The 56,538-nt window shown below is 63.1% G+C and carries 51 protein-coding genes and 1 pseudogene (2 of these 52 cut by a window edge); 31 read left to right on the forward strand and 21 right to left on the reverse strand.

Going from position 1 to position 56,538, the window contains the following annotated elements:
• On the reverse strand, window positions 1-1,109 hold the beginning of the coding sequence (hrpB, locus tag AC1DTQ_RS06395; protein ID WP_477848686.1) for an ATP-dependent helicase HrpB. 1,489 nt of this gene lie to the left of the window's left edge; 1,109 of the gene's 2,598 nt are visible here — the first part of the coding sequence; the start codon lies at window positions 1,107-1,109; its stop codon lies off the left edge, out of view.
• Between the two features lie 117 nt (window positions 1,110-1,226).
• Here hrpB and AC1DTQ_RS06400 point away from each other — a divergent pair, with 117 nt between their 5' ends.
• The 3 genes from AC1DTQ_RS06400 to AC1DTQ_RS06410 all read left to right on the forward strand — a co-directional run bounded on the left by AC1DTQ_RS06400 (window position 1,227) and on the right by AC1DTQ_RS06410 (window position 7,267).
• Window positions 1,227-2,984 (forward strand): endonuclease, encoded by a 1,758-nt coding sequence (locus AC1DTQ_RS06400; RefSeq protein WP_477848687.1) that lies wholly within the window; start codon window positions 1,227-1,229, stop codon window positions 2,982-2,984.
• A gap of 152 nt (window positions 2,985-3,136) precedes the next feature.
• On the forward strand, window positions 3,137-3,952 hold the full coding sequence (locus AC1DTQ_RS06405; protein WP_477848688.1) for a TatD family hydrolase: 816 nt from the start codon (window positions 3,137-3,139) through the stop codon (window positions 3,950-3,952).
• Between the two features lie 321 nt (window positions 3,953-4,273).
• Window positions 4,274-7,267 carry a TonB-dependent receptor domain-containing protein gene (locus tag AC1DTQ_RS06410; RefSeq protein ID WP_477848689.1) on the forward strand — a complete coding sequence of 998 codons (2,994 nt, stop codon included), beginning with the start codon at window positions 4,274-4,276 and terminating at the stop codon, window positions 7,265-7,267.
• Window positions 7,268-7,367: 100 nt separating this feature from the next.
• Here AC1DTQ_RS06410 and panE read toward each other — a convergent pair whose 3' ends face one another.
• From panE to AC1DTQ_RS06430, 4 genes are read right to left on the reverse strand one after another with little or no spacing between them, the layout of a single operon-like run.
• Window positions 7,368-8,318 carry a 2-dehydropantoate 2-reductase gene (gene panE, locus AC1DTQ_RS06415; RefSeq protein ID WP_477848690.1) on the reverse strand — a complete coding sequence of 317 codons (951 nt, stop codon included), beginning with the start codon at window positions 8,316-8,318 and terminating at the stop codon, window positions 7,368-7,370.
• Between the two features lie 41 nt (window positions 8,319-8,359).
• Window positions 8,360-9,166 (reverse strand): hypothetical protein, encoded by an 807-nt coding sequence (locus AC1DTQ_RS06420; RefSeq protein ID WP_477848691.1) that lies wholly within the window; start codon window positions 9,164-9,166, stop codon window positions 8,360-8,362.
• A 22-nt stretch (window positions 9,167-9,188) separates the two neighbouring features.
• A complete protein-coding gene (locus AC1DTQ_RS06425; protein ID WP_477848692.1) occupies window positions 9,189-9,974 on the reverse strand; it encodes an ABC transporter permease in 786 nt (261 codons plus the stop codon).
• A complete protein-coding gene (locus AC1DTQ_RS06430; protein WP_477848693.1) occupies window positions 9,971-10,945 on the reverse strand; it encodes an ABC transporter ATP-binding protein in 975 nt (324 codons plus the stop codon). Before AC1DTQ_RS06430 ends, AC1DTQ_RS06425 begins: the two co-directional genes overlap by 4 nt.
• Window positions 10,946-10,980: 35 nt before the next feature.
• Here AC1DTQ_RS06430 and AC1DTQ_RS06435 point away from each other — a divergent pair.
• The 4 genes and pseudogenes from AC1DTQ_RS06435 to AC1DTQ_RS06450 all read left to right on the forward strand — a co-directional run bounded on the left by AC1DTQ_RS06435 (window position 10,981) and on the right by AC1DTQ_RS06450 (window position 15,513).
• Window positions 10,981-11,800: pseudogene (locus AC1DTQ_RS06435) on the forward strand (FAD-binding oxidoreductase).
• A gap of 331 nt (window positions 11,801-12,131) precedes the next feature.
• A complete protein-coding gene (locus AC1DTQ_RS06440; RefSeq protein ID WP_477848694.1) occupies window positions 12,132-13,592 on the forward strand; it encodes an alpha/beta hydrolase in 1,461 nt (486 codons plus the stop codon).
• Complete coding sequence (locus AC1DTQ_RS06445) at window positions 13,589-14,335, forward strand: ABC transporter ATP-binding protein (RefSeq protein ID WP_477848695.1); 747 nt, start codon at window positions 13,589-13,591, stop codon at window positions 14,333-14,335. Before AC1DTQ_RS06440 ends, AC1DTQ_RS06445 begins: the two co-directional genes overlap by 4 nt.
• The gene (locus AC1DTQ_RS06450) at window positions 14,332-15,513 is read left to right on the forward strand and encodes an ABC transporter permease (protein ID WP_477848696.1); all 1,182 of its coding nucleotides are present in this window, start codon (window positions 14,332-14,334) and stop codon (window positions 15,511-15,513) included. Before AC1DTQ_RS06445 ends, AC1DTQ_RS06450 begins: the two co-directional genes overlap by 4 nt.
• A gap of 382 nt (window positions 15,514-15,895) precedes the next feature.
• Here AC1DTQ_RS06450 and AC1DTQ_RS06455 read toward each other — a convergent pair whose 3' ends face one another.
• From AC1DTQ_RS06455 to rpmH, 5 genes are all read right to left on the reverse strand, one after another.
• Entirely contained in the window at window positions 15,896-16,894 is a 999-nt protein-coding gene (locus AC1DTQ_RS06455; RefSeq protein WP_477848697.1) for an energy transducer TonB, read from the reverse strand.
• A 90-nt stretch (window positions 16,895-16,984) separates the two neighbouring features.
• Complete coding sequence (gene mnmE, locus AC1DTQ_RS06460; protein WP_477849147.1) at window positions 16,985-18,325, reverse strand: tRNA uridine-5-carboxymethylaminomethyl(34) synthesis GTPase MnmE; 1,341 nt, start codon at window positions 18,323-18,325, stop codon at window positions 16,985-16,987.
• 115 nt (window positions 18,326-18,440) lie between these two features.
• Window positions 18,441-20,195: a membrane protein insertase YidC gene (gene yidC, locus AC1DTQ_RS06465; RefSeq protein ID WP_477848698.1), complete on the reverse strand. Its 1,755-nt coding sequence runs from the start codon at window positions 20,193-20,195 to the stop codon at window positions 18,441-18,443.
• Window positions 20,196-20,208: 13 nt separating this feature from the next.
• Window positions 20,209-20,643, reverse strand: a complete 435-nt coding sequence (gene rnpA / locus AC1DTQ_RS06470) for a ribonuclease P protein component (RefSeq protein WP_477848699.1) — start codon at window positions 20,641-20,643, stop codon at window positions 20,209-20,211.
• 145 nt (window positions 20,644-20,788) lie between these two features.
• Window positions 20,789-20,929 carry a 50S ribosomal protein L34 gene (gene rpmH / locus AC1DTQ_RS06475; RefSeq protein WP_133323779.1) on the reverse strand — a complete coding sequence of 47 codons (141 nt, stop codon included), beginning with the start codon at window positions 20,927-20,929 and terminating at the stop codon, window positions 20,789-20,791.
• A 263-nt stretch (window positions 20,930-21,192) separates the two neighbouring features.
• Between rpmH and dnaA the strand changes: the two genes are divergently transcribed.
• The 12 genes from dnaA to AC1DTQ_RS06535 all read left to right on the forward strand — a co-directional run bounded on the left by dnaA (window position 21,193) and on the right by AC1DTQ_RS06535 (window position 33,938).
• The gene (dnaA, locus tag AC1DTQ_RS06480) at window positions 21,193-22,518 is read left to right on the forward strand and encodes a chromosomal replication initiator protein DnaA (protein ID WP_477848700.1); all 1,326 of its coding nucleotides are present in this window, start codon (window positions 21,193-21,195) and stop codon (window positions 22,516-22,518) included.
• A 224-nt stretch (window positions 22,519-22,742) separates the two neighbouring features.
• Complete coding sequence (gene dnaN / locus AC1DTQ_RS06485; RefSeq protein ID WP_477848701.1) at window positions 22,743-23,843, forward strand: DNA polymerase III subunit beta; 1,101 nt, start codon at window positions 22,743-22,745, stop codon at window positions 23,841-23,843.
• Between the two features lie 130 nt (window positions 23,844-23,973).
• The gene (recF, locus tag AC1DTQ_RS06490) at window positions 23,974-25,059 is read left to right on the forward strand and encodes a DNA replication/repair protein RecF (protein WP_477848702.1); all 1,086 of its coding nucleotides are present in this window, start codon (window positions 23,974-23,976) and stop codon (window positions 25,057-25,059) included.
• A gap of 254 nt (window positions 25,060-25,313) precedes the next feature.
• Window positions 25,314-27,758: a DNA topoisomerase (ATP-hydrolyzing) subunit B gene (gene gyrB, locus AC1DTQ_RS06495; protein ID WP_477848703.1), complete on the forward strand. Its 2,445-nt coding sequence runs from the start codon at window positions 25,314-25,316 to the stop codon at window positions 27,756-27,758.
• 66 nt (window positions 27,759-27,824) lie between these two features.
• Window positions 27,825-28,601: a lysostaphin resistance A-like protein gene (locus AC1DTQ_RS06500; protein ID WP_477848704.1), complete on the forward strand. Its 777-nt coding sequence runs from the start codon at window positions 27,825-27,827 to the stop codon at window positions 28,599-28,601.
• Window positions 28,602-28,670: 69 nt separating this feature from the next.
• A complete protein-coding gene (locus AC1DTQ_RS06505; RefSeq protein ID WP_477848705.1) occupies window positions 28,671-29,462 on the forward strand; it encodes a M48 family metallopeptidase in 792 nt (263 codons plus the stop codon).
• Between the two features lie 144 nt (window positions 29,463-29,606).
• The gene (locus AC1DTQ_RS06510) at window positions 29,607-30,785 is read left to right on the forward strand and encodes a tetratricopeptide repeat protein (protein ID WP_477848706.1); all 1,179 of its coding nucleotides are present in this window, start codon (window positions 29,607-29,609) and stop codon (window positions 30,783-30,785) included.
• 155 nt (window positions 30,786-30,940) lie between these two features.
• Window positions 30,941-31,609, forward strand: a complete 669-nt coding sequence (locus tag AC1DTQ_RS06515) for an energy transducer TonB (protein ID WP_430540585.1) — start codon at window positions 30,941-30,943, stop codon at window positions 31,607-31,609.
• Between the two features lie 131 nt (window positions 31,610-31,740).
• Entirely contained in the window at window positions 31,741-32,490 is a 750-nt protein-coding gene (locus AC1DTQ_RS06520; protein WP_477848707.1) for a MotA/TolQ/ExbB proton channel family protein, read from the forward strand.
• A 41-nt stretch (window positions 32,491-32,531) separates the two neighbouring features.
• The gene (locus AC1DTQ_RS06525; RefSeq protein ID WP_477848708.1) at window positions 32,532-32,960 is read left to right on the forward strand and encodes an ExbD/TolR family protein; all 429 of its coding nucleotides are present in this window, start codon (window positions 32,532-32,534) and stop codon (window positions 32,958-32,960) included.
• A gap of 3 nt (window positions 32,961-32,963) precedes the next feature.
• The gene (locus tag AC1DTQ_RS06530) at window positions 32,964-33,383 is read left to right on the forward strand and encodes an ExbD/TolR family protein (protein WP_093289455.1); all 420 of its coding nucleotides are present in this window, start codon (window positions 32,964-32,966) and stop codon (window positions 33,381-33,383) included.
• A 156-nt stretch (window positions 33,384-33,539) separates the two neighbouring features.
• Entirely contained in the window at window positions 33,540-33,938 is a 399-nt protein-coding gene (locus AC1DTQ_RS06535; protein WP_477848709.1) for an ExbD/TolR family protein, read from the forward strand.
• A gap of 36 nt (window positions 33,939-33,974) precedes the next feature.
• On the opposite strand, the gene AC1DTQ_RS06540 is transcribed toward AC1DTQ_RS06535, so the two are convergent.
• The 3 genes from AC1DTQ_RS06540 to cls form a co-directional block, all read right to left on the reverse strand.
• A complete protein-coding gene (locus tag AC1DTQ_RS06540) occupies window positions 33,975-34,730 on the reverse strand; it encodes a pyridoxine 5'-phosphate synthase (protein ID WP_477848710.1) in 756 nt (251 codons plus the stop codon).
• 49 nt (window positions 34,731-34,779) lie between these two features.
• Window positions 34,780-35,046, reverse strand: coding sequence for a hypothetical protein (locus tag AC1DTQ_RS06545; RefSeq protein ID WP_477848711.1), 267 nt, complete (start codon window positions 35,044-35,046; stop codon window positions 34,780-34,782).
• A gap of 123 nt (window positions 35,047-35,169) precedes the next feature.
• Window positions 35,170-36,624: a cardiolipin synthase gene (gene cls, locus AC1DTQ_RS06550; protein ID WP_477848712.1), complete on the reverse strand. Its 1,455-nt coding sequence runs from the start codon at window positions 36,622-36,624 to the stop codon at window positions 35,170-35,172.
• A gap of 58 nt (window positions 36,625-36,682) precedes the next feature.
• On the opposite strand from cls, the gene AC1DTQ_RS06555 reads away from it, so the two are divergent.
• The 3 genes from AC1DTQ_RS06555 (at window position 36,683) to AC1DTQ_RS06565 (ending at window position 39,581) form a co-directional block, all read left to right on the forward strand.
• Window positions 36,683-37,759 carry a PA0069 family radical SAM protein gene (locus AC1DTQ_RS06555; RefSeq protein WP_477848713.1) on the forward strand — a complete coding sequence of 359 codons (1,077 nt, stop codon included), beginning with the start codon at window positions 36,683-36,685 and terminating at the stop codon, window positions 37,757-37,759.
• Between the two features lie 220 nt (window positions 37,760-37,979).
• Complete coding sequence (locus tag AC1DTQ_RS06560; protein WP_477848714.1) at window positions 37,980-38,393, forward strand: tetratricopeptide repeat protein; 414 nt, start codon at window positions 37,980-37,982, stop codon at window positions 38,391-38,393.
• A 480-nt stretch (window positions 38,394-38,873) separates the two neighbouring features.
• Entirely contained in the window at window positions 38,874-39,581 is a 708-nt protein-coding gene (locus AC1DTQ_RS06565; RefSeq protein ID WP_477848715.1) for a response regulator transcription factor, read from the forward strand.
• Here AC1DTQ_RS06565 and AC1DTQ_RS06570 read toward each other — a convergent pair.
• The 3 genes from AC1DTQ_RS06570 to AC1DTQ_RS06580 all read right to left on the reverse strand — a co-directional run bounded on the left by AC1DTQ_RS06570 (window position 39,563) and on the right by AC1DTQ_RS06580 (window position 42,297).
• Window positions 39,563-40,258: a 2OG-Fe(II) oxygenase gene (locus tag AC1DTQ_RS06570; RefSeq protein WP_477848716.1), complete on the reverse strand. Its 696-nt coding sequence runs from the start codon at window positions 40,256-40,258 to the stop codon at window positions 39,563-39,565. The two genes, AC1DTQ_RS06565 and AC1DTQ_RS06570, sit on opposite strands and share 19 nt — an antisense overlap.
• Window positions 40,259-40,396: 138 nt before the next feature.
• On the reverse strand, window positions 40,397-41,035 hold the full coding sequence (locus tag AC1DTQ_RS06575) for a response regulator transcription factor (RefSeq protein WP_477849148.1): 639 nt from the start codon (window positions 41,033-41,035) through the stop codon (window positions 40,397-40,399).
• A 26-nt stretch (window positions 41,036-41,061) separates the two neighbouring features.
• Window positions 41,062-42,297, reverse strand: coding sequence for a sensor histidine kinase (locus AC1DTQ_RS06580; RefSeq protein WP_477848717.1), 1,236 nt, complete (start codon window positions 42,295-42,297; stop codon window positions 41,062-41,064).
• A gap of 23 nt (window positions 42,298-42,320) precedes the next feature.
• Here AC1DTQ_RS06580 and AC1DTQ_RS06585 point away from each other — a divergent pair, with 23 nt between their 5' ends.
• From AC1DTQ_RS06585 to AC1DTQ_RS06610, 6 genes are all read left to right on the forward strand, one after another.
• Window positions 42,321-42,764 carry a DUF2141 domain-containing protein gene (locus AC1DTQ_RS06585; protein ID WP_477848718.1) on the forward strand — a complete coding sequence of 148 codons (444 nt, stop codon included), beginning with the start codon at window positions 42,321-42,323 and terminating at the stop codon, window positions 42,762-42,764.
• A gap of 40 nt (window positions 42,765-42,804) precedes the next feature.
• On the forward strand, window positions 42,805-44,334 hold the full coding sequence (locus AC1DTQ_RS06590; RefSeq protein WP_477848719.1) for a carotenoid oxygenase family protein: 1,530 nt from the start codon (window positions 42,805-42,807) through the stop codon (window positions 44,332-44,334).
• A gap of 135 nt (window positions 44,335-44,469) precedes the next feature.
• Complete coding sequence (locus tag AC1DTQ_RS06595) at window positions 44,470-45,087, forward strand: hypothetical protein (protein WP_477848720.1); 618 nt, start codon at window positions 44,470-44,472, stop codon at window positions 45,085-45,087.
• A 29-nt stretch (window positions 45,088-45,116) separates the two neighbouring features.
• Window positions 45,117-45,476 carry an NIPSNAP family protein gene (locus AC1DTQ_RS06600; protein ID WP_477848721.1) on the forward strand — a complete coding sequence of 120 codons (360 nt, stop codon included), beginning with the start codon at window positions 45,117-45,119 and terminating at the stop codon, window positions 45,474-45,476.
• Window positions 45,473-46,195 carry an NIPSNAP family protein gene (locus AC1DTQ_RS06605; RefSeq protein WP_477848722.1) on the forward strand — a complete coding sequence of 241 codons (723 nt, stop codon included), beginning with the start codon at window positions 45,473-45,475 and terminating at the stop codon, window positions 46,193-46,195. The genes AC1DTQ_RS06600 and AC1DTQ_RS06605 overlap by 4 nt, the downstream gene beginning before the upstream one ends.
• Window positions 46,196-46,249: 54 nt before the next feature.
• A complete protein-coding gene (locus tag AC1DTQ_RS06610; protein ID WP_477849149.1) occupies window positions 46,250-46,948 on the forward strand; it encodes a helix-turn-helix transcriptional regulator in 699 nt (232 codons plus the stop codon).
• Between the two features lie 213 nt (window positions 46,949-47,161).
• Here AC1DTQ_RS06610 and AC1DTQ_RS06615 read toward each other — a convergent pair whose 3' ends face one another.
• Together AC1DTQ_RS06615 and phhA are read right to left on the reverse strand one after the other, a co-directional pair.
• A complete protein-coding gene (locus AC1DTQ_RS06615) occupies window positions 47,162-49,291 on the reverse strand; it encodes a TonB-dependent receptor family protein (protein ID WP_477848723.1) in 2,130 nt (709 codons plus the stop codon).
• Window positions 49,292-49,406: 115 nt separating this feature from the next.
• Entirely contained in the window at window positions 49,407-50,309 is a 903-nt protein-coding gene (gene phhA / locus AC1DTQ_RS06620) for a phenylalanine 4-monooxygenase (protein WP_477848724.1), read from the reverse strand.
• A 128-nt stretch (window positions 50,310-50,437) separates the two neighbouring features.
• On the opposite strand from phhA, the gene AC1DTQ_RS06625 reads away from it, so the two are divergent.
• Window positions 50,438-50,920 (forward strand): Lrp/AsnC family transcriptional regulator, encoded by a 483-nt coding sequence (locus AC1DTQ_RS06625; protein ID WP_310092862.1) that lies wholly within the window; start codon window positions 50,438-50,440, stop codon window positions 50,918-50,920.
• Between the two features lie 274 nt (window positions 50,921-51,194).
• Here AC1DTQ_RS06625 and AC1DTQ_RS06630 read toward each other — a convergent pair whose 3' ends face one another.
• A complete protein-coding gene (locus tag AC1DTQ_RS06630; RefSeq protein ID WP_477848725.1) occupies window positions 51,195-51,731 on the reverse strand; it encodes a porin family protein in 537 nt (178 codons plus the stop codon).
• Window positions 51,732-51,923: 192 nt separating this feature from the next.
• Between AC1DTQ_RS06630 and AC1DTQ_RS06635 the strand changes: the two genes are divergently transcribed.
• Window positions 51,924-54,206, forward strand: a complete 2,283-nt coding sequence (locus AC1DTQ_RS06635; protein ID WP_477848726.1) for a TonB-dependent receptor — start codon at window positions 51,924-51,926, stop codon at window positions 54,204-54,206.
• 40 nt (window positions 54,207-54,246) lie between these two features.
• Here AC1DTQ_RS06635 and AC1DTQ_RS06640 read toward each other — a convergent pair whose 3' ends face one another.
• Together AC1DTQ_RS06640 and AC1DTQ_RS06645 are read right to left on the reverse strand one after the other, a co-directional pair.
• Window positions 54,247-55,230, reverse strand: coding sequence for an NAD-dependent epimerase/dehydratase family protein (locus AC1DTQ_RS06640; RefSeq protein WP_477848727.1), 984 nt, complete (start codon window positions 55,228-55,230; stop codon window positions 54,247-54,249).
• Between the two features lie 35 nt (window positions 55,231-55,265).
• Window positions 55,266-56,042 carry a rhomboid family intramembrane serine protease gene (locus AC1DTQ_RS06645; protein ID WP_477848728.1) on the reverse strand — a complete coding sequence of 259 codons (777 nt, stop codon included), beginning with the start codon at window positions 56,040-56,042 and terminating at the stop codon, window positions 55,266-55,268.
• Window positions 56,043-56,289: 247 nt separating this feature from the next.
• Between AC1DTQ_RS06645 and AC1DTQ_RS06650 the strand changes: the two genes are divergently transcribed.
• Window positions 56,290-56,538 carry the 5' portion of a class I SAM-dependent rRNA methyltransferase gene (locus AC1DTQ_RS06650; protein ID WP_477848729.1) on the forward strand. 918 nt of this gene lie beyond the right edge of the window, so the window shows 249 of its 1,167 coding nt (coding positions 1-249); the start codon lies at window positions 56,290-56,292; the stop codon falls past the right edge of the window.

Raw genomic sequence — 56,538 nt, forward strand, 5'->3', positions numbered from 1 at the left:
CAACCTTCGGCGACACGGCCCGCGCGGCCGGTACGCTGATCGGCCGAAGCCTGCGAAATATTGACGATCTCCAACCGTGCGAAACCGCTGCTGGGGTCGTAACGCGGCTCGCGCGCCAGGCCGCTGTCGACTACCACACGCACGTCGGGCAAGGTCACGCTGGATTCGGCGACGTTGGTGGCCAGCACTACGCGGCGACGGCCTTGCGGGTCGGGCTGCAGCGCTTGGGATTGCTGTTCGACGGAGAGTTCGCCGTGGAGGGGAAGGAGGACAACCTCTTTCCCTTCTCCCTCCGGGAGAAGGTGCCCCGAAGGGGCGGATGAGGGTACGGCGGAGTCAGCTATGTCCGGACCATCGCTACTCCGCCGTACCCTCACCCCAACCCCTCTCCCGAGGGGAGAGGGGCTTAACGCCGCCTCCACTTTGGCTATCTCGCGTTGCCCCGGCAAGAAAACCAGCACATCGCCTGGATGTTTTTCCAGCGACTCCTCCACCGCACGACGGGCCCGCGACTCAAGAGACTCATCGCGTCGTCCCAAAAAGTACGCGACCGTCACCGGATAATTGCGACCTTCACTGCTCAACCTGGGTGCCTCGAGAAAACGCGCCAGCTTTTCGCCATCCAGCGTGGCCGACATCACCACGATGCGCAGGTCTTCTCGCAACTCCTTTTGTACGTCGAGCGCCAGCGCCAAGCCCAGATCGCCTGCGAGGTGGCGCTCGTGGAATTCGTCGAACAGCAAGGCGCCTACACCCTCGAGCATGGGGTCGTCCTGCAGCATGCGGGTGAGGATGCCCTCGGTGACTACTTCTATCCGGGTACGCGCGGAGATCTTGTTCTCGAAACGGATCCGGTAACCCACGGTTTCGCCCACCGCTTCGCCGAGCTGTCCGGCCATGAAGCCGGCGGCGGCGCGCGCGGCCACCCGGCGCGGTTCCAGCATCACGATCTTGCGTCCGTCTAGCCATGGCTCATCGAGCAGGGCCAGCGGCACCTGGGTGGTCTTGCCGGCGCCGGGTGGCGCTTCCAGCACCAGGCGCGAATGCGCGGCGAGCGAGGTGCGGATCTGCGGCAGCAGGGCGTGGATAGGAAAAGACGGCGAACTCATCGACAAAGGCTAACGGGAACTCGCGCATATTGCTGGGCCGGAGTGCGACGGAGTGCGGTAGCAGCTGTCATCGGCATGAGCTAGATTGCGGCCAGACCCCTTCGAAAGGATTCGCCGATGTCGTCTACACGCGCTTTTTCCCGCCTGCTCGCCCTCGCCCTGCTTCCGCTGTGCGGCTACGCCCACGCCGAAGTCTTCATCAACGAAGTGCATTACGACGACGCGACCTCCAGCGGCGATGTCGGCGAACGCATCGAGGTGGTCGCCACGGCTGGCGAGAGCCTCGGCACCTACCGCATCTACCTGTACAACGGTTCCTCGCCGAGCGCGGCGACCACTTACGACAACGACCTGGTGCCCGCCGGCAGTCTGGTGAGCTGCGGCGGCAGCGTGCGCATCGCTACGCTCAGCTACCCCAGCAACGGCATCCAGAATGGTTCGAACGACGGCATGGCGCTGGTGAACGGCAGCGGCAACGTGGTCCAGTTCCTGAGCTACGAAGGCGCCATCACCGCCAGCAATGGCCCGGCCGCGGGCCTCACCAGCAGTAACTTGCCGGTATCGGAGACCGGTAGCACCGCCGCCGGTACTTCACTGCAGCTGGGCGGCAGCGGCAGTCTGGCCAACTTCACTTGGCGCAATTCGGCGACGCAGACCTTCGGTGGCTGCAACAACAATCAGACCTTCACCGCCCCCAATCCGCCGCCAGTGGTGACCGCCACCACGCCTGTGCAGGGCGCGACCGATTTTCCCGCCGCGGGCGATCTTTCGGTCGGCTTCAGCGAAACGGTGACCCTGACTAGTGGCGCCTTCACCCTGGTTTGCGGCACCTCGGGCAATGTGGCGCTGACGCATGCCAGCTCGGGCGGCAGTTTCCTCGTTTCCACCAACACCGCGCTGTACGCCGGCGAAAGCTGCACCTTCCGCGTGGTGGCCAGCAAGGTGTCCGACGCCGGCGGCGCGCATCCCGCGCAGGACACGGCGATCGATTTCAGCGTGGCCAGCGGCAGCGGTGGCGGTAGCTACTATTCGCACGTCAACGCCAGCAGCGCGCCGCAATTGCGCTGCTCGCTGCATGCCACGATCAAGGGCCACACCGCGTATCCGTACAGCGGCGGCACCACCAACACCTGGACCATTCTCGAAATCGCCGACGAAGACCCCAACAACGCCGGCCGCATTCTCGATGTCTATCGCAATCGCAGTTATCTGAAGGGCAGCGAGCGAGCGGGCACCGGCACCGGCATCACCTACAACCGCGAGCACACCTGGCCCAATTCGCTCGGCTTCGGCAGCGCCACCGGCGATCTGGGCCTGCCGTATGCGCCGTACACCGATACCCACATGCTTTACCTGAGCGACACCGGCTACAACTCCGACCGCGGCAACAAGCCGTACGCGGCCTGCGCGCAGTCGTCCGGTTGCAGCGAGCGCGCCACCGAGTCGAACAACGGCTTCGGCGGCGGCAGCGGCACCTATCCGGGCAACGGCAACTGGTTCAAGGGCCCGGACGGCAACAGCGGTTCGTTCGAAGCCTGGGGCCATCGCCGCGGCGATATCGCTCGCGCGGTGATGTACATGGCGATCCGCTACGAGGGCGGCACCCATCCGGGCAACGGCCAGTCCGAACCCGATCTGGAGCTCACCGACAATCGCAGCCTGATCGTCATCACCTCCGCATCGCCCGCCTACATGGGCCTGCTTTCCACCTTGCTGGTGTGGCATCAGGCCGATCCGCCGGATACGGCCGAGCGCGAGCGCAATGAAGTGATCTACAGCTTCCAGGGCAACCGCAACCCCTTCATCGACCATCCGGAGTGGGCGACCTCGGCGCTGTTCACTTCGAGCCAGCCGGCGTCCTGCCAGTTGAACTAATCGCCGACCGAAACCTCTCTCCCGCAATGCGGGAGAGGGACGCGCGAAGCGCAGGGTGAGGGCCTCGCTTTTCGCGAAGAGCCGAGTCTTAACCTCTCTCCCATCATCGGAAGGGAGACCCAAAGTTCACCACGCGCTCTAAACTTCTCCGCATGCAACTCATCGATATCGGCGCCAACCTCACCCACGACAGCTTCGACCACGACCGCGACGCCGTGCTGCAACGCGCGCGCGATGCCGGCGTGGTGCGGATGATGGTCACCGGCGCCAGCCGCGAGCATTCGCCCAAGGCGTTGGCGCTGGCCCAGGCCCATCCCGGTTTTCTGTTCGCCACCGCCGGAGTGCATCCGCACCATGCGGTGGAGTACACGGACGAATGCGATGCCGAGCTGCGTGCCCTGCACGCGCACCCGGAAGTGGTGGCGGTGGGCGAATGCGGACTGGACTACTTTCGCGATTTCTCGCCGCGCCCGGCGCAACGGCGCGCGTTCGAGCGCCAACTGCAGCTGGCGTCTGACCTCGCTGTCGAAGGCTTGGGCAAGCCACTGTTCCTACATCAGCGCGACGCGCACGCCGATTTCATGGCGGTGATGAAGAGTTTCGAAGGACGGATCGGGCCGGCGGTGGTGCATTGCTTCACCGGTAGCCGCGAGGAGATGTTCGATTATCTGGACCGCGACTGGCATATCGGTATCACCGGCTGGTTGTGCGACGAGCGCCGTGGCCTGCATCTGCGCGAACTGGTGAAGAGCATTCCCGCGAATCGGTTGATGATCGAAACCGATGCGCCCTACCTGCTGCCGCGCACGGTCAAGCCGAAACCCTCGCACCATCGCAACGAACCGAAGTATCTGGCGCATATCGTGGAAGAGCTGGCCCGCGACCGCGGCGAAGACGTGGCGGCCACGGCAGCGGCCACAACCGCGACCGCGCTGGCATTCATGCGCCTGCCGCTCGCAAGCGCCTAAGGGTCTACAACCCCGCGACGAATGCGTCCGGGCCACCCTGATATACCAACAACGCCCCGTAGGACCTTAGACCGGTCCGCGAGCAATCTGTTCGGCCGCCCTTTCGCCGGTGCAAGCCGGCAGGTTTTTGCCGTCGCTGACCTGCTTTCCCGGGCAACTCCGGCTGGATCCACAGCCATTCCGTAATCAATATTACGCTATCTTCACGATTCTTTAATGTTAGAGGCAATTCGGGCTAGGATCGGGTTTCCTGGCGCTCCTTGCATATGGCGCTCAGGTAGGGGATCCATTTCACAGATAGCACTCATTCGGGGATAAACAATGAATTGCAAAACCACCAAGCTGCGCGACGCTATCGTCGTCGCGCTCGTTCTGGGGACCACGGCAGGGGGAGCATACGGACAGGAAGCGGCGAAGGACGATACCGCCACCACGCTTGACCGAATCGAAGTCACCGGCACCCGCATCCGCCAGGTCGACACCGAAACTTCGCAGCCGGTCTTACTGATCACCCGCAACGATATCGAGAAGCAGGGCTTCCAGTCGGTGGCGGACATCCTGCAGAACATCACCGCAACGGGTACGCCGCCGATTTCGCGCGCATCCCCGCTGTCCGCCGGCGAGAACGCGGGTGGCACCTTCATCAGCCTGCGCAATCTGGGCGCAGCGCGTACCCTGGTTCTGCTGAACGGCAAACGCCTGGGTATCAGCACCAGCGGTCTGTCTGATATCTCCACCATTCCCATCTCCGCCGTCGAGCGCATCGAAGTGCTGAAGGACGGCGCTTCGTCCATCTACGGTTCCGACGCGATCGCCGGCGTCATCAACGTGATCACGCGCACCAACTTCGAAGGAGCGACCGGCAGCGCCTACTTCGGACAGTACGGCCAAGGCGATGGCGCGATCACCAAGGGCGACTTCGTGATGGGCTTCACCGGCGACCGCGGGTCGCTTACCCTTGCGGCAGAATGGCGGGACGAAGAAGAAGTCAAGGCCAGCGCCCGCGACTTCAGCGCCTTTCCGCGCTCGTCCTTGCACCCGACCGACAACTGGACCACGGTTGGTCAATATGGCGGCTTTGTCACTACCGCGACCACGCCGATTCCCGGCGTTCCCACCGGCACCCGCGTCGTCCTCCGCGATGGCGGCAATCCGCGCAATCCGGCCGATTACCGTCGCCAGGACATCAACACGGGTACTTGCGTAGGCGCTACGGTGGAAACCGGTTGCGCTCCGGGTTCGATCGCCGACAAGAGCAACACCAACCAGCAGACCGACCTGCGCACCCCCTTGGAAGACAAGGCGCTGTGGGTGGATGGTGTGTTCGACATTACCGATCATGTCCGTTTCCGCGGCAATTTCCTGTACAGCAACCGCCTCTCGACGCGTACCGTCGCTGGTTATCCTCTACAGGCAAGCTCGGCTTCCCGTGGCGGTAATGCGGTACTCGCCGCAACCAGCTATTTCAATCCGACCGGCGCGGCGATCTCGAACTGGTGGCGTCGCACTTGGGAAGTGCCGCGAGTTTCGGATTCGGAACTCACCACCTATCGGTTCGTCGGCGGTTTCGAAGGAAGCTTCGACTTCATCAATCGCACCTTCGATTGGGACGTGTCCTATCTCAAGAACCAGAACAAGCTGGTGCAATCGACCTTTGGCAACACCAATATCCCGGCTTTGCGGGCTGCTATCGGTCCGTCGTTCCTCAATGCCCAAGGCCGCGTGCAATGCGGCACCGCAGCTGCGCCGATCGACTTCGTGAATTGCGTGCCGTTCAATCCCTTCCTGCCGTACGGACGCGAAGGCCAGGGTGGCCTGACCAACAACACCGATCTGCAGAATTTCCTGTTCCAGCAGGAGCATGCGACTGGGCAAACGGACACGACGGTCATCTCCGCCAACCTCACCGGTTCTCTGTTCACCCTTCCGGCCGGCGAGCTGGGCTTCGCCTTCGGTCTTGAGAACCGCAAGGAGTCGGGCAAGTTCGTACCCGATGCGCTAGCGGTGACCGGACAGTCGACCAACCTGTCTTCCGGACCGACCCACGGTGGTTACACCGTGGACGAGGCTTATCTGGAAATGCAGGTTCCGATCCTGGCCGACATGCCTTTCGCGCAGGAACTGACCGTGAATCTGGCCAGCCGGTACTCCGACTACGATACCTTCGGCGATACCACCAACAACAAGATCGGGCTGAAGTGGAAGCCGTTCGAATCGTTGATGATTCGTGCAACGGCGGCAGACGGATTCCGTGCTCCGACCATCGCCGACCTCTATGGCGGCGGTTCGCAGACCTTCACCAACTTCACCGACCCTTGCGACGTGGTGTTTGGGCAGTCGACCCCGGGCTCGACCACGCGCGCCAATTGCGTGCGTGACCTGGGCGCACTGGGTAATACCTACCGCCAGTTGGGACAAGGATTGGTGCCGGTCGGTGCGCCGAACGCGCAAACGCCAGTGCCCTTCACCTCGGGCTCCAACCCTACCCTGCTGCCTGAGCAGTCTAAGTCGCAGACCATCGGCGCGGTCTGGAGTCCTTCCTTCGCCGAAGGCCTGAATCTGGCCTTGGATTGGTGGAAAGTGCGCATCGCCGACACCATCGTGGCCGATTCGCCCAACAACATCCTCAACGACTGCTACGTGCAGGGGATCGCCAGCCGTTGCTCTTCGGCACTGTTCACGCGCGATCCCGTGTTGGGAATCCCGGTGGTGACTTTCGGCGGACAGAATGCCGGTTTCCGCAAAATCGAAGGCTATGATTTTGATGTCAGCTATCGGTGGAGCACCGACAACTGGGGAAGCTTCTCGGTCGTCTCCAACAGCACCTACACGTCCAAGGATTTCTTCGTCAGCACGAATTCCCCGACGTACGCGACTTCCGCGGTTGGCTTCGGCAGCCAGTTCCGGCTCCGTTCCAACCTCAATCTGGGATGGGAATACGGGGCTTTCGGTATCAGCTGGATGGCACGCTATTACTCCTCGATGAAGGAAACCTGCACCTACTTCGTACCGGGCGCAGCCAATATTGAGGGTCTGGAATGCAACCATGTCTCCTATGAGCCCACCGGTGGGTTCCTGGCAGACGGAAGCCCGGCCAGCGCGGTATTCCGCCGCAACCGTATGGGCTCCAACACGTTCCATGACGTGCAGATCCGCTGGCAGGCGCCTTGGGATGCCACCATCTCGATAGGTGCCAACAACGTATTCGCGCATTATGGGCCGGTCATGTACACCCAACCGAGCGCGAACGTTTCGTACTACGGTGGTTTCGACATCGGACGTTTCGTGTACATGAAGTACACGCAGAAGTTCTGACCCTAACGGGTAATACGCTCCTCTCTACGGCCCTCTTCGGAGGGCCGTAGTTTTTTGTGTGCCGAAACGGCGCTACGGCCGCTAGTTCGAATCAACGCGGTCAATCGGCAGAGACTTGGCTCATGCTCAGTTCGTAGGCTTGCAGATTGCACCAGGCAGCGTTGAGTAGTGGCGTCTCGATACCGGAAGCGCGGGCGCGATGAAGCATGTCGCCGACGATGTGCGCTGCTTCGACTCGTTGTCCTGCTTCCAGATCACGCAGCATCGATGCCTTCACCGGCGAGTCGGCTTGCGTGAGCGTGGCCAATGCCGTCGTCTGCGAGGTTTCGGGAACGGACTGCCCCACCGCTTCGGCCACGGCCAAGCATTCGCTGTACAGCGCATGCATAAACTCGCTGCCGCCCTCGCCTGCGACGATAGCGCCGACGCTCGCGCGCATCAGGCAGGTGCCCGCAGCGAGCGCGGTCAGGAAGCTATATTTGATCCAGAGTTGCTGACTGATGTTTGGCGAGGCCAGATGATCGAGCCCGGCCTGCCCGCACAGCCGCGCGAAGTTGCGTACGCGGGCGCTGTCGGGGTTGCCTTCACGCTCGCCGAAGGTGATCGATGCCGGTTTTCCGAGATGCAGCACCTCGCCGTCGGGACCTTTCATTGCGCTGATGAAACACAACCCGCCGAGCACGCGTTCGCAGCCGAAGCGCGCGTCCAGTGCCGTGTAATGCAGCAGGCCGTTGAGGATGGGCATGACCGCGGTCTGCGGGCCGACCGCCGGAGCGATGGCGTCGAGCGAGCTGTCCAGGTCATAGGCCTTGCAGCTGAGCAACACCAGGTCGAATGACTTTTCGGTCGCCAGCGTCTTCAGTTCTTCGGCGACAGCATGCACAACCGGGAAATCCGCATCGCCGAGCGAACTGCGGATCTGTAGGCCATGCCGTTCGAGCTGCGTCGCGCGTGCCGGGCGTACGAGGAAAGTAACATCGGCGCCGGATTGGGCGAGACGGCCTCCGAAATATCCGCCTGTACCGCCGGCGCCCAGGATAAGAATGCGCATGGAGAATTCTCTCTTTTGAGTGGACTGCCGAATTTCCAGGGCTACCGATCCACCGTTGCCGCTGCCGCGCCCGCCGCCAGGACCTCATCGATCTCTCGCTTGATCTCGAGGCAGTCCTCGTCGTAGCGGACTTTGCGATCCTGATCTTGCACCGAATGCGATTGCGATTCGTATTGGCTGTTACCCATCCGCATCAACTCTGCAGTGCTTCGAAAACCGGCTTCCATGCCCTCCAGGTACATCTTCTGGTCCAGCGCCACGCCGGTGCGGCGCACGACGCGCTCCGCCCGGTTGACGAATGCAACGGCCAGCGCGATTCCGGTCTCCCGGGGCAGATCGCAGTAGCGGGCCTGTGCCAGCTGCGTGCCGTCGACTTTCGCCTGTTGATAAAGGTCCGCGCCAGACTGCTCGGCGGCACTTTCGGTGCTTTGTGTCGGACCATCCTCTGCGGAAGCAGCAATCGGGCTTTCGTCGTAATCGGTCCGGTAGATTTGGTGCAGCGAATCGAAATCAATTCGAGCCAGTCGACAGGCCTCCGCCTGCATTTCCGGCGCGGTCTCTAAAGTATCCACGGCCAGCCTTTCCTGCATCGCCGATACGCCCGCCTGGAATGCGTCCGCGTATTCGGCCGCATCGAAGGACTCGCTGGCGGCGGCCGTCCGCGCGATCTCTTGCGCTTTCATCTCCCGCTCCAGACGTTCGATCTCTACTTCCGGAAACCTGCAACTGCGGGCCGTGGCGATTATTTCGCCATAGGCCTGGATCAACGAGGTTTCGCCTTCCTGAGCATACTGACTGAGCCGCGTCTCCAGCGACTCCTCGGGCACCTGTGCCTGCAGCAACAGCAACAGCCACCAAGCACTCACACCGTCAGCTCCGCAGCCCCACGCCCCGCTTCAACAACCACAATCCCAACGCTCCCAACACCGCCACGAAAATCAGCATCAGCGCATAAGCCACCCATACCGGTACGTCGCTGGTGCCTAGCAACCCGTAGCGGAACGCGTTGACCATGTAGAAGATCGGGTTGGCATGGGTGGCGGCTTCGGCCCACGGCGGCAGTAGCTTGACCGAATAGAACACGCCGCCCAGGTAAGTCAATGGAGTGAGGATGAAGGTCGGCACGATGGCCACATCGTCGAACTTCTTCGCGTACACCGCGTTGATGAAACCGGCCAGCGAGAAGATGGTGGCGCCCAGCAGCACCGTGGTCAGGGTGATGAAGGGGTGCGGCACGCGCACCTTGGTGAAGAACATGGCGATCACCAGCACGATGGCGCCGACCATCAGCCCGCGCAGCACCGCGCCGGCCACGTAGCCGCCCAGGATCACCCAATTGGGCATCGGGCTGACCAGCAGTTCCTCGATATGGCGGCCGAACTTAGCGCCGAAGAAGCTGGAGGAGATGTTGCCGTAACTGTTCTGGATCACGCTCATCATCACCAGGCCGGGGACGATGAATTCCATGTAGGTGTAACCACCCATATCGCCGATGCGCGAGCCGATCAGACCGCCGAAGATCAGGAAGTACAGCGTCATGGTGATCGCCGGCGGCACCAGGGTCTGGCCCCAGATACGCAGGATGCGCATGATCTCGCGGCGCACGATGGTGCCCAGGGCGACGAAGTTTTTCTGCAACGCGGTGGTCTCGTTCATGCCGCCTGCTCCCGCTTGGCCGCCGCTTCATCGCCGGTCAGGCGCACGAACAGCTCCTCCAGCCGGTTGCTCTTGGTGCGCATGGAGCGCACGCGGATGCCGGCCTCGCCCAATGCGGCGAACACGCGGTTGAGATCCATCGCGCGCGGCATGTCCAAATCCAGGGTATGGCCGTCGGTGGCCATCAAGGTGGTGCCTTCGATCGCCGGCAGCTGCGCCGGCAGTTCGCCATCGATATCGAATACGAAACCTTCCACGTCGAGCTTGGCCAGCAACGCGCGCATCGGCCCCTGCTCGACGATGGTGCCGCGGTCGATAATCGCCACGTTGCGGCACAGGCTTTCCGCTTCCTCGAGATAGTGCGTAGTGAGGATGATGGTGGTGCCCGCAGTATTGATGTCCTTCAAGGTCTTCCACATGCCGCGGCGGATCTCGATATCCACGCCGGCGGTGGGCTCGTCCAGGATCAGCAAGCGAGGACGAGTCATCATGGCCCGGGCGATCATCAGCCGGCGCTTCATGCCGCCTGACAAGGTGCGCGACATGCTGGTGGCCTTGTCCCAGAGCTGGGCCCGCTTGAGTTCTTCCTCGGCGCGAACCAGCGCCTCGGCGCGCGGCAGCCCGTAGAACCCTGCGTAGTTGACCAGGATGTCGAGGGGCTTTTCGAACATGTTGAAGTTCAGTTCCTGCGGCACCAGGCCGAGCAGGCGCATGGCGCTGTCGCGGTCCTGGGACAGATTGACGCCGAACACCTCCACTTCCCCGGCCGTCTTGTTGACCAGCGAACTGACGATGCCGATCAAGGTGGACTTGCCGGCGCCGTTGGGGCCGAGCAGAGCGAAGAAATCGCCTGGCGCGACCTGTAGCGACACGCCTTTAAGCGCTTGCACGCCGGTGTCGTAGGTCTTGCGCAGCTCGGTGACGGAGAGAGCGGGGGTGGCCGCGGAGGGCGCGGCTTGAGGAGCAACCATATTGGGCCTTGCGGCGCCAACGGGGCGCCCGGAGTATGCAAGCGCTTATTATAGGCGTCCCGTCGGGCCGTCCCCGGCACCAGACTGTTCCGGTTCCGACCCTTGGCCATCGTCCATTTCCCGCTCAAGTTGGTAGAACGCCGCATGCTGGCGCCCTCCGTCGGTCACTACGTGTTCGCGCGTGGCGACGGCCAGCCGCTGGATTTCATCCCCGGCCAGTTCATCCAGGTGCATTTCAGCTACGCCGACGGCACCTCCACCAAGCGCAGCTATTCGCTGGCCACCATCCACGACCACGCCATCGGTCCTGGCGAAAGCGTGGAAATCGCCGTCAGCTACGTGGCCGGCGGCGCGGCCACCGCTTTGTTCGAAGGTCTGGAGATCGGCGGCAGTATCGACGCCAGCGGCCCGTACGGGCGTTTTTGCCTGATGCCGGGCGACGCCAACAAGCGTTATCTCTTCATCGGCACCGGCACCGGCGTCACCCCTTACCGCGCGATGTTGCCGCAAGTGGAAAAACTGATCGCCGAGCGCGGCATCGAAGTAGTGCTGCTGTTCGGCGCGCGCACCCCGGAAGAGTTGCTGTACGGCGATGATTTCCGCGCCTTTGCCGACGCCCACCCGCGGTTCCGCTTCGTCCCCTGCTTCTCGCGCGAGTTGCCGGAAAACCCCCATGCCGACGTGCGCCGCGGTTACGTGCAACAGTTCCTGGCCGAGTTTTCGCCCAACCCGGAAACCGACATCGCTTACCTGTGCGGCAATCCCAATATGGTGGACGCCTGCTTCGAATCGTTGAAGGCCGACGGCCTGCCGATTCCGCAGATCCGGCGCGAGAAGTACGTTTCGTCGAAATGACCGCTTCCCTTCTCCCATCGGCGCCCGAAGGGTGTGCACGGCTGAGAAGGTGCCCGTAGAGCCTGCCCCGTACTTGATACGGGGGCGGATGAGGGCGGGGAGTGACTTGCCGATACGGGTTTCAGAAAGTGATGACGGCCGGTATTCAAAGCTTTACTACAAGCTGAGAGTTCACGCCCTCATCCGTCGCTTCGCGCCACCTTCTCAGCCTTGCACACCCTTCGGGCGCCGGCGGGAGAAGGAAAAACCACTGCCCTGCCTTTGGTCACATCCGCCGCCCGTCTCCGTCGTGACAACATAAGGGTCTGGAAGACCGCTCACCGGAGACGCCATGCGTCGGATACTGATTGCTGCTGCCCTGCTGACCCTCGCCTGCGCCGCTGACGCGCAGACCCGCAAGCTGGGTTCCCTGGAGTTCAAGACCTGCTCGCTGAGCACGCCGTTTTCCGGCGATGCGCTGGCCGCGCAGTGCGCCACGCTGCAAGTGCCGGAAAATCCGGCCGCCCCGAACGGCCGCAAAATCGGCCTGAAAATCGCCTGGATACCCGCCGACAAAGACGATGCGGCCGAACCCGATCCGGTCTTCATGCTCGCCGGTGGGCCCGGGCAGTCGGCGCTGGAAAGCTATCCGCAAACCGCCGGCGCGTTCGCCGAAACCCGCAAAAAGCACCACATCATCCTGGTCGACCAGCGCGGCACCGGCGCCTCCAATGCGCTGACCTGCCAAGAGCCTTTCGACGAAACCCAACTGCCCACGCCGCAGGCCGCCAGCGATTACACCAAGCGCTGTCTGGCCTCGCTGTTCAAACGCGCCGATCCGCGCTTCTACACCACTAGCGAAGCGATCCAGGATCTGGACGCGGTGCGCAAAGCGATCGGCGCCGCGCAGATCAACCTGGTAGGTATTTCCTACGGCACGCGCGTGGCCCAGCAGTACGCCGCCCGGTATCCGACCAGCACGCGCACGATTGTGCTCGACAGCGTGGCGCCCAACTCGCTGGTGCTGGGCAACGAGTTTTCGCGAAACCTGGAAGACGCGCTGGATCTACAGTTCGCGCTCTGCGCCAAGACCCCGGCCTGCGTGCAGCGCATGGGCAACCCACGCGAGAAACTGCGTGCTTTGATGACGAAATTGGAAACCGATCCGCCGCTGGTGACGTATCGCGATGGCATTACCGGCGAAAGCAAGCAGGAAAAGCTCACCCCTGCGCTGGTAGCCGGTCTGGTGCGCATGTACGCCTACATGCCGCTGGCTTCGTCGTTGCTGCCGCTGCAATTGAACGAAGCTGCGAACGGGCGCTACGACGCGCTGATGGCGCTTTCGAAAATGTTGGGCGACCAGATGGCAGACAGCATCACCATCGGCATGCAGCTGTCGGTGATCTGCAGCGAAGACGGCAGCGAACTCAAGGCCAACCCCGCCGACGAAGGCACCCTGCTCGGCAACGACTTCTCCCTTTACCTAACCGCACAGTGCGCGGTTTGGCCGAAGGGAACGCGTCCGGCGGGTTTCCGCGCGCCACTGAAGACCGCGGTACCGGCGTTGCTGCTATCGGGCGAATTCGACCCGGTCACCCCGCCACGTTACGGCGATGCGGTGGCAAAGTCGCTTCCAAACGGACGCCATCTGATATTGCGCGGACAGGGTCACAACGTGATCGGCATCGGCTGCGTGCCCAAGCTAATGGGGCAGTTCATCGACACCGCTGATGCCAGCAAACTCGACGCCAAATGCCTGGCCAAGCTGGCCTATACGCCGCCGTTCACCGGCTTTTACGGATGGGAACCATGATCGACGTACAAGCTCTGCATAAATCCTTCGCTTCCGCGAAAACGGTGGTCAAGGCCGTCGATGGCGTCAGCTTCGAAGCGCGCGATGGCGAGATCACCGGCCTGCTCGGCCCCAATGGTGCCGGCAAGACCACCACCTTGCGCATGCTTTATACGCTGATGAAGCCCGACAGCGGCCGCGTGTTGGTCGACGGACACGATACGGCGACCGAAGCCGAAGCGGTAAGGCGAGCGCTGGGCGTACTGCCCGATGCGCGCGGCGTGTACAAGCGCCTGACCGCACGCGAGAACATCGCCTATTTCGGCGAACTGCATGGATTGGATGCGGCCACGATCGCGACTCGCACCGAGAGCCTGGTGCAAGCGTTGAACATGCAGGACTTCATCGACCGGCGTACCGAAGGCTTCTCGCAGGGTCAGCGCACCAAGACCGCGATCGCGCGCGCACTGGTCCATAACCCCGGCAACGTGATCCTGGACGAGCCCACCAACGGCCTGGACGTGATGACCACGCGAGGCCTGCGCGAATTCCTCAAGCAGCTGCGTGCGGAGGGGCGCTGTGTGGTCTTCTCCAGCCACATCATGCAAGAGGTCGCCGCGCTGTGCGACCGCATCGTGATCATCGCGCGCGGACAGGTGGTGGCCTCGGGCACCGCCGACGAACTGCGCGCGCTGACCGGCGAGGACAATCTGGAAGACGCATTCGTGAAAGCGATCGGCTCGGAAGAAGGACTACTCGCATGAAATCCCTTCGCGCCCTGATGACCGTGATGCGCAAGGAATTACGCGACATTTTCCGCGACCGCCGCACCCTGCTGCTTGCGCTGGGGCTCAGCCCGTTGCTCACGCCGCTGTTGATCATCGGCCTGGGCACGCTGGGAGAAAGCCGCGCGCGCAGCCAGACCGAAAAGCCCTTGGAACTGCCCGTGGTCGGACGCGAGCACGCGCCCAACCTGATCGCCTGGCTGGAAGGCCAGAACGTCGTCATCAAGACGCCGCCGAAAGACGTCAATGCGGCCATCGCTAACCAAGAGGAGGACGTAATCCTGCGGATCGGTCCGGAATTCCCCGAGCAGTGGCGGAAAAGTCTGCCCGCTCCGCTGGAGATCATCCAGGACAGCACACGCCAGGATGCCGAGATTCCGGTGCGGCGCCTGCGCGGACTGCTTGACGCTTATGGCGGACAGACCGGGGCGCTGCGCTTGCTGGCACGCGGGATCAGTCCCGGCACGGCGACGGCCTTGCAAGTACGGCAGACCGACTTGGCCACGCCCGAAGCGCAACGCGGTCGCATGCTCTCTTTTATCCTGCCTTACTTCCTCATCATCAGCGCTTTCCTCGGCGGCGTCTCGCTCATCCTTGATGCGACTGCGGGCGAGCGCGAACGTCAATCGCTGGAGCCTCTGTTGGCGACACCGGCACCGCGCGGGGCCATCGTCAGCGGCAAGATCGCCGCGGCATGCGTGATCGCATTGATCTCGCTGCTGCTCACCTTGCTAGCGTTCAAGTTGGGGGCCTTGCTGTCGCCGTCGGTAGGCCGACAGATGGAGGTCAGCTTCATGGCCATCGCCAAACTGCTCCTGATTCTGGTGCCGATGGTGTTCATCGGCACTACGCTGCTGACCTATCTCGCCGCTGCGGCCAAGAGCATGAAGGAAGCGCAGAGTCACATGACCTGGCTGATGCTGCTGCCGATGCTTCCGACCATCGTGCTGATGGTGAACCCGGTGAAGACCCAGCTCTGGCAGTTCGCGGTGCCTTTCCTTGCGCAGAACCAGTTGATCCTGAAAGTGGTCCGCGGCGAAATGATCACGATGCAGCAATGGGCGCTCTACCTGGCAGCCGGCTTTGGACTGGCGGCGATCCTGTGGTTCGCGGCGACGCGGCGGTATCAGCAGGAACGATTGGCTATCTCGGGTTAGTTCCAGCTCAATCGGCCGAGCAAGCTCGAGCGGCCGAACAAAAATCGGATCGTCATCCCGGCGCATGCCGGGACCCAACTTTAGGTTGATGCAATGTCGGAACGAGCGCTAAGTCAACCGGCATATGCATGATTGATGCGCACTGGAATGCGTCTTCAGAACACTTCCATTACTGCCGCTGACCAATCCGCCCAAGCGCTGTGAGTTGGGTCCCGGCATGCGCCGGGATGACGGTCTTTATTAGAACAGGCTGCTTTCGTTTCCTGCCCGGAACACGACTTCCGTTACCGCATCTGGTGCGTCCTCGCCCTTCACTTCGTCCCTACTCAAACAAAGAAGGCCGGCTTACGCCGGCCCCCCCGAAAGAACTTGCCTTCGTTACTCAACCCGGATTGAAGGCCAACGTACGGCGCGTGGTGGTCGGCGCGTCGATGGGTTCGAACTTCCAGCGACGCACGGCATTCAACGCTTCGCGATCGAAGACGCGCGGCGGGCTAGCGCGCACCACACGTGCATTGGTCACCGAGCCGTCGGTACCCACGGTGATCTCCACCAGCACTTCACCGGCGGTGCCGGCGCGCAAGGCTTCGGGCGGGTAACGCGGCGACGGCGAACTGACCACCTTCAGCGAGGTGCTGCTGGCAGCTGGTTTGGCCGTGGCCGGCGTAGCAGCAGCGGTGCGGGCAGCGGCTTCACGCTGAGCAGCGGCAGCGGCTTCACGCTGGGCAGCGGCGGTGCGCTCGGCTTCAGCCGCACGTGCAGTGTCCTGCTGCTGCTGAGTCGCCAGAGCCGCGGCAGCGGCGCGCTGCTGTTCGGCCTGTTGAGCCAGACGCTTTTCTTCCAGCACCTTGGCTTCGGCGTCGGTGACTTCCTTGGTTTTTTCAGTTTCCGCGCGTGCCGCCACCGCCAGCTGCGCGTTGGCGATGGTTTGCTTCAGACGCGGCAGCGCTGGCGCCTTGGGATCGGCTTTTTCGAGCAGCGCCGAAAGACGCTGGGCTTCGACGAAGTCCTCACGGCCAATGCTTTGTTCGGTAGCGATCAGCGTATAGGGCATCAGATCGGTCAATGCGCTGGTCACGGCCGGGTCGCTGGGCAGTTTGTCGCGCAGCGCCAGGTAGTACTCCATGGCGTTGTCGCCGCCCGGAGCATAGATGCGGTTCTCGCTCAGCGCCTTGGTGGCCGCGGCACGCAGTTGTTCGGCGCTCATCGCCTGGACCTGCGCCGATACGGCCGGTGCGGGTGCGGCCGCTACGGGTGCAGCGGTGGGCGTTGTCGTGGTCGCTTCCGTGCCGGCCTGCTCGTCCTTGGAACAGGCCGCCAGCGCGACCACCAGCGACAGCGCAATCCAGCGCGACTTCTTTGAAATCGTGACAACAGACATTCGTTTACTCCCCAGACAAGCAGCAATTGGAAAAAACCCCATACCAGCCAAGCATGAAGCATGCCAGCGCATTTGTCGGCTTCCGTAGGCTCATTTGCCGATGCAGAAAGTGGAAAAAATGCGGCCCAGCATGTCATCCGGCGAAATCCTCCCGGTGATTTCGCCCAAGGCTTCGTGAGCCAGCCGTAATTCTTCGGCGGCTAGCTCCAGCCTTTCGTGATCTAGTTCACGGTTTGCCGTATCCGCGTGTTCCTGCGCTCTGCGTAAGGCGTCGACGTGGCGGCCACGCGCGGAGAACTCCCCCGCACCGGCCTCCTGCGCATTACCCATGGCCAGACCGCGCAGGCGGGCGTGCAGTGTTTCCAGGCCTCGCCCATCGAGGGCCGACACATGTACCGCGGCCTCGGTGTCTGCTGGTGGCGAAGCCAGCAGGTCGCTCTTGTTATGGATCAACAGGCGCAGGGGCACCGTCGCCAGCACCTCCGCCACCGCCGACAGCCCCGCGGCGGGGTCGCGCGCGTCCAGCACCACCAGGGCGAGATCCGCGGTTTCCAGTTCGGCGCGTGCGCGGCGCATGCCTTCGCGTTCGATGGCATCGCCGCCCTCGCGCAAGCCGGCGGTGTCCACCAGCGTCAGTTCCAGACCATCCAGGCGCATGGTTTCACGCAAAACATCTCGGGTGGTGCCAGGAATATCGGTGACGATGGCGCGATCGCCGCCGGCCAGGGCGTTCAGCAAGGAGCTCTTGCCGGCGTTAGGCGGACCCACGATCACCGCATGCAGGCCATCGCGGAGTTTGCGGCCGCGTTCAGCGTCGGCCAGCAATCGCGACAGGTCGGCCTGCGCCGCTGCCAGTTTTTCGCGCACGGCTTGCCCGCCGAGCGTGTCGATGGATTCGTCGGCGAAATCGATGGCCGCTTCCACATGCACGCGCAAGGCCGACAAGCTATCGGCGATGGCCTCTACGCGTTGCGAGAACACGCCCTCCAACGCACGCCGGGCCGCGCGCGCCGCGCGCGTGTCGGAGGCGGCGATCAGATCGGCGATCGCCTCGGCCTGGGCCAGGTCCAGCCGGTCGTTGAGGAAGGCGCGTTCGCTGAACTCGCCCGGGCGCGCATGCCGCGCCCCCAGCGCGCAGGCGCGCATCACCAGTTGCTGCAACACGACCGGACTGCCGTGCGCCTGCAACTCGACCACGTCTTCGCCGGTGAAGCTGTTGGGCGCGGGAAAGGACAGCGCCAGGCCATCGTCGATGGGCTCGCCGTCATGTTCGGAGAAGCGCACGTAATGCGCGTAGCGCGGGCGCAGTTTGCGCCCACATATGCTCTCGGCGATGGCGCGCGCGCGCGGACCCGACAAGCGCACGATGCCGACGCCGCCCGCGCCCGGCGCAGTAGCGACAGCGACGATGGTGTCTGCATTCGGATCGATCGTGGGCGCGGGAGCAATCATCGGGTAGAAGTCTTGCATATTCCCGGACGCGGGTTCGTTCAATAAAAAGAACCCGCCTTTCGGCGGGTTCTTTAAGTGTTGCCGATACGAGCGATTACTTCTCGGTCGTCTTCTTTTCTATCGCCTTGCCCTTAGCTTCGGGCGCGGCCGCCGGCTTGCCGTGCTTCTTGCCGACCCACCATTGCTGCAGCAGGCCCAGGCTGCCGTTGGTCACCCAGTAGAGCACCAGGCCAGACGGGAAGAAGGCCATCGTCACACCGAACACCAACGGCATGAACTGCATCATCTTCTGCTGCATCGGATCCATGCCCACGGCAGGCGTCATTTTCTGCGTGGTCCACATCACCAGCATGTTCAGCGCGGGCAGGATGAAATACGGATCGCGCGCGGTCAGGTCGTGGATCCACAGGAACCAAGGTGCCTGCCGCAATTCAACCGATTCGTTGAGCACCCAGTACAGCGCCAGAAAGATCGGCATGGTCACCAGGATCGGCAGGCAGCCGCCCATCGGATTGACCTTCTCCTTCTTGTACAACTCCATCATCGCGGCTTGATGCTTGGCGCGATCGTCGCCGTAACGTTCCTTGAGCTGGGCCACGCGCGGCGCCAGCGCGCGCATCTTGTTGGCGCTCTCGTACTGCTTGTTGGACAGCGGATACAGCGCCAGCTTCACCAGCACCACCAGGCCGATGATCGACCAGCCCCAGTTGCCGATCAGCGTATGCAAGTGGCTGAGGATCCAGAACAAGCCCTGGCCGATGATGGCGAAGATCGAGAACTGGCTGTAATCGACCGCGCGGTCGAGACCGGGCACACCCTGCGCCTTCATCTGCTGGATCAGCTTGGGACCCACGTACAGGCGCGCGTCGGTGGCCACGCGCTGGCCGGGCGCGACATGGAAGCCCGGGCCCAGTTCGCGGATCAGCGCTCGGCCGGAAATCTGATCGGTCTGCAGTTTGACCTCGGCCTTCTGGTCAGGAATCCAGGCGCTGAAGAAGTGGTGCTGCAGCATCGCGATCCAGCTGCCCGTTGCGTCCTGGTTGAGCTTGCCGTCGTCCATGTAATCGGCGAACTTCAGGCGTTCGTACTGTTTCTGCACGCTGTACCAGGTAGCGCCGCTGAAGCTGAAGGATTCCGGATTGGTCATCCCGGTCTTGATCACCGGAGGTTGACGTTCCAACTGGCGATAGATCGTGCCCTCCCAGGGCGCTTTACCGTTGTTGATCACTTCGTCGCGCACATCCACTGCGTAGTTGCTGCGCTTGAGCGTGTAGGTGCGGCGGATCACAACGCCGTCCGGTCCGTTCCATACGAAGGGCACCGTCACTGACGCTGCCCCGGACGCCAGATTCACCGCGCCGGCGCCGTTCTCCGGAACGAAGTCGCCCAAGTGGCTGGGCGCCGGATTCTTGCCTTTGGCCCAACCGCTTTGCGCGGTGTAGTAGTGCGCCGGGTCCTGGGTGAACAACACCACCGGCGGACTGCCAGCGGCCTTGGTCTGCGGATACTTCAACAGCACCGCTTCCAGCACGCTGCCGCCATCGATGGTCAGACGCAGCAGGTCACTGCTGACCACCACGCTCTGTCGCGCAGGCGTCGCGGCGGTGTTGGCATTACTGGCAGGCACGCCGACAACGGGTGCCGAGGGCACGCCCGCATTGGCCCCCGTTGCCGCTGGCTGCGGTACCGGCGAGGCGGAAGGCACCGAGCCGACGCTTGCAGGTTGCGGCTGGCTCGTGGCGGCCGGCAGATCGGCCGACTTGGGCGCATTGAACTTGCCCCACTCCATCCACAACAGGGTCGCCACCATCAGCCAGGCGAAAAACAGGAAGACACGGGTCTGGTTCATCAGGCAGGCATTCTCAACCGGCGGAAACGTCCGGTTTGGGCGTGTTGCGGAAAAGGGAAGGAAGCGGTTTCGTGACCGGCGGCATTGTGCCGGGCGCGGCCGACGCGGGCAATGCACCGGCACGCACCAGCGTGCGCAGAAAAGTCTCGCGCAGCTGCGCATTGTCGGCTTTGCGCGCGGCTACACGGGCGACCACCACATACTCGCCGGCGGGCAACTGCGCGCGCAGCTTTCGGAATTGATCGCGGAATACACGTTTGATGCGGTTGCGGCCCACCGCATTGGGATCGACCTTGCGCGAGACCGCCAGGCCCAGTTTCGCCGGCGTTTCGCCGGCCAGCCAATGCAGACTCAGGATCGGATCGGAAGTGCGGCGGGCCTGTTCGAATACGCGTGCGTATTCGGCGCCCGTGCGTACTCGTGCAGAGGGCGGGAAGGTGGCGTTCATGGGGTCATGCTCATGACCGCGTGCTCATGAAGACGTGCTCATGCCGACATGAACATGCGGACATGAAAAAGTCCGCACAAGGGCTGCGCGGACTTTTTGCAGAAGACAGACATCGATGGACTCGGCCGCAGACGCGGCAGAACCATCAGGCGCTCAGGCGAGTGCGGCCCTTGGCACGACGACGGGCCAGGATCTTGCGGCCATCGGCGGTCTTCATGCGGGCACGAAAGCCATGGTCGCGCTTGCGCTTGAGGTTGCTGGGTTGGTAAGTGCGCTTGGTGGCCATGGGGCCCTCGGGCGGTTTGCGGTGGAAAGAACCGGAAATTCTATAGGCCCAACCCGGTCGCGGTCAACCATGGCGAGGCTTGAGTTGAGAGCGGTCGCTAGCGAAGCTCGTGGCTATTCAGGTCCCCGACGTTTCTCGACGCTGTGGATAACTACCGTGCCGGGTGCCGTCGCATGATAATGTGGCCGACTGTATTTCACCCGCGTCCCACGCTGTTCGATTGCCGCGTGCACGCCCTCTTGAAGAACCGACCGCCACCCTCGATGGATGCCTGGCCCCGCTGCCTCGAACGCCTGGAAGCCGAACTGCCGGCCGAAGATGTCCATACCTGGCTCAAGCCCTTGCAGGCCGAACAGCGCCTCGATGCCATGGTCCTGTACGCGCCCAATGCCTTCATCGTGGAACAGGTGCGGGAGCGCTACCTGTCGCGCATCCAGGATCTGCTGGGGCACTTCGCCGGCCATCGCGACGTATCGGTAGAAATCGGATCGCGGGCGCGCATCGCGGAGCCCGCGCCGGCGGCTTCCGCGGCGGCGGCGGCGAGTTTCGCCGCCAGCGAGCCCTACGCCGGCAATCTGGATTCGCACTACAGCTTCGACAACTTCGTCGAAGGCCGCAGTAACCAGCTGGGCCGCGCCGCCGCCTGGCAGGCCGCGCAGAAGCCAGGCGACCGCTCGCACAATCCGCTGCTGTTGTACGGCGGCACCGGCCTGGGCAAGACCCATCTGATGTTTGCCGCCGGCAACGAACTGCGCCGGCAGAACCCGAATGCGCGCGTGCTGTACCTGCGTTCGGAACAGTTCTTCAGCGCGATGACCAAGGCCCTGATCGAGAAATCGATGGACCAGTTCAAGCGGCGTTTTCAGCAAGTGGACGCGCTGCTGATCGACGACATCCAGTTCTTCGCCGGCAAGGACCGCACCCAGGAAGAGTTTTTCCACACCTTCAACGCGCTGTTCGACGGCCGCCAACAGATCATTCTCACTTGCGACCGCTATCCGCGCGAAGTGGAGGGCTTGGAGCCACGATTGAAGTCGCGGTTGGCCTGGGGCCTGTCGGTGGCGATCGAGCCGCCGGATTTCGAGACCCGTGCGGCCATCGTGTTGGCCAAAGCGCGCGAACGCGGCGCGCAGATTCCCGACGATGTCGCCTTCCTGCTGGCCAAGAAGATGCGCTCCAACGTGCGCGATCTGGAGGGTGCGTTGAACACGCTGACCGCGCGCGCCAACTTCACCGGCCGCGCCATCACCACCGAATTCGCCCAGGAAACGTTGCGCGATCTGCTGCGCGCGCAGCAGCAAGCCATCAGCATCCCCAACATACAGAAGACCGTGGCAGACTATTACGGTCTGCAGATCAAGGATTTGCTGTCCAAGCGACGCACGCGCTCCCTGGCGCGCCCGCGACAGGTGGCGATGGCCTTGGCCAAGGAACTGACCGAACACAGCCTGCCGGAAATCGGCGACGCCTTCGCCGGTCGCGACCACACCACCGTTTTGCATGCCTGCCGGCAGATCCGCAACCTGATGGAAACCGACGGCAAGCTGCACGAGGACTGGGACAAACTGATCCGTAAGCTCAGTGAGTAACCATCCTCAGGCTCTGTGGATAAGTTGGGGATGAAAATCGCCTCCAAAGTTATCCACAAGTTGCACCAGTGCTCCAGCGTTCTTGATACACGGCTTCGAGTCACCGAAAAACAAATATGATTCAAAGGGTTGCGTAGCTTCTCCACCGAAATCTGCGAAACCATCACCACCAGTTTTTGATTTAATACTCTTTCAAGATCCAGTGCATAAGGGGCCAGCACCACATGCGTTTCAGTCTGCAACGCGAAGCATTCCTGAAGCCGTTGGCGCAAGTCGTCAACGTGGTCGAACGCCGGCAGACGCTGCCGGTCCTCGCCAACTTCCTAGTCCAGGTGCAAGGCGGGCAACTCTCGCTCACCGGCACCGACCTGGAAGTCGAGATGATCGCGCGCAGCGCGGTCGACGACGCCCAGGACGGTGAAACCACAATCCCGGCACGCAAGTTGTTCGAGATCATCCGGGCCCTGCCCGATGGCAGCAAAATCACCGTCAGCCAGACCGGGGACAAGGTCACCGTCTCGGCCGGACGCAGCCGCTTCACCCTGGCCACGTTGCCGGCCAACGATTTCCCTTCGGTGGACGAAGTCGAAGCCACCGAACGGGTCAACGTGCCGGAAGCCGCACTGAAGGAGCTGATCGAGCGCACTGCGTTCGCCATGGCCCAGCAGGACGTGCGCTATTACCTCAACGGCTTGCTGTTCGACCTGGGCGACAAGCTGCTGCGCTGCGTGGCGACCGACGGCCATCGCTTGGCGCTGTGCGAAACCCCGCTGGAAGGCGCCGCCGGCGCCAAGCGTCAGATCATCGTGCCCCGCAAGGGCGTGACCGAACTGCAGCGCCTGCTGGAAAACGGCGACCGCGAGTTGGAGCTGGAAATCGGCCGCAACCACATTCGAGTGAAGCGCGACGATGTAACGTTCACTTCCAAGCTGATCGACGGTCGTTTCCCCGATTACGCCGCGGTGATCCCGATCGGTGCCGACCGCGAGGTCAAGCTGGACCGCGAGGTTCTGCGTGCGGCTTTGCAGCGCGCGGCCATCCTGTCCAACGAGAAGTACCGTGGCGTCCGCGTCGAGGTGTCTCCGGGCCAGCTGAAGATCAGCGCACACAACCCGGAGCAGGAAGAAGCCCAGGAAGAGATCGAGGCCGACACCAAGGTCAGCGACCTGGCCATCGGCTTCAACGTCAATTACCTGCTCGATGCCCTCTCTGCCCTGCGCGACGAGCACATCATCATCCAGTTGCGGGACGCCAATTCCTCGGCTCTGGTGCGTGAAGCCAGCAGCGAGAAGTCCCGACATGTGGTGATGCCACTGCGCCTGTGATTCCATTTGCGTTCCACGTGAAACATTCTCGACGCCCGGAACTCTCCGGGCGTTCTGATTTTACGAACAGGGGTTTCTCCATTTTCAGCAGTGGCCTTCCGGCCCGGCGCTCTCCTGGAAAAGTCGAACCATGCAGGTGATCCGCCTTACCGCCGCCGGCTTGCGACGCTTCGAGAGCGTGGCGATCGAGCCTGCCGCAGGCCTCAACCTAATTACCGGCGACAACGGCGCTGGCAAGACTAGCCTGCTAGAAGCGCTGCACCTGATGGCCTACGGACGCAGTTTCCGCGGGCGGGTGCGGGACGGGCTGGTGAGGACGGGCTCAGACGCCGTCGAAGTCTTTGTCGAGTGGCGGGAAGGTCCCGACGCCCGCCATCGTCGCGCCGGTCTGCGCCATACCGGCCAAACCTGGGTCGGGCGTCTGGACGGGGAAAACGTGGCCCAGCTTGGCGAACTCTGCGCCGCTTTGGCCGTGGTCAGCTTCGAACCGGGCAGCCATGCGTTGGTGACTGGTGGCGGTGAGCCGCGTCGTCGGTTCGTGGATTGGGGGTTGTTCCACGTGGAACCCGATTTTCTACCGCTGTGGCGCCGTTACGCCCGCGCCCTGAAACAACGCAACGCCTTGCTAAAGTCCGGTGCCGGCGGGCAGCAGCTGGACGCTTGGGACCACGAGCTGGCCGAAGCCGGTGAACCCCTGACCCGTCACCGCCGGCAATATCTGGAGCAGCTTCAGATCCGCCTGTCCGCAGTCGCTGCAGACCTGGTGCCGGCGCTTGGCGTCAGCAATATCGAGTTCCAGCCCGGATGGCGCAGCGGTGAGCTGTCGTTGGCCGATGCCTTGTTGTTGGCGCGGGATCGCGACCGCAGCCTGGGCTATACCTCGGTCGGCCCGCATCGCGCCGATTGGCGGATCGACTACGCCGGCCACCCCAACCGAGAAGCCCTGTCGCGAGGCCAAGCCAAGCTGTCGGCCCTGTCCGCGCTGTTGGCGCAGGCCGAGGATTACGCCCAGCGCCGTGGTGAGTGGCCAATCGTCGCTCTGGACGATCTTTCCTCGGAGCTGGACCGCAAGCACCAACAGCGCGTCCTGCAACGTTTGCTGGGCAGCGGAGCGCAGATCTTCGTTACCGGCACCGAAGCTTCTGCTGCATTGGAAACTCTGGGAGTGACGCCCGCTTTGTTCCACGTGGAACAGGGGCGGATCCAGCGCTGCTAATCCGTTGTCCCGCAGTAGGTCGGGGCTACGCGCCCGACGCATGGAAACTTAAATTCTGCGCGCGTCGGGGACATAGCCCCGACCTACCACATCTCTCGCCATTTGGTGGTTTTGGAGTTGTGGAAAGGGGCTTCAAACCTGCCGAAATGCTATAATTTCTGCTTCACTCCCTATAGCTAATGTGTGGCACAACAGATTCGCGAAACACCCGCGAATCCGGGCCGCACAGGAGCGCAGCAGGCGATACGAAGCGCATGACCGAAGAAACCACCCCAGTCCCCGCCCCCAACGGCAATTACGATTCCAGCAAGATCACCGTCCTGCGCGGCCTGGAGGCCGTCCGCAAGCGCCCCGGTATGTATATCGGCGATGTGCACGACGGCACTGGCCTGCACCACATGGTGTTCGAGGTGGTGGACAACGCCATCGATGAAGCCCTCGCCGGCCATGCCGACGATGTGGTGGTGAAAATTCTGGAAGACGGCTCGGTCGCCGTTTACGACAACGGCCGCGGCATCCCGGTCGACATCCACAAGGAAGAAGGCGTTTCCGCCGCCGAAGTCATCATGACCGTGCTGCATGCCGGCGGTAAGTTCGACGACAACAGCTACAAGGTTTCCGGCGGCCTGCACGGCGTCGGCGTCTCCGTGGTCAATGCCTTGTCCGAACATTTGTGGCTGGACGTGTGGCGCGATGGCTTCCACTGGCAACAGGAATATTCGCTGGGCGAACCGCTGTATCCGCTCAAGCAGCTGGAAGCTTCGGACAAGCGCGGCACCCTGCTGCGTTTCAAACCAGCGGCCTCGATTTTCACCGACGTTGAGTTCCACTACGACATCCTGGCCAAACGCCTGCGCGAACTATCGTTCCTCAACTCCGGCGTCAAAATCACGCTGAGCGACGAGCGCGGCGAAGGTCGTTCGGATCTGTTCCAGTACGAAGGCGGCATCGCTTCCTTCGTCGAACATCTGGCGCAGTTGAAGACTCCGCTGCACCCCAACGTGATCTCGGTGACCGGCGAGCAGAACGGCATCACCGTCGACGTCGCCTTGCAATGGACCGACGCGTACCAGGAAACGATGTTTTGCTTCACCAACAATATTCCGCAGAAGGACGGCGGCACCCACCTAATCGGTTTCCGCGCCGCGCTCACCCGCACGCTGACCAATTACATCGAACAGAACGGCATCGCCAAGCAGGCCAAAGTCGCCTTGTCCGGCGACGACATGCGCGAAGGCATGATCGCCGTGCTGTCGGTCAAGGTGCCCGATCCCAGCTTTTCCTCGCAAACCAAGGAAAAGCTGGTCAGTTCCGAGGTGAGGCCGGTCGTTGAGAGCACGTTCGGCGCACGTTTGGAGGAGTTCCTGCAGGAACACCCCAACGAGGCTCGCGCCATCGCCGGCAAGATCGTCGATGCCGCCCGCGCCCGCGAGGCCGCGCGCAAGGCCCGCGACCTGACTCGCCGCAAGGGCGCGCTGGATATCGCCGGCCTGCCCGGCAAGCTCGCCGACTGCCAGGAAAAAGATCCGGCGTTATCGGAACTGTTCATCGTCGAGGGCGACTCCGCCGGTGGCTCCGCCAAGCAGGGGCGCAACCGCAAGAATCAGGCGGTGTTGCCGTTGCGCGGAAAAATCCTCAACGTCGAGCGCGCGCGCTTCGACCGCATGCTCGCCTCTGCCGAAGTCGGCACGCTGATCACCGCGCTGGGCACTGGCATCGGCCGCGATGAATACAACCCGGACAAGCTGCGCTATCACCGCATCATCATCATGACCGACGCCGACGTCGATGGTTCGCACATCCGCACCTTGCTGCTGACGTTCTTCTACCGTCAGATGCCGGAGCTGATCGAGCGCGGCCACATCTACATCGGCCTGCCGCCGCTGTACAAGTTGAAGCAGGGCAAGCAGGAGATGTACATGAAGGACGATGCCGCGCTCAACGTCTACCTCGCCAACAGCGCGGTGGAAAACGCCGGTCTGATTCCCGCCGAAGGCGAGCCGCCGATCACCGGCGAAGCGCTGGAGAAACTGCTGCTGTCCTTCGCCGGTGCGCGCGAAGCGATCGCGCGCAACGCGCATCGTTACGATGCGATCCTGCTGGAATCGCTAATCGATTTTTCGCCGCTGGACGCCGCGCATCTGGCGCAGAACGTCGACGAGCGCCAGGAGCTCGACTCGCTGGAGAAAAAGCTCAACCGCGGCGGTATCGGCAGCGCGCGTTACGCATTGACCCTGCAGGAAGCCACCGAACATCGTCCTGCCGCGTTGCTGTCCACTCGCAAGCATATGGGCGAGGAACTGACCCAAGTGCTGCCGCTGTCGGCGTTCGAAGTGGGCGAGCTGCGTCCGTTGCGCGAAGCCGCGGCCGTGCTGCACGGATTGATCCGCGCGGGCGCGCAGATCGTGCGCGGCAACAAGACCCAGCCGATCTCGAGTTTTGCGGAAGCGCAGGCGTGGTTGCTCGATGAGGCCAAGAAAGGTCGCAGCATTCAGCGCTTCAAGGGCCTGGGCGAAATGAATCCGGAGCAGTTGTGGGATACCACGGTGAATCCGGATACGCGTCGCCTGCTGCAGGTCCGCATCGAGGACGCGGTCGCCGCCGACCAGATCTTCAGCACGCTGATGGGCGACGTGGTGGAACCGCGGCGCGAGTTCATCGATGCCAATGCGTTGAAGGTTTCCAATCTCGACGTCTGAGTGAGCGGGGATCCAGCAATGGAATCGCACGACACATCGCCGCCGCGACCGCGAGTTGTGCATCCGATGGTCAGGTTCTTGCGGGATCTGGGAACGTTCCTTCTGGATCTGGTAATCGCCATCGGCGCGTTGCTGATCCTCTCGCTCGCCTGCGGCGCAGTTTGGGCCGCGTACAAGGGCGTGCAGATTGCGATTCGAGGAGGCGCGCTCGATCCGGCCAGCCTCACGCGGCTGCTGGGCGAGCCCGGCGCCATCGCGGTGATCTGGATGACATTGATCAGTACCGGCGGCGCGGCGTTGCTGGTCTATTACTGGCGTCGTCGGGCCACTCGCGAAGAACGCGCTGTCTCCCGCCAGGCCGCCCGACGCATCGGCACCTGGGGCTGGGTGGCGACGACTGCCACGGCCACCTTTGTGGTCAGTTCGGCCATCAGCTTCCTGGGCCAGCATTTCGGCATCAGGCCTCAACCCACCAACCTGGCGGTGATCGAAGCGGCTTACGTCGCTAGCCCGGTATTCATGTTGCTGTTCGGCGTGCTTATCGCCCCGGCTTACGAAGAGTTGCTGTTTCGCCGCGTGCTATTCGGCAGGCTGTGGGCGTCCGGACGTCCCTGGCTGGGTGTGCTGCTGAGCAGCGCCGCCTTCGCATTGATGCATGAAATCCCTGGTACCACGGGCAACAGCTGGCAGGCGACGAGCATGCTCTGGCTGACTTATGGCTTCCTGGGCGCCGCCTTCGCGTTCGTGTATTGGCGTACACACACGCTATGGGCCGCGATCGGCGCCCACGCGCTGAACAATGCCATAGCGCTGGTCCTGTTGAACCTGTCCGCAGGCAGCTGAAAGCCCGAAGTTTGACGAAAAGTTAAGACGCCACTCGCCACACTCTGTCTTCATCAGGAGGGGCGTTGGATGAAGCACTGGATACTATCGGCGGCGATCATTGCCGGGCTGGCGGCCTGCGCCACGACGACGTCCTCCACAGGCCGCAGGCAATACGTGGGCGGCGTTTCGGAACAGCAGCTCAACCAGCTGGGAGCACAGGCCTTTGTCGAGGCCAAAACCAAGGGCCCGCTGAGCAACGACGCCAAACAGAACGCCTACGTGCGTTGCGTGGTCAATGCGCTGGTCCGCCAGTTGCCGCCGCAGGCCCAGGGAACGAGCTGGGAAACGGCGCTGTTCGCCAATAACGAACCCAATGCGTTCGCGTTGCCCGGCGGCAAGGTCGGCGTCAACACCGGAATTTTCAGCGTCGCCAAAAACCAAGATCAGCTAGCGGCGGTGCTGGCGCATGAGATCGGTCATGTGGTCGAGCGCCATCACGACGAACGCATCACCCGGCAGATGGGCGCCTCAGGTGCCGTGCAACTGCTCGGTGCTCTGGCAGGCGATTACGGCAGCTTGGCGACCCAGGGCGGCAGCCTGTTGGCGCAAACGGGTTTCTTGCTTCCGGGCTCGCGCGCGCAGGAAACCGAAGCGGACGTGGTGGGGCAGCGTCTGATGGCCGAAGCTGGATTCGATCCCGCCCAGGCCGTCAATCTATGGCAGAACATGATCGCTTCGGGCGGTGGCCGTCCACCCGAATGGCTGTCCACCCACCCCAACCCCGAATCGCGCATTCAAGAACTGCGCAGCCGCGCCGGAACGCTTGCGCCAACGTATCAGCAGGCGCGCGCTTCCGGGCGCGTTCCAAAGTGCGGGTGAATGCAGAATTTGCTGCTTTGCACCACCCAACCCATTTTCTCAACCCTGTTCCCGAGCCCTAGCCGTTTCTGTTAGCTTTGCCGCCCCTGTGCCTGGGCCGGCGGCATTCGAATCGGTCTTTGCAGTCCCCAAGAGGTGATCTCCATGTTGTTCCGCAATTGCAAACAAGCCTTGCTTTCCTTGGCCATCGTCAGCCTGCTGGGCACTGCCGCCGTCAGCAACGCAGACGCCCAGACGCGCGAGCGCACGGAGCGCAGCAGCAAGGGCAAGCAGGAAAACATGTATCCCAACGCCACCCGCGAGGAGCCGAAGGCCAAGGGCGCGGCTAAGCTGCAGTCGAAACTGCAGAAGCTGGTGGAGGTGTACAACAAGGACGACTTCGCCAATACCCGCAGCCAGGCCGATGAAATCCTGGCCAATCCGGCGGCCACCGATTACGACAAGGCCGTCGCCGCGCAGCTCGCCTCGCAGGCGGCCTACAACCTGGACGACACCGCCGCCACGATCGCCTACCTGAAGCAGGCGCTGCAGCTCAATGCCCTCGACAACAACGGCCACTACCAGCTGATGTACATGCTGGCCAGTCTTCAGTTGCAAGAAGAACAGTACGCCGACGGCATGGCCACGCTCGATCGCTATTTCGCCGAGACCAAATCGCAGAAACCCGAGGATCTGGTGCTGAAAGGCCAGGCTCTTTACCAGCAGGAAAAATACGCGGAAGCCATCCCGGTGCTGAAACAGGCCATCGAAGCTTCACCGGAGCCCAAGGACAGCTGGCAGCAGTTGCTGATGGCTTCCTACGCCGAGGCGGGCCAGCCGGCCGAGGCCACCCAGTTGGCCGAGAAGATCGCGGCCAAGACGCCCGGCGACAAGAAGGCGCAGTTGAACCTGGCCAGCGTGTACCTGCAGGCCGACAAGTTCGACCAGGCCGCGGCCATCCTCGAAAAACTGCGCGCCTCCGGCCAGATGACGGACGAGAAGGAATACCGCCAGCTCTACACCACCTACGCCAATATGGACGGCAAGGAAAAGGAAGTCATCGCCGTGATCAACGACGGCATGCAGAAGGGCGTGCTCAAGCCGGATCAGCAGACCTACTTGGCGCTGGCCCAGTCCTACTACTACTCGGACCAGATCGCGCCGGCGATCGACGCTTGGCAGAAAGCCGCGCCGATGTCAAAGGACGGTGAAACCTATCTGAACCTAGCCAAGGTGCTGTGGCAGGAAAACCGCATTCCCGAAGCCAAGCAGGCGGCCAAATCGGCGCTGGAAAAAGGCGTCAAAAAGCCCGAAGAAGCAAAGAAAATCATCGCTTTGCCCTGATTGTGAGAACCGGGAATTAGAGTTCCGGCGCCCTGAAAAGATGGTACAGGCGTGGAAGATTGGTATAAGCTCGACACCCCCGCGCCGGAAACGGTTGCGGGCCCCAAATTTTGATGGTGCCGCATCGTCGGCCCAAGAACTGAGCTCACTGGCGCATGGCTGAACAACTGGTCATTAACAACAGGTACCGCGAAGAAGAGCAACCAGGCTTGAACTGGTCGCGCATCATCGGTATCGCTTTCGTCATCGCGCTGCACGTAGCCGCATTCTTGTTGCTGCTGATTCCGGCCGTGGCGCCGCCCGCGGAAAAAGAGCAGGAGCAGAAGACGATCGTGACCATCGTCGATGCGCCGCCGCCGCCGCCGCCGCCGCCGCCGCCGCCGCCGCCGGATGAAACCCCGCCGCCGCCGGTCAAGAACTTGGCGCCGCCGACCCAGACTCCATTGCCGCCGCCGCCGGAAGCGCCGCCCATCGATATCGCTGAGCCGCGCCCGAACGACGTCTACACCCCGCCCGCGCCGCCCGCGCCGCCGGCCCCGGTGCAGAACATCGGCGCCAGCGTCGACATCTCGTCCAAAAACATGAATCCGCCCAAGTACCCGCCCGCCGCCGCGCGCGCAGGCATCCAGGGCACCGTGATTCTGATCATCGACGTCGATGCCAGTGGCAATGTCACCAACGTATCGGTCGAGAAGTCCAGCCGCAACCGCGACCTGGACCGTGCCGCCATGGATGCGGCGCGTAAATGGCGCTTCAATCCCGGCAAGCAGGGAACGCAAAGCGTCGCCGGCCGCGTACGCGTGCCGGTTGACTTCAAGATGTAAAGCGCGGACAAGCTTTAAGCCACACTAGAGTTTAGTCACACCCGCTTTTAGTTGCCCCGCTTTTAGTCGCATGCTCCAAACCAATCCATAAACCGCATCATTCTCATCATCACAAATAAAAGGTAAGCGTCATGCTGCAGGAAACCACCGCCGCTGCTGGAGGCACCAACGCCGCCCAGGCCCTGAACAACATGGGCTTTGAGCACCTTATTAGCGAAATGACCGCCACCCCCGGCTCCTATGTTGTTTCCTGGGTTGTGTTGATCACGCTGCTGATCATGTCCGCCCTGGCCTGGTACTGGACGATCATCAACTTCATCAAGAGCATGCGCCTGAAGGGCCAGGCCGAACGCGTGACCGGAACCTTCTGGGACACGGCCAACGCTCAGGACGCCATCCGCCTGATGGAAGAACAGCCGCGCAACGAGCCGTTCTCCAAGATCGCGCTTGACGCCGCCCAGGCCGCCGCTCACCACCAGCGTAGCGAAGGCTCCAAGCTGGCCGAATCGCTGAACCGTTCCGAGTTCGTCGACCGCGCCCTGCGCCAGGCCGTCACCCGCGAGAGCTCCAAGTTGCAGGCCGGTATGACCGTGCTGGCGACCGTTGGCGCGACCGCACCGTTCGTGGGTCTGCTGGGTACGGTGTGGGGCATCTACGGCGCCCTGATCCGCATCGGCGCGACCGGTCAGGCTTCCATCGACGCAGTGGCCGGCCCGGTGGGCGAGGCGCTGATCATGACCGCGCTCGGCCTGTTCGTAGCGATCCCGGCGGTGTTGGCGTACAACTTCTTCAACCGCACCAACAGCGCCACCAACGCCAAGTTCGACACCTTCGCACACGACCTGCACGACTTCTTCGCCACCGGCTCGCGCGTCCGCTAAGCCTGCGTCGAATTCGAACAGATCAATAACGGAGCCCGAGAATGGCCTTCAGTAGTGGTAACGATAGCGGCGGCCCCATGGCCGACATCAACGTCACGCCCCTCGTGGACGTGATGTTGGTGCTGCTGATCATCTTCATCATCACCGCACCGCTGATGTCGCATAAGGTCCAGATCAAGCTTCCCGAAGCCAACCTGGATAAGAAGGAAGACCCGACCAAGCCGCGCGCGCCGCCGATCAATCTGGCGGTCAAGGAAGACGGCACCCTGTACTGGAACGACGAGCGCATCACCAAGGAGATCCTGGAGTCGCGGCTGTCCAGCGCGGCCCAGCTGACTCCGCAGCCGCCGTTGAACCTGCGTGGCGACCGCACCACCAAGATGCGCACCATCAACGAGGTCACCAAGATCGCGCAGGAGCAGGGCATGCTGGATATCGGCTTCGTCGCCACCAAAGACAGGGGTCAATAAGCCATGGCATTCGCAACCGGTTCCGGCAAGGGCCAGCCGATGGCGGACATCAACGTCACCCCACTCGTGGACGTGATGTTGGTGCTGCTGATCATCTTCATCGTGACCGCGCCGGTCATGACCTACCCGATCGACGTCGATCTGCCGCAGCGCGTGATCAACCCGCCGCCGCAGCTGCGCGAACCGCCGCCGCCGATCGAGCTGAAGATCGACGCGTCCGGTCAGGTGACCTGGAACAACAATCCGGTCCAGGTCTCCGCGGTCCAGGCCATGATGGAAAACGAAGTACAGCGCGATCCGACCAACCAGCCGTTGTTGCAGATCGACGCCAATCCCGATGCGCAGTACGACGTCATGGCCAAGGTGCTCGCCGCGGCCAAGAACGCGCAGATGCAGAAGATCGGTTTCGTCCAGCAGGAGTGATTCCAGGCAGACGGCATCAAAAGAACGCTTCCACGCCGCCTACGGGCGGCGTGGTCGTTTGAGGGATAGGGAGGAAGAGCAGGCCGGCCGTCCTGCTTGCGGGGCGCCGAAGGCGGGAGTAGCGTGGCCTTGCCCACCGACGCAAAGGAGTACGCCATGGCTTTCTCCGCTACCGCTCGCGATTCCGTCGTTGCTGAAATGAACATCACGCCGCTGGTGGACGTGATGCTGGTGTTGCTGGTGATCTTCATGGTGTCGGCGCCGTTGCTGACCAAAACGGTCGATGCCAGCTTGCCCCAGGTGGTTCCGCCCGATCGGGAAATAATCAAACCACTGCAATTGCAGCTGGACATTGCCGACGACGGCACCTATCGCCTGGATGGACGCCTGTTGACGCCGTCCGAATTGGGCGCTCGTCTGGGCGATGCGGCGATCTACGATCCCCGCGCCGTGCTGCGCGTGCATGGCTCGTCCGGGGCCGATTACCAACAGGTCGTTACCGTGCTGGCCGAAGCGCGCAAGCAAGGAATCGTCAACCTGAGCGTGCAGCACTGAGCTGAAGTCGGAACGCGCGGCCGCACGTTGCGGTCGTTACTGTGAGGCGGAGAGGATCTGCAGGTAGTTGTGCACCGTGCGCTGCAGGCCCACATACAACGCTTCGCTGATTAGCGCGTGGCCTATGGAAACCTCCAGCAGCTGCGGTACGGCCTCCAGAAATTCAGGCAGATTGGCCTGGCTGAGGTCGTGGCCGGCATTCACGCCCAGACCTAGCGTCTGCGCTTCTCGTGCGGTATCGATGCAGGCGGCGAGGGCGGCACGCGCATCGCCCGCCGCCTGCGCCTGGGCGAAGGGTCCGGTATAGATCTCGATACGGTCCGCACCGATCTCCCTGGCCAGGGCCAGGTCCGCGCCGCCGGCGTCCACGAACAGGCTGACCCGGCAGCCCAGGGATTTCAGTTCTGCGATCAACGGGCGAAGGCGTTCGGCGTCGCGGTCGAAATCGAAGCCGTGGTCCGAAGTGAGCTGACCATCGCTGTCGGGCACCAAGGTGGCCTGGGCCGGACGCACCTGTTCGCACAGCGCCAGGAAACCGGGATAGCCCTCGCGCGGCGGAGCGAAAGGATTGCCCTCCAGATTGAATTCGACCTCGTGCTCCAGGGTCAACGCGGCCAGCGCCAGCACGTCATCGGTACGGATATGGCGCTGATCCGGGCGCGGGTGCACGGTGATGCCATGCGCTCCCGATTGCAGACAGGTGCGGGCGGCGCGAACCACGTCGGGCTCGTTCCCGCCCCGCGAGTTGCGGAGCACCGCGATCTTGTTGACGTTGACGCTTAGCGCCGTCATCGCGCGCCGCCCGCTACCGGGGAGAGTCTGGTTTCAAGAGCTGGCGGCTTCAAGAATTCGCCGGCGGCTCGACGGGCGGCTGCATGCCTGCCCTGCGGGCTTCTGCGATCTCGCGCAGACGACGCAGCTCTACCGGATCGATCATCTGGCTTTCGTCGCGGCTGTTGCTGCCGACGCGCGCTGCGTACCAGCCCATGATCCAGGCAACGAACAGGCCCAACGAAGCCAGCAAACAGACCAGCATCAATGCCATCGATGAGGTCTTCAAAGCAATCCCCATCGCCCCCAGGGCCAGCAGCAGAAATAGCCAATGCATGTTGTGCATCCCCTCCAGACAATGGGCAAAGTTTACTATTTCCGCCACGGCGAAACGCCAACCCGTTCACAGCAACAGCTTCATGACAGCCAGGCTCATAAACGCAGGTTCATAGCAGCAGGTTCATAGCAGCGGCGACATCAGGCGGGCCAACGCCTCGGGCAGCCGGTTGCGCCAGAGCGAGCGATTGCGCTGGCCGTGAACAGGCGCGGATGCGGCGATCTCGCCTTCCAGAAGCTGGGCCAAGGTCGCGGCGATCACGCGGTCGCGAAACAACATCGAAATCTCGAAATTGAGGCGGAAACTGCGATGGTCGAAATTGGCGCTGCCGATGATGGCCAGATCGTCGTCGCAGAGCAGCGCCTTGGTATGGAGCAAACGCGGACCGTATTCGTAGACCTTCACTCCGGCCGCCAGCAGCTCATCGAAATAGGAGCGCGCCGCGTAGGTCACCAGACGCGAATCGCTTAGTTTGGGCACCACCAGGCGAACATCCAAGCCGCCCAACGCTGCCGAGGTCAGGGCCATGCGCGCGGCCTCGCCGGGCACGAAGTACGGAGTCACCAGCCAAACCCGCGTGCGGGCTTCGTGGATGGCGGCCACATGAGCACGGTGGATCGCTTCCCAAGAGGAGTCGGGCCCGGAGATCAAGGTCTGCACGGCGATGCCGCCCTCGATTTCGTGTTCGATCGCCCGCCACAACGCGGTGCCCTCAAAATCCTTGCGTTTCTGCCCGGTCGCGTAAGCCCAGTCCTCCACGAACACCAGCTGCACGCTGCGCACCACTTCGCCCTCCAGACGCAGGTGCAGGTCGCGGTAGGCGGTGTCGCCCAATCGCTCATCCTCTTCATCGGTGATATTGATGCCGCCGGTGAAAGCGATCCTGCCGTCCACCACCACGATCTTGCGGTGGGTGCGCATGTTGACCCAGCTGCGGGTGAACGGACGGAAGCGGGTAGGGTGGAACCAGGCCAGCTCGCCGCCCGCTTCCAGCAACGGTGCCATGAACCGACGCGTGATCTTGGACGAGCCCACTGCATCCAACAGCAGGCGCACCTTGACGCCTGCGCGCGCGCGTTCGGCCAAGGCATCGCGCAAGCGCGTGCCGATACCGTCCGGCATGTAGATGTAGTACTCCAAGTGCACATGGTTGCTCGCCACGGCGATCGCATCGATGATCGCGTCGTAGGTGCTGCCGCCGTCCACCAGCAACTGCGCCGCGGTCGCACTGGACGGAGGCAGGCCGGTGGTGGCCTGGCCCAGCAAAGCCAGCTCCGAAGACTTGTCGTTGCCCTGATCCGAGACCTCGTGCGATTCCATGCCGTTGCGCGAATGATGGCGGCGCAAGCGGTGGCGCTTGATCTTCTGCGGGCCCAGCAGGAAATAGATCAGATAGCCCAGGTAGGGCAGCAGCGCCAGCGAGAGCACCCAGGTCAGAGTCGCAACCGGCTCGCGTTTCTGCAGCACGATCCAGCCGCACAGCAGCACGATGTACAGCAACCAGGCCAGGGTCAGGTACAACTTGAGATGCGGAATCGCCCACAACGCGTGCCACAGGTGCTGGAGGGTTTCGAGCATGCGTGAATACTAGCCGGTGTCGCCCGCCGTGAGACGCCGCGGCGCTAAAATTGGCCGCATGGGCGAGTTGATCAAAGGTCGCGGTTCCACCGGCTATTTGCCGGGCCGCTTCGAAGTGACGGTCAGCCAGACCGTCGATGACGGCTGGCATGGCGGAGAGGAAGAGGAGTTCGCCTCGGTACTGCCACGCACCCAGGTGCGCGAGGAAACCGCGCGCAGCATCATCAGCCGCAACAAATCGCCGGATATCCCCTTCTCGCAATCGCTCAATCCGTATCGTGGCTGCGAACACGGATGTTCGTACTGTTTCGCGCGTCCCTCGCATGCCTACCTCGGCTTGTCGCCGGGGCTGGACTTCGAAACCAAGATCTTCGCCAAGACCAATGCCCCGGAACTGCTGCGTCGTGAACTGGCCAAACCTGGCTATCAAGTAAGCCCGATCTCGCTAGGCATCAACACCGATGCCTACCAACCGATCGAGCGCAAACTGGAATTGACCCGGCGCATTATCGAAGTCCTCGCCGAAACCCGGCACCCGTTTTCCCTGATCACCAAGAATGCGCTGGTCATACGCGATATCGATCTGCTGGCGCCGCTGGCGCGCGAAAACCTGGTCAGCGTGCATTTTTCGGTCACCTCGCTCGATAACCGCCTTTCCGCAGCGCTCGAACCGCGCGCCTCCGCACCGCACTCGCGCCTGCGCGCCATCCGCGCGCTGCGCGACGCCGGCGTGCCGGTCGGCGTGATGGTGGCGCCGGTGATTCCGTGGGTGAACGACAGCGAGCTGGAAGCGGTGCTCGAGGCCGTCCGCGAAGCGGGCGCCGGTTCGGCGGGCTACGTGCTGCTAAGGCTGCCGCATGAAGTGGCGCCGCTGTTCCGCGATTGGTTGCAGACCCATGTGCCGGACCGTGCCGCGCACGTGATGAGCACGATCCAACAGCTACGTGGCGGCAAGGATTACGATTCCGCTTACGGCAAACGCATGCGCGGCGAAGGAGTGTATGCCGATCTATTGGAACGACGCTTCTCGCTAGCGTTAAAGCGCTACGGTTTTCCCGCCAAACGTCCGCGTCCGCTCGATTGCAGCCGCTTCCTCGCGCCGCGCGCGCCATCGCCTCAGGGCGAGTTGTTCTGACTCTTGAGAGGCCGAAGGCAGAGGGCGGCGAGTCGCTCTAAGCTTGATCAGTCTGGTGCTTTGCTGTTGGCGATCGGGCGTGCGGAAGGGCGGGGAACCTTTCCGAGAAGCGCCGCCTGCTGTACGCAAGCGGCGTCGTGTCCGAGGAAATGAGCGATTTGCAAGTGTCAGTCAGTGCCAAGACGTTTCCGTCTGGTCCATCCATCAAGGGGAAAAACAAATGAAGCTTCGTTCCATTGCAACGGCAGCCCTGCTGTTCGTTTCGTGCATTTCGGCCAGCCACGCAGCGCAGAAGGCCCAACCGTCCCAATACCGCAACAAGGAAAACAAGCAGGCCGCTCATGCGCTGCTGGAAGTGGCCAAGATACAAGCCGGCAACGGCAGCTGGGAACAGATCGCCGTCGGCCGGATCTATTATTTGGGCGGCTCCAAGCCGGAAGGGCAGGCGATCTTCGACGACGTCCTGGCGAATGATCCAGAAGGAACCGACCTTTTCCGCATCGCCCGAATCTACCGTGAGGCCGGCGAATGGGAACGAGCCAAACCGCTGTTCGAACGTGCGCTGCAGGAGAATCCGAAGGACAGCAAGGGCATGGCCGAGGTCGGCACCTATTACTTGTTGCTAGGCGATTGAGCCGCGGCAGAAGCTCTGTTCGACCGTTCGTTCAATCGCGAAGACGAATTGTGGTCGACGGTCGCGGCGGCAGGCGGCTATCTCGGCGTAGCGCCGCAGGAATAGAACGATTTGAAAATCGGCGAAGAGCGCTAGGCACTGATTCAGGCCTCTCTATTCAAGCCTATCTATTCAGGCCTACACGAAGTTCGTCATCCCAGCGAAAGCTGGGATCCATCTTGATCTTCGACTAGTGCATAAAGCAAAAGCAAAATGGATCCCAGCTTTCGCTGGGATGACGAGGCTTTTTATCTCTATTTGGACCGAAACCACCCGAATGAGAACTCACATTAAGCGGTCACTTAGGCGGGCAGAACGATCACCAATTCGTGTGGCTTCAAGCTTCCGGAAATGTGACATATCAGTACTGCAATTGTGAGAGGTCAGCGGGAAAGATTGCCTTTATAGTCGGCCGCCTCCGCAGGCAACGCTGTTCCATGCATGGTTTCTCAAAAACGCGAATCGGCAAGATCGCTGCAACTGCTGCTCATCGGCGGAACAAGTTCTTTCGCAGAGGAAGTCGCCGGCCTGCTCGAACTTAGCGGACATCAAGTGGATTACGCCGCCAGCGGCAGGCTTGGCCTGCGGTTGGCGGCAGAACACCGCTTCGATGCAGTGGTCATTTGCACGCACGTCCGTGGAGCGCTGGACGGTTTCCAGCTCTGCGAGACGATGCGCGACAATCCACATTACGATGTTCCTCTGGTCATGTTGGGCGAAAGCACCGAAGCGACGATAGCGGCCTTCCGTGCGGGCGCCGATGCCTATATGGCACGGCCTTTCGCCCGCGAGGAGGTGGAGGCGCGCCTGCATGCATTGCTGCGGCGGACCCGCGCGACGTCCTCCACGACGACCCTGCGGGTCCACACGCTGGAGCTCGATCTCACTACTCTGGAGGCCCACCGCGAAGGCCAACGCCTGGCCGTCACCCGCACCGGCATGCGGATCCTGCGCCTGCTCCTGGAGGCCACTCCCAACCTGGTGACCCGACGCCGTCTGCACGAACGGCTGTGGGGCGGCGATTATGACCACCAGTCCGACGCCAAGGTGCGCGCGCATATCTATGTACTGCGCGGGATCGTGGACAAGCCGTTCGAACGGCCGCTGATTCACACCCATCGTTGTTGCGGCTATCGGATCTCAGCGTAGAGTTTCTCCGCCGACTGGAACAGGATCCAGCTGGTAGCGATGAACTTGTCGCCATTCTGCGGGCGGTTGCCGCGATGGGTGTGGGTGAAGGCGGTGGGCGCGATCAGCAGGCTGCCGGTGCGCGGTGTCACCTTGCGTTGTTGGAACAGGAATTCGGTTTCGCCTTCCTCGAACCCGTCGTTGAGATACAACGTCCATAGCAGATGCCGGTGTAGGGTTTCGGCACTGGCATCGCGCGGATACAGCTCGCAATGCCAGTACGGATAACCGCCTTCGCCCGCCGAATACCATTGCAGGTTGATCGCGCCCGGGCGCAGGCAGACGCGCGCCAATTCGGCGATTGCCTTGTCGTCCATCGCAGCGAAATCCTCGGCTTGCAGGCGGCGCAAGCCCCCGCGGGGATCCGGTTGTTGCAGCATCAGCGGCGAGATCAGCGCTTGCGGGTATTTCCGCAGATACGCCAGCACCCCGGCGAACACGGCCTGCTGCAGACGCGCATCCACTTCGGCCCAGTTTGGATTTCCGCTGATGCGCAGGTCGCGACTATGTTTGAGTTCCGGGTGTACGCCTCCGCCCACCCGGCCCGGTTGCAGTCCTTCGCTGCCGCGCAGGCGCGACACGATCGCCGCGCAGGTGTCGCGGTCGACAGCGTCGTCTATGACTTCGATGAAATCCATGTGCGTGCAGGAGTTCTGGAAAGACCTGCGCGCAACTGTATCGCGGAATCGGTGGCAGCGGCGTTCCGCCGCGAGCTGTTGCCTGTGTTCTAACAAGGGCTCGCGGCGGGACGCCGCTCCCACGCGGTCGCATCTACTTCAGATTATCCGCAGCGTGATCGCCTTCAACACCGCGCGGGTACGGTCGCGGGTGCCCAGCTTGTCCAGAATGGTGGAAACGTAGTTCTTAACCGTGCCCTCGGCCAGGAACAGGCTGCGCGCGATTTCCTTATTGGAATAGCCGCCGGCCAGCAAGCGTAGGATCGCCACCTCACGGGTGCCAAAAGTTTCGGTGGGCGCGGATTCGTCGCGGAAGCGGAAGCGTGCGCGTACCGGGTCGGTGCTCACAGGCTGCAGCAGGGTCTCGCCCGCAGCCACCCGCACGATGGCGTCGCGCAGGTCTTCCGGCGCGGCGTCCTTCAGCAGGAAACCCTGCGCTCCCGCATCGGTCGCCCGCAGCAGCAGGTCGCTGTCGTCGAAGGTGGTTAGCAGCAACACCGGCGTGTGGTCGCCGCGCTCGCGCAGGCGCAGCAGAGCGTCGATGCCGTCCACGCCGGGCATGCGGATATCGCTGAGCACCACGTCGACGGATTCGCGTACCAGTTTGTCCAACAGATCGCCGCCGTCGAGGGCCTCGAAAACCACCACGATGCCCTGGTGTTCGAGTAGGGCGCGCAAGCCGCCGCGCACCAGCGCTTGATCGTCGGCCAGGGCGACGCGCAACGAAGGCGCGCTCATCGGCTGCGTGCTCTTCGACGGCGTGCTCATGCTGGCAACCTCGCTTCGATGCGCAAGCCACCTTGCGGCGTGGTTTCCAGCCGCAACGAACCCCTCACGGCGTCGATACGCTCACGCATGCCGGCGATACCGTTACCTTCGCGCAGCCGCCCTTGCAGACGGCCATCGTCTTCGATACGCAGCAGCACGTCATTGCCCTCGCGGCTCACATTGACCGACAGCATGTCGGCGTCGGCGTGGCGCGCGCTATTGGTCAGCGCTTCCTGGACCAGCCGCAAGATCGTCTCGGCTTGCACCGGGTCGGCGATTTTCACTTGTTCGTCGATATGCAACCTCAAGACCGGTTTGGGCAAAGGTGCGGCCAGCGCGCGCAACGCGGTATGCAGATCCAACCCGCGGGAATCGCGCAAGGCCTGGACCACGTTGCGGATGTCGTCCAGCAGCTCGGACGCCAGCTGTTGCGCAGTGCGCACTTCTTCGCGCCCGGCCAGATCGGGTTCGGCGGCTAGCGCGCGCAGATTGAGTTTCATCGCGGTCAGTTTGTGTCCGGCGACGTCGTGCAGTTCGCGCGCTACACGCAGACGTTCGGAGTCGCGCGCGCTGTCGGCCAGCAGGGCGCGGGTGGCGAGCAGATCGGCGTTGACCAGGGCCAGCTGATCGCGCGTCAGTTCGGCATTGCGAGCGTAGTACACGCACAGTCCGGCCAGGGCCTGGAAGCCAAGATTGATCAGCACCATGGTCAACGGCGAATTCAACTCCGCCTGCAGCAGCAGCAGATAGAACACCACGTCCGCCAGCAGCACGACCGTGGCGGCCAGCTTCGGCAGCCAGACACTGAAGGCCACTGCGGTCCACACGACCAGCAGCACCTGCGCGGTCCCCAGCCGCGGCGTGTACCAGGTCAGCGTCAACGCCACCGCCGGCATCAGCAGCAGCGAAACCACGCGCGTGCGCCGCCAGTGTTCCGATCCGGCGCTGATCACCACAAACAGCGCGCTGAAGGCCGCCAGCAGCGCGGCGGCGACGATGAGCTGCGGCAGCGGCAGGAAGCGCAGCGACAACCCGACCGCGGCCAGGGTGAACAACCCGGCCAGATTCATCGGTTGGCGCAGCTCGCGGAAGAATTCGTGCATGTCGCCATGCTGCGGGTTGCCTCGCGCGCTGGCAATGCGTCCGGTGCAGGAAGTGACTTCCGGCACCCTCGATCGATGACCAACGGCAACTGATCCGTCTGTGGCCCGATCGCACACTGACCACGCCATCCCACCCGCCAGAGGAAATCGACATGACCCGCATCCCCACCCCGCGCATCGCCTCGCTCGTCCACACCGCGATAGGACTCGCTCTGCTGGTGAGTGGCCCCGCCTTCGCCGGCGATCTCACCGTCAAGCTGCATGGCGTACGCGCGCAGACCGGCCTGATCAAGGCGGCGGTGGTCGATTCGCAACAGGCTTGGGACGGCAAGGCCGCGCCGGTACAGGCCGATGGAGCTCCTGCGCAGACTGAAGAGGCGACCTTCCTCTTCAAGGATCTCAAGCCTGGCAGCTACGCAGTGATGATCACCCACGACGAAAACGGCAACGGCAAGCTGGACACCAATGTCGTGGGCATGCCGCTGGAAGGCTACGGCTTCAGCAATAACCCGCAGGTGATGCGCAAGCCGACCTGGGACGAAGCGCGCTTCGACGTCACCGCCACCGGCGCGGCCATCGACATCGACCTGCGCTGAGACGCACCACGCCAGCCGCCATCACGCCAGGAGCATCGCCATGAACACTAGTGCCAACAGCCGCCGCCGTTTCCTGCGCAACCTGTTGTCCGGCGCCACCGCGCTGGCGATCGCCCCTTCGCTGCTACACAGCGAGACAGCGCTGGCCGGCGATCCGGCCGAATTCGCGCGCGGACTCCAGGAACGTCCATGGCTCGCGGGTTGGCGCAGCGTCGGCGCCGAATCCCTGGGGCCCACCGCGATCGAATTGGAAGGCCGCCTGCCGGAGGGCTTCGCCGGTACTTTGTACCGCAATGGTCCGGCCTGGACCGAACGCGCTGGCTTCCGCTACGAGCATTGGTTCGACGGCGACGGCATGGTGCACGGATGGCGTTTCGACGAAGGCCGCGTCATCCATCGCGGGCGCATGGTGGCAACGCCCAAGTTCACCCGCGAGCGGAGAGCCGGTCGCTTCCTGTATCCGACCGCCGGCACCACGGTTCCGGACACGCAAGCGGTACGCAACAACGACGATGCCAATACCGCCAACACTTCGGCGATGACGATCGATGGTCGTCTGTTCGCCCTGTGCGAGGCCGGCTCCGCTTTCGAACTGGATCCCGATCAGTTGGACACCTTGGGTCCGGTGACTTGGCGTCAGGATCTGGCTTCACTGCCGTTTTCGGCGCATCCGCTGGTCGACCGCGACGGTTCGGTGTGGAATTTCGGTTCCGTCGCGCTGATGGGCGGCGCCGGGCTGTTGGTCTGGCACATCGGTGCGGACGGCAAATTGATCTCGGCCGATATCATCGAGACGCCGGTACGCGGCTACCTGCACAGCTTCGCCATGACCGACCAACATCTGGTCTTCACTTTGATTCCCTTCGCTTTCGCGGAGGGGCAGGGCGCGTTTTTCCGCCGCCTGCGCTTCCAGGATCAGCAGGCGCTGCGCGTGGGTGTGATCGCCAAACACACGCCCACCGTCGCACGCTGGTTCGAAGCCGAATTCGCGGCGATCTACCACTTCGGCGACGCTTACGAGCGCAACGGGGAGATCGTGATGCGCGCCGTGCAGCACCCGGATATCGAAGAAGCGCGTTCCCCCATGCGCGACGCGATGAACGGACATGCGGGAGCACACGGCGGGCAGGGACGCTTGCGCGAGCTGCGCGTGGATCTGCGCAGCGGCACCGCTCGCTGGGAAGAAACCGGGTTCGACGGCATCGAGTTCCCGTTGTTCGATCCGCGCACGCGAGGGGACAGAGCGGCGGTGCTTTACGCACCCACTAACGAAGGGGAAGCTAGCGCGCCTTACTTCAACGCGGTCGCATCCCTGGAGGTACGTCGCGGCAAACGCCAGGTGCATCGTTATGGCCGCGACATATTGGCCGAAGAACATGTGTTCGTGCCCCGGTCCGGCAGCTCGCGGGCCGGCGATGGCTGGTTGGTCGGCACCCTGCTGGACAGCGCGCGCGGACGCAGCGGCATCGCGGTGCTGGATGCCGAACGCGTCAGCGAAGGTCCGCTGGCGCAGGCGTGGTTGCCGTACTCGTTCCCGCTGGGTTTCCACGGGCACTTCGCAGCCGGCTGAGGGCAGGGCAAACCCTTCGCTGTGGCAAGCAAATCCTGTGCAAGGCACGAAATAGATCGAGACTGCTGACAACAGGCTGTCAGCAGCGGACGCGCAAGCTAGCGGCGTGCGATCGGCACGCGGCGCGGACAGATCATGCAACAGCACGCAATTCGATCCGATGGCCTGGTTCCCCGGTTGTGGCACGCCTGGCTGGATCGGGTGAACCGCAGCGTCGTTTGTGGTGATCAGCTCATCTACGGCAACGGTATCGCCCGGCCGCAAACCGCAGCTGACATGATTGCCGACGACGGCCGGCACGATTTCGATTTCTATCATGGCCGCTGGCAGGTGCGGAACGAACGCTTGCGCGAACGACTGCGCGGCCGCGACGAATGGGAAACCTTCGAAGCCATACAGGAATGCCGCCCGATCTTGGGTGGCCTCGGCAATCTCGATGACTTCGTGACCAACTGGGGCGATGGTTTCCGCGGCATGACTTTGCGCCTGTTCGATCCGCAAACACGGCAATGGAGCATCTACTGGGCGGGCAACCGCAGCGGTGTGCTGGAACCGCCGGTGGTGGGCCGCTTCGACGACGGCGTAGGCGTCTTCTTCGGCGACGGCCGGCATCAGGGCCAGCCGGTGCGGGTGCGCTTCCTGTGGTCGGACATCACCGCGTACGGCGCGCACTGGCAACAGGCATTCTCGACCGACGACGGGCGCAGCTGGGAAACCAACTGGCATATGTACATGACCCGTTGCGACGATTGATCCACTTCGGCAAACCGGAAGGAACCAGCATGAAACAAACGGTGGAAATCCGCAGCTACAACCTCAAACCGGGATCGCGCGAGCGCTTCGGCCGGACCGCTACCGAGACGGTGATGCCGATGCTGGCGCGCTGGGGCACCGAGGTGGTTCGCCATGGGCCTTCCGAGCACGACCAGGATAGTTACTTCCTGATCCGTGCCTACGCCAGCCTCGAAGACAGGCAACAACGCCAAGACGCGTTCTATGGGAGCGATGAATGGAAATTGGGACCACGCAATTCCGTGCTCGAACTGATCGAGAACTTCACCTCGGTGGTGCTGGAACTGGACCCGGCCACCATCGCGGGGCTGCGTGGCGAAATGAAACAAGGAGAAGAGGAACAAGCATGAATACAAATACAGCGAACGCCATCAGCGAAGACGTCATCGAACTGCGCCAGTACACCCTGAAACCCGGTCGCCGCGACGAGCTGGTCGAATTGTTCGAAAGCGAACTGCTCGCAGGCCAGCAAGCCGCCGGCATGCGCATCATCGGCCAGTTCCACGACCTGGACGATCCGGACCGTTTCGTGTGGCTGCGCGGCTTCGCCGACATGGCCGCGCGAAAACGCGCGCTGGCCGATTTCTACGGTGGGCCGGTATGGCAGGCGCATCGTGCCGCCGCCAACGACACCATGATCGATTCGGACAACGTGCTGCTGCTGCGGCCGGCGTATCCGGGCTCCAACTTCGACTTGTCGTCGTCGGTGAACGCACAGGGCGAGGGACGCATTTTCGCCACCGTGCAGTATTTCGATGCGCCGATCAGCGACGAGGCGCTGTCCTTCTTCGCGCTGGTGATGGTGGCGGTCTGGTCGCGCATGGGCGCACCGGTGCTGGCGAGCTTCGTCACCGAATACGCCGACAACACTTATCCGGCCTTGCCGGTACGTGCCGATGAGCATGTGCTGTTGTGGTTCTCGCGCCACGCCGACGAGGCCGCGCACCGACGGCACGTGGAACAGCTCGCGCAGTGGCCGCAGGTCTCGGCCGCGTGGGCGCGTCTGGCGCCGCGCCCTCCGGAAGTGCTGAAGCTGCAGCCGACAACGCGTTCGTGGCTGCGTAGCTGAAACCATGACCACCGACCTTTGCACGGCATGGCGCGCACGCGCGATGATGCGCGGATGCGCCGCGCCGACCGCCTGTTCTTGATCGTCCACGCCCTACGCGGCCGCCGTTCGGCGATGACCGCGCAGGCCCTGGCGGAGACTCTGCATGTTTCCCTGCGCACCATCTACCGCGACGTCGCCGACCTGCAACAGTCCGGAGTGCCGATCGAAGGCGAGGCCGGAGTCGGTTACGTGCTGCGCAAGGGTTCGGATATCCCGCCGCTGATGTTCAACGCCGAGGAACTGGAAGCATTGGTGGTGGGCACGCGCTTCGTCCGCGCATTCGGCGGCAAGCGCCTGGGTCTGGGCGCCAGTGCCGCCTTACTGAAGATCGAAGCGGTGTTGCCGCCGGATTTGCGCGAACGGTCGCACCGCACCCGTATCTTCGCGCCGGAGCTGGACAACCGCGTCGAGGCCAACGGCATGATCGACCGCTTGCACGAGGCGATCGGAACCTGCCGGGTGCTGCATTTGCGGTACTGCGATCCGTCGGGCAGCGAAACCCTGCGCGAAGTGGAACCTCTGTGCCTGACGTTCTGGGGCGGAAGCTGGACCTTGGGCGCCTGGTGCCGGTTACGCGCGGACTTCCGTAATTTCCGCCCGGACAGGATCGTCGGCGTCGAGGCGACGGGAGAACTATTCGTCGAGATCACCGGCCGCGATCTGGATGCGTATCTGCAAGCCGTCGGTAATCCGATGCGGAACGGGGCGTGATTGTCGGGATACCTCGGCAGCTATAGCAGTGCTGGCGCAGAGCGTTCTTTGCCTCCCCTTTTGCAGCGCTTTTCAACAGCCGAATGGCTGGTCAAAAGGGGGATTGAGGGGGAATTGCTTTGCTCTTGTCTTGTTTCTTCACTTTCACAAAGCAAGATCAAGATCAAGGGCAAATCCCCCGTAGCCCCCTTTGACAAAGGGGGTAAAGCAATCTCAATGCGACCACGTCCACTGCGCGCCGACCAGGAACGTGCGGCCGGGTCCGGGCTCGTAGAAGCGTCCATTGCCTTCGTTGACGATCACCGAACCGATGTAGTTCCGATCCAGCGCATTGTCGATGCGGGCGAAGGCCCGCAACCCGCCCGCGCTGAAACTCCATTCGCGCGCCGCCTCCAGATGCAGCAGGAAATAGCCCGGTGCCGACTCGCTGGCCACGTCGTTGACCACCACTTCGCTCACCCCTTCGGCTTCCGCCGCCGCGCTCCACGCGCTCCAGCGCCACTGCAGGCGACCGAAGAACTGCTGGCGCGCGACGCCGGGAATGCGCGAACCGGCCGCCACTGGCGTCGCCGGCACGGTGCAGCCGGCGCCAGTGCAGACCAGGTAGGCGCTGCGGAAAGTCGCGTCCAGCCAGGTATAGGCCAGCTGCAGGCGCCATCGATCGGATAACGCGGTCTCGAACGACGTCTCGAATCCCTGCCGCCGCGCCCGACCCACATTGCGAAAACTGCTGCGTCCGCCGACGTTGCGCACCACCGCCAGCTCGTCGTCGGTGTCGGCGCGGAACAGCGCGGCTTCCAGGCGCGCGTCGCCCTCGCCACGCCATTTCATTCCCAGCTCGAGGTTGCGGCTGATCGCCGGTTGCAGATCGAAGGCCAAGCCCGCGCCGCCGTCGGCGCGGTATCCCAGTTCGTTGAAGGTCGGCGTCTCGAAACCGCGGCCCGCCGACACATAGACGCGCAGAGCTTCGCCCGGCGCGAACATCAACCCGGCCACCGGCGTGGTGTCGCGATAGCGGACGCTGCCGCTGTCGTCGGGATTGTTCGCGGTGACGTAATGATCGTGGGCGTCGAATTCCACCTCGCTATGGCGCACCCCGGCCAGCAGCGACCAGCGCGGCGCGAACCGCCACCATGCCTGCGCGAACTGGTCCACGTTGCGCACGCGATTGCTCTCATCGCGCCGCAGCGCACCCTTGACGCCCAGCGTGCCGCCGATGAAATTCTCGTAGCCGCGGCGCGCCTGGTCCTGCCGGTCGACATTGGCACCAGCGGTGAACTCGAATGGCTTCGACGCCAATTCGCCACGCCAGCTCCAGCGTAGATCGGCGCCGCCGTAATCGCTGTCCAGGTCGATCACGCCGCCAGCGTTGAGCGGATTGGCTTGCGCGGCGACCGGTAAAGCCAGGAATTGCTCCACCGCGCGTCGTCCCGCATAGACCATCGCGCGCCAGCTCTGCGCGTCGCCCACTTGCTGTTCGTAGGTCAGGCCGCCCTGGCTCTGGCGCACCGATTTGCGCGTATCGAACTGGGTGGCGACCGAGGTGGCCTGGCGCGGATCGGCCCGGTACTGCGCACGCGTCAGTCCCAGCGGATCGTCGGCATCGGGCAGGTCGATATGGTTCAACACCAGGGTCAATTTGCGCGAAGGATCCAGGCGGAAATCGAAGCGCGCGTTGAGCGAATCGCGCTGCGCCGCGCTGTGGTCGCGATAACCCTGAGTATCGAAATGCGAGGCGGCAATGTTGTAGCCCAGATCGCCGTTGGCCCCTCGCAACTGCGCGCCAAGCGTGTAGGCGTCATCGTTGCCGGCGGTGGCGCGGATCCGCCAAGGGTTGCCTTGCTTACCTTCGGCGCTCCACAACTGCACCACGCCGCCCGATGAATTTCCGTATAGCGCCGAAAACGGGCCGCGCATGATTTCGATGCGTTCGCCACCCAGCACGTTGAAATGCGAAAGCTGGCCTTGTCCGTCCGGCATGGAGGCGGGAATGCCATCGGAGAACAGGCGCACGCCGCGTACGCCAAAGGTCGAGCGCGCGCCGAAGCCGCGGATCGAGAGCTGCGTGTCCTGGGCGTAATTCTGGCGGTCGCGAGCCAGCAGTCCGGGAACGCCGCCCAATGCATCGGAAACGTTGACGGCGTTGCCGTTGTCGTCGTCGCGCAGCTCCACGGTATTCACCGACGCCGGCGTGTCGAAATCGTCGACGCCGATCAGGCGTGTGGCCTGCACGCGGATGCGGTCGAGGGTGACCGGGTCGCTGTCGGGCGATTGCGCGTAGGCGCTCGCACTGCAGGCGAGCAAGGCGAGCAGGGTCAGGGGGGCGGATTGTTTCGGAGTCATGCGCCAATGATCGCGCATCTCTTAACAAAGGGTCGTCATCCCGGCATTCGCCGGAGTGACGACCTATTTTTCATGGCGACCGGTTTGGCCGGACGCAGCAAGCCTCTACAAGGACTTAAACGTCGGCGTCCATGGCCCAACCCTCGCCCGTGCCGCGAGTGAATACCTGATCGGTTTCCAGCACTTTGCCTGCCGGGTACGCTTCGCCCTTCGCCAATCGCGCATAGATCGGCGTGAAGTCCGGCTCAGTCGCAGCGATCAGCTGCTCGAAGCTGTCGATGACGAAGTAGGTCTTCTGAAACGTATCGATGCGGTAGCGCGTGCGCATCACCCGCTCCAGGTCGAAGCCGATGCGGTTGGGCGCGTCCGATTCCAGCGAGTAAAGCGATTCGCCCTTCGACGAGACGATGCCGCTCCCATAGATGCGCAGACCCCGCGGCGTGTTGATCAGGCCGAACTCCACCGTATACCAGTACAGACGGGTGAGATTGACCAACGCCTCGGCGCCGATACCGTGCGCCTTCACCCCACCGCGGCCGTAGGCCTGCATGTAGTCGGCGAACAGCGGGTTCATCAGTAGCGGCACGTGGCCGAACAGATCGTGGAAGAGATCGGGTTCGGCGATGTAATCGATCTGCTCCGGGCGGCGTATCCACCAGGTCACCGGGAAGCGGCGGTTAGCCAGATGGTCGAAGAAATCCAACTCCGGCAGCAGGCCTTCTACCCCGATCAGGGTCCAGCCGGTGGCCGCGCCCAGCACTTCATTCAACTGGTCGAAGCGCGGGATCGCATGCGGAGTCATGCCCATCTCGTCCTGGGCCTGCAGGAATTCATCGCTGGCCCGGCCCACCAGCAGTTCGCGCTGGCGCTGGTACAGCGCACCCCAGGTGGCATGGTCCTCGGCCTTGTAGTCCTCCCACGGCTGTTCCACCACGGCGGTGGTGTAGACCGGCACATAGCCCTTGTCGGTCTGGCGGCCCTCGACAGGCTTGGACTCGACGCGGCGTGGCTCGTTCATGGGTTCTCCGAGGAGGTTGAAGCGGCGTTCGATGTTAGCGCCGCAACCGCGCAACAGGGTTGCGAAGTTGCAAAGATCCACTGGAACAGCGCAATATTCTTGCTTGAAACCAAGAAATTGAGCATGAAATGGCCGAATCCGTCTCTCTGGACCGCATCGACCTGCGCCTGCTCGCGCTCCTGCAGCAGGACGGGCGCGCCACCAATGCCGATATCGCCGCGCAGGTGAACCTGTCTCCCTCGGCCTGCCTGCGCAGGATCCAGCGGCTGGAATCCTCGGGTGTGATCCGCGGTTACGCGGCCATGGTCGATCCCAAGCGGGTCGGCCTGGGTCTGCAGGCCTTCGTGCGGGTGCAGCTGGAGAAGCATGGCCAGCTGGGACTGGATCGGTTTATCGAGGGCGTAAACGATTGGGATGAAGTGGTCGCCTGCCATGCACTCACCGGCGACATGGATTACCTGTTGCAGGTGGTCGTGCAGGACCTGGAGCATTTCTCCCGCTTCCTGCTGGACAAACTGATCAACGCCACCGGTGTGGCCGATGTGAATTCCAGTTTCGTCCTGCGCACGGTGAAGCAGACGCGCGCGTTGCCGCTTGGGCATTTGGGGTAGCGAACCGAAGGAGCGCCCTTGTCTGCGCTCCGTTTTTGCTCTTGCTATTGCTTGCCCCCTTTAACAAAGGGGGCTACGGGGGATTTGCTCTTGATCTTGCTGTTTTGCTTTTTTGAAGATGAAGAAACCAAGATCAAAATCAAAAGCAAATCCCCCTCGATCCCCCTTTTGACCAGCCATTCGGCTGTTGAAAAGCGCTGCAAAGGGGGAGGCCCGTGCGCCAAAAAAACGGCCATCCGAAGATGGCCGTTTGGTATCGCGGGAACTGCGAAGATCAGAAGCGGTACTCGAAGCCGAGCGTCGCGGTCTTGAGCTTGGCGTCGACATCGAAGATGTCCGCCTGTGCGTAGTCGTAGTTCAGGCTCAGGCCGAAATTGTTGGTGAAGTCGTAACCCGCGCCCACGCCGACGTAGCCTTCGGTGGAGGTGTCCTTGGCGTTGCCCACGCCATCGACGCCCAGCTTGGTTTCGATATGCACCGCGCCGACGCGGCCACTGATGAAGAAACCGGTGTGCGCATCGGGACCGAAATTCTTCTTGCCGACCAGGCCCACGCCGTAGCCGGAAGCCTTAATCGAAACGCCGTCGCCGGAGTCGTCGCCGTAGTTGGTGTAGAAACCTTCCACCGCCACGTTCGGGGTGAAGAAGTAGCCGCCGCGTGCGCTGAAGGTGTCGTCGTCGCCTTCAGAACCGTCGATTTCGAGGGTGGTGGTGCCGGCTTCGCCGCGCACGTACCAGCCTTCGGCGGCCGCGGCGGAAGAAGACAGACCGGCCAGGACCATAGCGGAGGCTAGCAATACAGACTTGTTCATCAAGATATTCCCTATTTTGAAGTTCCACCCGTCATTGGGCGGCCGGCAGGATTATCCGCACGCCCCTTTTTGTCAAATATTCGTTAAAGAGTTAGGCTAAATGGGGCCTGAGTCCATTGCCTCGTCTGTTGCTGTCCTGCAACATGCAGGTGCTAAACGCCCGCCTCCTTCCACCACCCTCCGGAAGCCAACATGCCCTCTAGCCGCTCCTCGTCCGTGCGTCCGCATCGACTCGCCCTCGCCATTGCCGCCCTGTTGCCGTTCGGCACCGTTTACGCCCAGGACACCGCCACGCCGGCAGTCCCGGCCAGCAGCGAAGCCACCACGCTGGACGCGGTCGAAGTCACCGCACAGCGTCGCGTCGAGAACATCCAGGATGTGCCCGTGTCCATCAGCACCGTCAGCGGCGAACAGCTGAACGTGCTGGCCTCGGGCGGCACCGACATCCGCTTCCTGTCCGGACGTGTGCCCAGCCTCAATATCGAATCCTCCTTCGGTCGCGCCTTCCCGCGTTTCTATATCCGCGGTTATGGCAACACCGACTTCCGCCTCAACACCTCGCAACCGGTGTCGCTGGTGTACGACGACGTGGTTCAGGAAAACCCGATTTTGAAGGGCTTCCCGTTGTTCGATCTGGAACAAGTCGAAGTGCTGCGCGGACCGCAGGGTTCGCTGTTCGGCCGCAACACACCGGCGGGCGTGGTCAAGTTCGAGTCCGCCAAGCCGTCGCAGGAAACCACGGGTTACGCCAAGGTCGGCTACGGCAGCGACAACATGTGGAATGTGGAAGGCGCCATGGGCGGGGCATTGAGCGAACGCTGGTCGGCGCGCGCCGCACTGCTGTACCAGCGCCGCGACGATTGGGTGGAAAACACTTATCCGGGTCCGAACGATGGCTACGAAGGCTATGACGAGTCCGCAGGCCGCGTACAGTTCCTCTACGAAGGCGACACCTTCGAAGCGCTGTTCAACGCGCATGCCCGAAAATTGAACGGCACCGCGCGCCTGTTCCGCGCCAACATCATCGAACCGGGCACCAACAACCTGGTCGATGGCTTCGATGTGGACAAGGTGTCGCAGGACGGCCTGAACTACTCCGAGCTCGAATCGCAAGGCGCCAGCGCGCGACTGCGCTGGGACCTGGGCGACTACAACCTGTACTCGATCACCGGCTACGAAAGCGTCGAGACGATCAATCGTGGCGACATCGATGGCGGTTCCGGACCTTACTTCACCCCGGAACTTCCGTTCGCGTCCGAAACGGCCGACGGCATCCCCGACCATTCGCAGTGGACGCAGGAATTCCGCATCGAGTCCGATTACGCCGGCAAGGTGAACTGGCAGGCCGGCTTGTTCTACTTCAAGGAAGACTACAAGGTCGAAAGCTTCAGCTACGACACGCTGGCCGGCAGCGCGCAGGACGGTTACGAACGCATCCGCCAGACCAACGATGCCTGGGCGGTGTTCGGCGCGGTGACCTGGCAGGCGACCGACAAGCTCGAACTGCGCGGCGGCCTGCGCTACACCGTGGATGAGAAGGATCTGACCGTCGAGGATTACTGGAACACCGGTTTCGTGCCGTGCGTACTGCAGGGCAAATGCACGCTGACCCAACTGGCGGCATTGGAACCGGACGGCGATCTGTCGGCTTCGCCCGAGGACAAGAAGGTCAGCTGGGACCTGTCGGCCACCTATGCGGTCAACGAAGACGTGAACGTCTATGCGCGCGCGGCCACTGGTTTTCGCGGCAGCAGCATCCAGGCCGCAGGCGCCTTCAACGCCAAGTCGGTGGCCGACCCGGAGACGGTGACGTCGTTCGAAACCGGAGTGAAGGCCGACCTGTTCGACAAGCGCGCGCGCCTCAGTGCCGGTGTCTTCTTCTACAAGATCAAGGACCAGCAGCTCACCGCCGTGGGCGGCGCTGCCAACGCCAACATCCTGCTGAACGCGGAAGAGTCGGTAGGCAAGGGTTTCGAGCTGGACCTGCAGGCCTACGTCACCGACAACCTGCTGGTCACGTTGGGCAGCAGCTACAACGACACGGAGATCAAGGATGCCGATCTGGCGGTCGCCGTCTGTGCGGCCTGCACCGTAACCGATCCGTTGAATGGCGGCGGTCTTGCGCTGATCGACGGCAACTCGCTGCCGCAGGCGCCCAAGTGGGTGCACAACGTGACCGCGCGCTGGGCCATGCCGGTGGGCGAGGGCGGCGAGTTCTACGTGTTTACCGATTGGGCCTACCGTAGTGAGGTGAACTTCTTCCTCTACGATTCTATCGAGTTCACCGGCAAGTCCTCGCTCGAAGGCGGCCTGCGCGTCGGCTACAACTGGAACCAGGGCGATTACGGCGTGGCGTTGTTCGGCCGCAACATCACCGACCAGACCCGCATCGTCGGCGGTATCGACTTCAACAACCTCACCGGCTTCATCAACGAGCCGCGCACGGTGGGCGTGGAGTTCAACGCCAAGTTCTGATGCGGCAAAACCGCGGCCTGTCCCGCCAGGGGCAGGCCGCTCATTCCACCGGGTAGGGCCCGTCCTCGAAGCTCCGCTCGTGGTAGCCCTTCGTGCCGACTTCGATGGCGAGCGGGCTGCGCGGATCTTCGCCGGTGCGCAAGCATTCCAAGATGCGGGCGAAATCGTAATTAGGTTTCCATCCCAGCGCCTGCCGAGCGGCCGCGTTGACGTACACGCGCTCGATACCCGCGAACATGCGCCATCCGCGGCGCGCGTATTCGGTTTCGTAACCGGGAAAATGCCGCGCTACCACGGACGGCGCATCGTCGTGCAGCGGTTGCTGGTCCTCGGGACCGAAAGGCGTTGTCGCGCTGACGATGAAACGCCCGAAGCCTATTTCGGCCGCGCGCTCCATCGCGCAGAGGTGCGCGTCGACCACGTCTTGCAGATCCGCGCGCCGGTACAGGAACTCGTTGGCCTTGATGTTGGCGTCGGCGAAACTCTCGCGCACCTGCCTGCGGTCGTCGGTCTCCGGAAAGAAGCGCGCAGCGCGCAGCACCACGCAGGGCAGCCGTTCGTTGCGGTGGAACAGCTGGCACAGATTCTCGGCTGCGATCTTGGTCGCCCCGTAAATGTTCTTCGGCACCGGCACCACGTCCTCGGTGATCCATGCCGAAGGCGCGCCCGGCGGTGGCACCAGCGCGTCGCCATAGAGGCTGGTGGTGCTGGTGAACACGAAAGCGCGCACGCCATTGCGCTTCGCCGCTTCCAGCAAATTGAGCGTCCCGGTGATGTTGGTGTCCACGAAGTCCTGGCGCGTGTGCGTGGCCACGTGCGGTTTGTGCAGCGTGGCCGAATGCAAAACCGCGCCGATGCCGCGCATGCAACGGTCGACGAAATCGCGGTCGGCGATGGAGCCGACGAAATCGGTATGCGAAGAGGGCGAGATATCGATGCCGACGGCGTCGCGGCCTTGCGCGCGCAACGTGCGCATCAGCCCTTCGCCCAGGTGTCCCGCGCTGCCGGTGACCAGTATCCGCATGCCGTATGCCTGCAATCAGGAAACGGCGATTATATTCACTCGCGCTGCGGTGGATCCCTGGGCGGAAACTTCAGTACGACACCCTGCGGATCTTCCACGCGACGCCACAACACCGGCACCTCGCGCGGCGCCGGCGGTTCCAGTTCGTCGTCCAGCGGCGCGAGATTTTCTTCCTCGTCTTCCCAGCTGTAGCGCTTGCGCGGCAAAGCCGGATCCAGTCTGCGGAACAGTAACGCGGCGAGAATGCCGCCCACTGCGCCGCCCAGGTGCGATTGCCAGGACACGCCGGGTTCGTGCGGCAACACCGTCAGCAACATGCCGCCGTAGAACAGGAACGCGATCATGCCGGTGGCGATGGCGGGCCGGTCGCGGCGCAGCACGCCCAGCATGAAGATGAGGAACATCAATCCGTGGGTCACGCCGCTGGCGCCGAGATGGCGCGATCCCTCATCGCCCAGCCACCATGCGCCCAGCCCCGAGCCGAGCCACAGCAGCGGCAGCGACCACAAGGTGGCGCGCGGATACACGCTGCCGGCCAGTGTGCCCAGCATCAGCAGGGCCACGCTGTTGGCGGCGATATGTTCCACCGAGCCGTGCAGCAGCGGCGCGGTGAGAATACCGAGCAGGCCTTGCACGCTATGCGGGGCGACGGCGAACGGCGCCCAGTCGAAACTGCCCTGCGCCGAATACATCATGACCAACCCCAGCACGAAGGCCAGACTGACGTTCAACGCGCGGATCAGGCGGCGGCGGTCGACCTTGGCCTGTGTTTCGGCGTCGTAGCGCGGATCGTCGGGATGATGTGGGTCCATGCGAAAGGGATGGCGACGGGTCGCGGGAATGCAAGGGTGGGGCGGGCCGGGATAATGAATCCCGCAGGTACGGGGGAATGCCATGGTGTTTCCTTCTCCCACCGGGAGAAGGTGCCCGAAGGGCGGATGAGGGAATGGACTTTCCCCGTGCAGCGAGCTTTCCCAGTGAGTAGTTCTCCTTCCCTCATCCGTCGCTGCGCGCCACCTTCTCCCGGAGGGAGAAGGGAACAGCAAGTAGAATATCCACATGAATACGCCTCTCCCCACCGTCCATCTCAAGAACGCCTGGCGTTCCAGCCATCCCTGGATCTTCCAGAAACTGGTGGCCAAACCCGAACAGAAGCCCAAGCCCGGCACGATCGTCGACGTGATCGGCGTGGAAGGCGAATGGATCGGCCGCGGTTTCTACAACGGCCATTCGCGCATCGCCGTGCGCATCCTGGAAACCGACCCCGACGTTCCCGTCGACGCCGGCTGGTTCTCGCGCAAGATCGCC

The sequence above is a fragment of the Pseudoxanthomonas sp. P4_B2 genome (genome assembly GCF_056402315.1).

Bases quoted from the DNA above. Each gene is read 5' to 3' on its own strand.
- AC1DTQ_RS06400 (WP_477848687.1), top strand. From the start codon at position 1,227: ATGTCGTCTACACGCGCTTTTTCCCGCCTGCTCGCCCTCGCCCTGCTT.
- AC1DTQ_RS06405 (WP_477848688.1), top strand. From the start codon at position 3,137: ATGCAACTCATCGATATCGGCGCCAACCTCACCCACGACAGCTTCGAC.
- AC1DTQ_RS06410 (WP_477848689.1), top strand. From the start codon at position 4,274: ATGAATTGCAAAACCACCAAGCTGCGCGACGCTATCGTCGTCGCGCTC.
- panE (WP_477848690.1), bottom strand. From the start codon at position 8,318: ATGCGCATTCTTATCCTGGGCGCCGGCGGTACAGGCGGATATTTCGGA.
- AC1DTQ_RS06425 (WP_477848692.1), bottom strand. From the start codon at position 9,974: ATGAACGAGACCACCGCGTTGCAGAAAAACTTCGTCGCCCTGGGCACC.
- AC1DTQ_RS06430 (WP_477848693.1), bottom strand. From the start codon at position 10,945: ATGGTTGCTCCTCAAGCCGCGCCCTCCGCGGCCACCCCCGCTCTCTCC.
- AC1DTQ_RS06440 (WP_477848694.1), top strand. From the start codon at position 12,132: ATGCGTCGGATACTGATTGCTGCTGCCCTGCTGACCCTCGCCTGCGCC.
- AC1DTQ_RS06445 (WP_477848695.1), top strand. From the start codon at position 13,589: ATGATCGACGTACAAGCTCTGCATAAATCCTTCGCTTCCGCGAAAACG.
- AC1DTQ_RS06450 (WP_477848696.1), top strand. From the start codon at position 14,332: ATGAAATCCCTTCGCGCCCTGATGACCGTGATGCGCAAGGAATTACGC.
- AC1DTQ_RS06455 (WP_477848697.1), bottom strand. From the start codon at position 16,894: ATGTCTGTTGTCACGATTTCAAAGAAGTCGCGCTGGATTGCGCTGTCG.
- yidC (WP_477848698.1), bottom strand. From the start codon at position 20,195: ATGAACCAGACCCGTGTCTTCCTGTTTTTCGCCTGGCTGATGGTGGCG.
- rnpA (WP_477848699.1), bottom strand. From the start codon at position 20,643: ATGAACGCCACCTTCCCGCCCTCTGCACGAGTACGCACGGGCGCCGAA.
- rpmH (WP_133323779.1), bottom strand. From the start codon at position 20,929: ATGGCCACCAAGCGCACTTACCAACCCAGCAACCTCAAGCGCAAGCGC.
- dnaA (WP_477848700.1), top strand. From the start codon at position 21,193: ATGGATGCCTGGCCCCGCTGCCTCGAACGCCTGGAAGCCGAACTGCCG.
- dnaN (WP_477848701.1), top strand. From the start codon at position 22,743: ATGCGTTTCAGTCTGCAACGCGAAGCATTCCTGAAGCCGTTGGCGCAA.
- recF (WP_477848702.1), top strand. From the start codon at position 23,974: ATGCAGGTGATCCGCCTTACCGCCGCCGGCTTGCGACGCTTCGAGAGC.
- gyrB (WP_477848703.1), top strand. From the start codon at position 25,314: ATGACCGAAGAAACCACCCCAGTCCCCGCCCCCAACGGCAATTACGAT.
- AC1DTQ_RS06500 (WP_477848704.1), top strand. From the start codon at position 27,825: ATGGTCAGGTTCTTGCGGGATCTGGGAACGTTCCTTCTGGATCTGGTA.
- AC1DTQ_RS06505 (WP_477848705.1), top strand. From the start codon at position 28,671: ATGAAGCACTGGATACTATCGGCGGCGATCATTGCCGGGCTGGCGGCC.
- AC1DTQ_RS06510 (WP_477848706.1), top strand. From the start codon at position 29,607: ATGTTGTTCCGCAATTGCAAACAAGCCTTGCTTTCCTTGGCCATCGTC.
- AC1DTQ_RS06515 (WP_430540585.1), top strand. From the start codon at position 30,941: ATGGCTGAACAACTGGTCATTAACAACAGGTACCGCGAAGAAGAGCAA.
- AC1DTQ_RS06520 (WP_477848707.1), top strand. From the start codon at position 31,741: ATGCTGCAGGAAACCACCGCCGCTGCTGGAGGCACCAACGCCGCCCAG.
- AC1DTQ_RS06525 (WP_477848708.1), top strand. From the start codon at position 32,532: ATGGCCTTCAGTAGTGGTAACGATAGCGGCGGCCCCATGGCCGACATC.
- AC1DTQ_RS06530 (WP_093289455.1), top strand. From the start codon at position 32,964: ATGGCATTCGCAACCGGTTCCGGCAAGGGCCAGCCGATGGCGGACATC.
- AC1DTQ_RS06535 (WP_477848709.1), top strand. From the start codon at position 33,540: ATGGCTTTCTCCGCTACCGCTCGCGATTCCGTCGTTGCTGAAATGAAC.
- AC1DTQ_RS06540 (WP_477848710.1), bottom strand. From the start codon at position 34,730: ATGACGGCGCTAAGCGTCAACGTCAACAAGATCGCGGTGCTCCGCAAC.
- AC1DTQ_RS06545 (WP_477848711.1), bottom strand. From the start codon at position 35,046: ATGCATTGGCTATTTCTGCTGCTGGCCCTGGGGGCGATGGGGATTGCT.
- cls (WP_477848712.1), bottom strand. From the start codon at position 36,624: ATGCTCGAAACCCTCCAGCACCTGTGGCACGCGTTGTGGGCGATTCCG.
- AC1DTQ_RS06555 (WP_477848713.1), top strand. From the start codon at position 36,683: ATGGGCGAGTTGATCAAAGGTCGCGGTTCCACCGGCTATTTGCCGGGC.
- AC1DTQ_RS06560 (WP_477848714.1), top strand. From the start codon at position 37,980: ATGAAGCTTCGTTCCATTGCAACGGCAGCCCTGCTGTTCGTTTCGTGC.
- AC1DTQ_RS06565 (WP_477848715.1), top strand. From the start codon at position 38,874: ATGGTTTCTCAAAAACGCGAATCGGCAAGATCGCTGCAACTGCTGCTC.
- AC1DTQ_RS06570 (WP_477848716.1), bottom strand. From the start codon at position 40,258: ATGGATTTCATCGAAGTCATAGACGACGCTGTCGACCGCGACACCTGC.
- AC1DTQ_RS06575 (WP_477849148.1), bottom strand. From the start codon at position 41,035: ATGAGCGCGCCTTCGTTGCGCGTCGCCCTGGCCGACGATCAAGCGCTG.
- AC1DTQ_RS06580 (WP_477848717.1), bottom strand. From the start codon at position 42,297: ATGGCGTGGTCAGTGTGCGATCGGGCCACAGACGGATCAGTTGCCGTT.
- AC1DTQ_RS06585 (WP_477848718.1), top strand. From the start codon at position 42,321: ATGACCCGCATCCCCACCCCGCGCATCGCCTCGCTCGTCCACACCGCG.
- AC1DTQ_RS06590 (WP_477848719.1), top strand. From the start codon at position 42,805: ATGAACACTAGTGCCAACAGCCGCCGCCGTTTCCTGCGCAACCTGTTG.
- AC1DTQ_RS06595 (WP_477848720.1), top strand. From the start codon at position 44,470: ATGCAACAGCACGCAATTCGATCCGATGGCCTGGTTCCCCGGTTGTGG.
- AC1DTQ_RS06600 (WP_477848721.1), top strand. From the start codon at position 45,117: ATGAAACAAACGGTGGAAATCCGCAGCTACAACCTCAAACCGGGATCG.
- AC1DTQ_RS06605 (WP_477848722.1), top strand. From the start codon at position 45,473: ATGAATACAAATACAGCGAACGCCATCAGCGAAGACGTCATCGAACTG.
- AC1DTQ_RS06610 (WP_477849149.1), top strand. From the start codon at position 46,250: ATGCGCCGCGCCGACCGCCTGTTCTTGATCGTCCACGCCCTACGCGGC.
- AC1DTQ_RS06615 (WP_477848723.1), bottom strand. From the start codon at position 49,291: ATGACTCCGAAACAATCCGCCCCCCTGACCCTGCTCGCCTTGCTCGCC.
- phhA (WP_477848724.1), bottom strand. From the start codon at position 50,309: ATGAACGAGCCACGCCGCGTCGAGTCCAAGCCTGTCGAGGGCCGCCAG.
- AC1DTQ_RS06625 (WP_310092862.1), top strand. From the start codon at position 50,438: ATGGCCGAATCCGTCTCTCTGGACCGCATCGACCTGCGCCTGCTCGCG.
- AC1DTQ_RS06630 (WP_477848725.1), bottom strand. From the start codon at position 51,731: ATGAACAAGTCTGTATTGCTAGCCTCCGCTATGGTCCTGGCCGGTCTG.
- AC1DTQ_RS06635 (WP_477848726.1), top strand. From the start codon at position 51,924: ATGCCCTCTAGCCGCTCCTCGTCCGTGCGTCCGCATCGACTCGCCCTC.
- AC1DTQ_RS06640 (WP_477848727.1), bottom strand. From the start codon at position 55,230: ATGCGGATACTGGTCACCGGCAGCGCGGGACACCTGGGCGAAGGGCTG.
- AC1DTQ_RS06645 (WP_477848728.1), bottom strand. From the start codon at position 56,042: ATGGACCCACATCATCCCGACGATCCGCGCTACGACGCCGAAACACAG.